The sequence below is a fragment of the Sphingobium sp. SJ10-10 genome (assembly GCF_036038995.2).
In the GTDB taxonomy this organism is placed as follows: Bacteria; Pseudomonadota; Alphaproteobacteria; order Sphingomonadales; family Sphingomonadaceae; genus Sphingobium.
In genome coordinates this window covers 963,573-1,019,113 of the sequence record NZ_CP158132.1, presented here as the reverse complement: position 1 = coordinate 1,019,113, position 55,541 = coordinate 963,573, and the positions used below count along the sequence as shown (strand labels likewise).

Annotated in this window: 56 protein-coding genes, 1 tRNA gene and 1 pseudogene (2 of these 58 cut by a window edge); 29 read left to right on the top strand and 29 right to left on the bottom strand. The window is 63.2% G+C overall.

What is annotated here, in order from left to right:
- Positions 1–436: the 5' end (the start) of an ATP-binding protein gene (locus VVT58_RS04900; RefSeq protein WP_327754802.1), read on the bottom strand. Its footprint begins 695 nt before the window's first position; 436 of the gene's 1,131 nt are visible here — the first part of the coding sequence; it begins with the start codon at positions 434–436; its stop codon lies beyond the left edge, outside the window.
- Positions 405–1,424 carry a tRNA dihydrouridine synthase DusB gene (dusB, locus tag VVT58_RS04895; protein WP_087575124.1) on the bottom strand — a complete coding sequence of 340 codons (1,020 nt, stop codon included), beginning with the start codon at positions 1,422–1,424 and terminating at the stop codon, positions 405–407. The genes VVT58_RS04900 and dusB overlap by 32 nt, the downstream gene beginning before the upstream one ends.
- A gap of 106 nt (positions 1,425–1,530) precedes the next feature.
- Here dusB and VVT58_RS04890 point away from each other — a divergent pair, with 106 nt between their 5' ends.
- Together VVT58_RS04890 and VVT58_RS04885 are read left to right on the top strand one after the other, a co-directional pair.
- Complete coding sequence (locus VVT58_RS04890; RefSeq protein ID WP_327754801.1) at positions 1,531–2,697, top strand: bifunctional 2-C-methyl-D-erythritol 4-phosphate cytidylyltransferase/2-C-methyl-D-erythritol 2,4-cyclodiphosphate synthase; 1,167 nt, start codon at positions 1,531–1,533, stop codon at positions 2,695–2,697.
- A 5-nt stretch (positions 2,698–2,702) separates the two neighbouring features.
- Entirely contained in the window at positions 2,703–3,221 is a 519-nt protein-coding gene (locus VVT58_RS04885; RefSeq protein ID WP_327754800.1) for a CinA family protein, read from the top strand.
- Here VVT58_RS04885 and VVT58_RS04880 read toward each other — a convergent pair.
- Entirely contained in the window at positions 3,167–3,643 is a 477-nt protein-coding gene (locus tag VVT58_RS04880; RefSeq protein ID WP_327754799.1) for a type II toxin-antitoxin system RatA family toxin, read from the bottom strand. The two genes, VVT58_RS04885 and VVT58_RS04880, sit on opposite strands and share 55 nt — an antisense overlap.
- Positions 3,644–3,647: 4 nt before the next feature.
- Positions 3,648–4,625, bottom strand: a complete 978-nt coding sequence (gene lipA / locus VVT58_RS04875) for a lipoyl synthase (protein ID WP_327754798.1) — start codon at positions 4,623–4,625, stop codon at positions 3,648–3,650.
- A 21-nt stretch (positions 4,626–4,646) separates the two neighbouring features.
- Between lipA and VVT58_RS04870 the strand changes: the two genes are divergently transcribed.
- From VVT58_RS04870 to VVT58_RS04860, 3 genes are read left to right on the top strand one after another with little or no spacing between them, the layout of a single operon-like run.
- Positions 4,647–5,297: a carbonic anhydrase gene (locus VVT58_RS04870; protein WP_327754797.1), complete on the top strand. Its 651-nt coding sequence runs from the start codon at positions 4,647–4,649 to the stop codon at positions 5,295–5,297.
- Positions 5,297–6,031, top strand: coding sequence for an NYN domain-containing protein (locus tag VVT58_RS04865; protein WP_327754796.1), 735 nt, complete (start codon positions 5,297–5,299; stop codon positions 6,029–6,031). The genes VVT58_RS04870 and VVT58_RS04865 overlap by 1 nt, the downstream gene beginning before the upstream one ends.
- Entirely contained in the window at positions 6,031–6,312 is a 282-nt protein-coding gene (locus VVT58_RS04860) for an acylphosphatase (protein ID WP_066557702.1), read from the top strand. Before VVT58_RS04865 ends, VVT58_RS04860 begins: the two co-directional genes overlap by 1 nt.
- Before the next feature lie 52 nt (positions 6,313–6,364).
- Here the strand turns inward: VVT58_RS04860 and VVT58_RS04855 are convergent, their stop codons facing one another.
- Both VVT58_RS04855 and VVT58_RS04850 read right to left on the bottom strand, forming a co-directional pair.
- Positions 6,365–7,639, bottom strand: coding sequence for a hypothetical protein (locus VVT58_RS04855; protein ID WP_327754795.1), 1,275 nt, complete (start codon positions 7,637–7,639; stop codon positions 6,365–6,367).
- Between the two features lie 101 nt (positions 7,640–7,740).
- Positions 7,741–9,021 carry a hypothetical protein gene (locus VVT58_RS04850; RefSeq protein WP_066557709.1) on the bottom strand — a complete coding sequence of 427 codons (1,281 nt, stop codon included), beginning with the start codon at positions 9,019–9,021 and terminating at the stop codon, positions 7,741–7,743.
- A gap of 257 nt (positions 9,022–9,278) precedes the next feature.
- Between VVT58_RS04850 and gyrA the strand changes: the two genes are divergently transcribed.
- Positions 9,279–11,972: a DNA gyrase subunit A gene (gyrA, locus tag VVT58_RS04845; protein WP_327754792.1), complete on the top strand. Its 2,694-nt coding sequence runs from the start codon at positions 9,279–9,281 to the stop codon at positions 11,970–11,972.
- Positions 11,969–12,316 (top strand): DUF952 domain-containing protein, encoded by a 348-nt coding sequence (locus tag VVT58_RS04840; RefSeq protein WP_327754791.1) that lies wholly within the window; start codon positions 11,969–11,971, stop codon positions 12,314–12,316. The genes gyrA and VVT58_RS04840 overlap by 4 nt, the downstream gene beginning before the upstream one ends.
- Before the next feature lie 33 nt (positions 12,317–12,349).
- On the opposite strand, the gene VVT58_RS04835 is transcribed toward VVT58_RS04840, so the two are convergent.
- Both VVT58_RS04835 and VVT58_RS04830 read right to left on the bottom strand, forming a co-directional pair.
- Complete coding sequence (locus VVT58_RS04835) at positions 12,350–12,859, bottom strand: hypothetical protein (protein WP_327754790.1); 510 nt, start codon at positions 12,857–12,859, stop codon at positions 12,350–12,352.
- A 93-nt stretch (positions 12,860–12,952) separates the two neighbouring features.
- Positions 12,953–14,071: a glycosyltransferase gene (locus VVT58_RS04830; protein WP_327754789.1), complete on the bottom strand. Its 1,119-nt coding sequence runs from the start codon at positions 14,069–14,071 to the stop codon at positions 12,953–12,955.
- Between the two features lie 53 nt (positions 14,072–14,124).
- On the opposite strand from VVT58_RS04830, the gene VVT58_RS04825 reads away from it, so the two are divergent.
- The 7 genes from VVT58_RS04825 to VVT58_RS04795 all read left to right on the top strand — a co-directional run bounded on the left by VVT58_RS04825 (position 14,125) and on the right by VVT58_RS04795 (position 20,695).
- Complete coding sequence (locus VVT58_RS04825) at positions 14,125–14,973, top strand: lauroyl acyltransferase (RefSeq protein ID WP_327754788.1); 849 nt, start codon at positions 14,125–14,127, stop codon at positions 14,971–14,973.
- A gap of 63 nt (positions 14,974–15,036) precedes the next feature.
- Entirely contained in the window at positions 15,037–15,678 is a 642-nt protein-coding gene (locus tag VVT58_RS04820) for a phosphoribosylanthranilate isomerase (RefSeq protein ID WP_327754787.1), read from the top strand.
- A gap of 114 nt (positions 15,679–15,792) precedes the next feature.
- Entirely contained in the window at positions 15,793–17,034 is a 1,242-nt protein-coding gene (gene trpB, locus VVT58_RS04815; RefSeq protein ID WP_327754786.1) for a tryptophan synthase subunit beta, read from the top strand.
- A 129-nt stretch (positions 17,035–17,163) separates the two neighbouring features.
- Positions 17,164–17,994, top strand: a complete 831-nt coding sequence (gene trpA, locus VVT58_RS04810; RefSeq protein ID WP_327754785.1) for a tryptophan synthase subunit alpha — start codon at positions 17,164–17,166, stop codon at positions 17,992–17,994.
- The gene (accD, locus tag VVT58_RS04805; RefSeq protein ID WP_327754784.1) at positions 17,991–18,842 is read left to right on the top strand and encodes an acetyl-CoA carboxylase, carboxyltransferase subunit beta; all 852 of its coding nucleotides are present in this window, start codon (positions 17,991–17,993) and stop codon (positions 18,840–18,842) included. The genes trpA and accD overlap by 4 nt, the downstream gene beginning before the upstream one ends.
- Before the next feature lie 21 nt (positions 18,843–18,863).
- On the top strand, positions 18,864–20,186 hold the full coding sequence (locus tag VVT58_RS04800) for a folylpolyglutamate synthase/dihydrofolate synthase family protein (RefSeq protein WP_327754783.1): 1,323 nt from the start codon (positions 18,864–18,866) through the stop codon (positions 20,184–20,186).
- A gap of 68 nt (positions 20,187–20,254) precedes the next feature.
- The gene (locus VVT58_RS04795) at positions 20,255–20,695 is read left to right on the top strand and encodes a DUF6628 family protein (RefSeq protein ID WP_327754782.1); all 441 of its coding nucleotides are present in this window, start codon (positions 20,255–20,257) and stop codon (positions 20,693–20,695) included.
- On the opposite strand, the gene VVT58_RS04790 is transcribed toward VVT58_RS04795, so the two are convergent.
- Together VVT58_RS04790 and VVT58_RS04785 are read right to left on the bottom strand one after the other, a co-directional pair.
- The gene (locus tag VVT58_RS04790; RefSeq protein WP_327754781.1) at positions 20,680–21,996 is read right to left on the bottom strand and encodes an AmpG family muropeptide MFS transporter; all 1,317 of its coding nucleotides are present in this window, start codon (positions 21,994–21,996) and stop codon (positions 20,680–20,682) included. The two genes, VVT58_RS04795 and VVT58_RS04790, sit on opposite strands and share 16 nt — an antisense overlap.
- 149 nt (positions 21,997–22,145) lie before the next feature.
- Positions 22,146–22,604, bottom strand: coding sequence for a response regulator (locus VVT58_RS04785; protein ID WP_327754780.1), 459 nt, complete (start codon positions 22,602–22,604; stop codon positions 22,146–22,148).
- Between the two features lie 160 nt (positions 22,605–22,764).
- Between VVT58_RS04785 and VVT58_RS04780 the strand changes: the two genes are divergently transcribed.
- Entirely contained in the window at positions 22,765–23,679 is a 915-nt protein-coding gene (locus VVT58_RS04780) for a pseudouridine synthase (protein ID WP_327754779.1), read from the top strand.
- Positions 23,676–24,215 (top strand): 16S rRNA (guanine(966)-N(2))-methyltransferase RsmD, encoded by a 540-nt coding sequence (rsmD, locus tag VVT58_RS04775; RefSeq protein WP_327754778.1) that lies wholly within the window; start codon positions 23,676–23,678, stop codon positions 24,213–24,215. The genes VVT58_RS04780 and rsmD overlap by 4 nt, the downstream gene beginning before the upstream one ends.
- Positions 24,216–24,267: 52 nt before the next feature.
- Here the strand turns inward: rsmD and VVT58_RS04770 are convergent, their stop codons facing one another.
- Complete coding sequence (locus VVT58_RS04770; protein ID WP_066557764.1) at positions 24,268–24,717, bottom strand: globin domain-containing protein; 450 nt, start codon at positions 24,715–24,717, stop codon at positions 24,268–24,270.
- A gap of 112 nt (positions 24,718–24,829) precedes the next feature.
- Here VVT58_RS04770 and VVT58_RS04765 point away from each other — a divergent pair, with 112 nt between their 5' ends.
- Positions 24,830–25,282, top strand: coding sequence for an Rrf2 family transcriptional regulator (locus tag VVT58_RS04765; protein ID WP_327754777.1), 453 nt, complete (start codon positions 24,830–24,832; stop codon positions 25,280–25,282).
- On the opposite strand, the gene VVT58_RS04760 is transcribed toward VVT58_RS04765, so the two are convergent.
- The gene (locus tag VVT58_RS04760) at positions 25,263–25,724 is read right to left on the bottom strand and encodes a Fe-S oxidoreductase (RefSeq protein WP_405053722.1); all 462 of its coding nucleotides are present in this window, start codon (positions 25,722–25,724) and stop codon (positions 25,263–25,265) included. The genes VVT58_RS04765 and VVT58_RS04760 overlap by 20 nt on opposite strands.
- A 153-nt stretch (positions 25,725–25,877) precedes the next feature.
- Positions 25,878–26,273, bottom strand: a complete 396-nt coding sequence (locus VVT58_RS04755; RefSeq protein WP_066557769.1) for a GFA family protein — start codon at positions 26,271–26,273, stop codon at positions 25,878–25,880.
- 104 nt (positions 26,274–26,377) lie between these two features.
- Between VVT58_RS04755 and VVT58_RS04750 the strand changes: the two genes are divergently transcribed.
- Positions 26,378–28,654 carry a UvrD-helicase domain-containing protein gene (locus VVT58_RS04750; RefSeq protein WP_327754775.1) on the top strand — a complete coding sequence of 759 codons (2,277 nt, stop codon included), beginning with the start codon at positions 26,378–26,380 and terminating at the stop codon, positions 28,652–28,654.
- A gap of 260 nt (positions 28,655–28,914) precedes the next feature.
- Here the strand turns inward: VVT58_RS04750 and ahcY are convergent, their stop codons facing one another.
- From ahcY to VVT58_RS04735, 3 genes are all read right to left on the bottom strand, one after another.
- A complete protein-coding gene (gene ahcY, locus VVT58_RS04745; RefSeq protein ID WP_327754774.1) occupies positions 28,915–30,324 on the bottom strand; it encodes an adenosylhomocysteinase in 1,410 nt (469 codons plus the stop codon).
- 121 nt (positions 30,325–30,445) lie between these two features.
- Complete coding sequence (locus tag VVT58_RS04740) at positions 30,446–30,997, bottom strand: hypothetical protein (protein WP_327754773.1); 552 nt, start codon at positions 30,995–30,997, stop codon at positions 30,446–30,448.
- Positions 30,998–31,161: 164 nt separating this feature from the next.
- Positions 31,162–31,722, bottom strand: coding sequence for a YqgE/AlgH family protein (locus VVT58_RS04735; RefSeq protein ID WP_327754772.1), 561 nt, complete (start codon positions 31,720–31,722; stop codon positions 31,162–31,164).
- 146 nt (positions 31,723–31,868) lie between these two features.
- On the opposite strand from VVT58_RS04735, the gene VVT58_RS04730 reads away from it, so the two are divergent.
- Positions 31,869–32,351, top strand: a complete 483-nt coding sequence (locus tag VVT58_RS04730) for a peroxiredoxin (protein WP_066557778.1) — start codon at positions 31,869–31,871, stop codon at positions 32,349–32,351.
- Positions 32,352–32,557: 206 nt separating this feature from the next.
- Entirely contained in the window at positions 32,558–34,012 is a 1,455-nt protein-coding gene (locus tag VVT58_RS04725) for an AMP nucleosidase (protein WP_327754771.1), read from the top strand.
- A 125-nt stretch (positions 34,013–34,137) separates the two neighbouring features.
- On the opposite strand, the gene VVT58_RS04720 is transcribed toward VVT58_RS04725, so the two are convergent.
- The 5 genes from VVT58_RS04720 to VVT58_RS04700 form a co-directional block, all read right to left on the bottom strand.
- Entirely contained in the window at positions 34,138–34,899 is a 762-nt protein-coding gene (locus VVT58_RS04720; RefSeq protein WP_327754770.1) for an alpha/beta fold hydrolase, read from the bottom strand.
- A 17-nt stretch (positions 34,900–34,916) separates the two neighbouring features.
- Positions 34,917–35,588 carry a DUF2238 domain-containing protein gene (locus tag VVT58_RS04715; RefSeq protein WP_327754769.1) on the bottom strand — a complete coding sequence of 224 codons (672 nt, stop codon included), beginning with the start codon at positions 35,586–35,588 and terminating at the stop codon, positions 34,917–34,919.
- 10 nt (positions 35,589–35,598) lie between these two features.
- Positions 35,599–36,624 (bottom strand): aspartate-semialdehyde dehydrogenase, encoded by a 1,026-nt coding sequence (locus VVT58_RS04710; protein ID WP_066557787.1) that lies wholly within the window; start codon positions 36,622–36,624, stop codon positions 35,599–35,601.
- A gap of 136 nt (positions 36,625–36,760) precedes the next feature.
- The gene (locus VVT58_RS04705; protein WP_327754768.1) at positions 36,761–39,001 is read right to left on the bottom strand and encodes a S9 family peptidase; all 2,241 of its coding nucleotides are present in this window, start codon (positions 38,999–39,001) and stop codon (positions 36,761–36,763) included.
- Between the two features lie 118 nt (positions 39,002–39,119).
- Positions 39,120–39,194, bottom strand: a tRNA-Val gene (locus VVT58_RS04700).
- A 134-nt stretch (positions 39,195–39,328) separates the two neighbouring features.
- On the opposite strand from VVT58_RS04700, the gene VVT58_RS04695 reads away from it, so the two are divergent.
- Positions 39,329–39,457: an entericidin A/B family lipoprotein gene (locus tag VVT58_RS04695; protein ID WP_066557794.1), complete on the top strand. Its 129-nt coding sequence runs from the start codon at positions 39,329–39,331 to the stop codon at positions 39,455–39,457.
- Between the two features lie 18 nt (positions 39,458–39,475).
- Here VVT58_RS04695 and VVT58_RS04690 read toward each other — a convergent pair whose 3' ends face one another.
- Positions 39,476–39,664, bottom strand: coding sequence for a hypothetical protein (locus tag VVT58_RS04690; protein WP_066557796.1), 189 nt, complete (start codon positions 39,662–39,664; stop codon positions 39,476–39,478).
- 196 nt (positions 39,665–39,860) lie between these two features.
- On the opposite strand from VVT58_RS04690, the gene hslV reads away from it, so the two are divergent.
- Together hslV and hslU are read left to right on the top strand one after the other, a co-directional pair.
- A complete protein-coding gene (gene hslV, locus VVT58_RS04685; protein WP_176392318.1) occupies positions 39,861–40,403 on the top strand; it encodes an ATP-dependent protease subunit HslV in 543 nt (180 codons plus the stop codon).
- A 60-nt stretch (positions 40,404–40,463) separates the two neighbouring features.
- Positions 40,464–41,765 carry an ATP-dependent protease ATPase subunit HslU gene (hslU, locus tag VVT58_RS04680; protein WP_327754767.1) on the top strand — a complete coding sequence of 434 codons (1,302 nt, stop codon included), beginning with the start codon at positions 40,464–40,466 and terminating at the stop codon, positions 41,763–41,765.
- A gap of 48 nt (positions 41,766–41,813) precedes the next feature.
- Here hslU and proS read toward each other — a convergent pair whose 3' ends face one another.
- Both proS and phaR read right to left on the bottom strand, forming a co-directional pair.
- A complete protein-coding gene (gene proS, locus VVT58_RS04675; RefSeq protein WP_327754766.1) occupies positions 41,814–43,340 on the bottom strand; it encodes a proline--tRNA ligase in 1,527 nt (508 codons plus the stop codon).
- Positions 43,341–43,428: 88 nt separating this feature from the next.
- Positions 43,429–44,016, bottom strand: a complete 588-nt coding sequence (gene phaR / locus VVT58_RS04670; protein ID WP_327754765.1) for a polyhydroxyalkanoate synthesis repressor PhaR — start codon at positions 44,014–44,016, stop codon at positions 43,429–43,431.
- Here phaR and VVT58_RS04665 point away from each other — a divergent pair.
- Positions 44,015–45,103 carry an alpha/beta hydrolase gene (locus tag VVT58_RS04665; protein ID WP_327754764.1) on the top strand — a complete coding sequence of 363 codons (1,089 nt, stop codon included), beginning with the start codon at positions 44,015–44,017 and terminating at the stop codon, positions 45,101–45,103. The genes phaR and VVT58_RS04665 overlap by 2 nt on opposite strands.
- 51 nt (positions 45,104–45,154) lie before the next feature.
- Entirely contained in the window at positions 45,155–46,327 is a 1,173-nt protein-coding gene (locus VVT58_RS04660) for an acetyl-CoA C-acetyltransferase (protein ID WP_327754763.1), read from the top strand.
- A 71-nt stretch (positions 46,328–46,398) separates the two neighbouring features.
- Here the strand turns inward: VVT58_RS04660 and alr are convergent, their stop codons facing one another.
- The 3 genes and pseudogenes from alr to VVT58_RS04645 form a co-directional block, all read right to left on the bottom strand.
- Positions 46,399–47,445: an alanine racemase gene (gene alr, locus VVT58_RS04655; RefSeq protein ID WP_327754813.1), complete on the bottom strand. Its 1,047-nt coding sequence runs from the start codon at positions 47,443–47,445 to the stop codon at positions 46,399–46,401.
- 40 nt (positions 47,446–47,485) lie between these two features.
- A complete protein-coding gene (locus VVT58_RS04650; protein WP_327754762.1) occupies positions 47,486–49,078 on the bottom strand; it encodes an MFS transporter in 1,593 nt (530 codons plus the stop codon).
- 162 nt (positions 49,079–49,240) lie between these two features.
- Positions 49,241–49,418, bottom strand: a pseudogene (locus tag VVT58_RS04645) (LysR family transcriptional regulator); the annotation flags it as partial.
- Positions 49,419–49,541: 123 nt separating this feature from the next.
- On the opposite strand from VVT58_RS04645, the gene VVT58_RS04640 reads away from it, so the two are divergent.
- The gene (locus tag VVT58_RS04640; RefSeq protein ID WP_327754761.1) at positions 49,542–50,255 is read left to right on the top strand and encodes a 2OG-Fe dioxygenase family protein; all 714 of its coding nucleotides are present in this window, start codon (positions 49,542–49,544) and stop codon (positions 50,253–50,255) included.
- Positions 50,256–50,307: 52 nt separating this feature from the next.
- On the opposite strand, the gene gor is transcribed toward VVT58_RS04640, so the two are convergent.
- Together gor and pgi are read right to left on the bottom strand one after the other, a co-directional pair.
- A complete protein-coding gene (gor, locus tag VVT58_RS04635; protein WP_066557822.1) occupies positions 50,308–51,654 on the bottom strand; it encodes a glutathione-disulfide reductase in 1,347 nt (448 codons plus the stop codon).
- Between the two features lie 67 nt (positions 51,655–51,721).
- Complete coding sequence (gene pgi, locus VVT58_RS04630) at positions 51,722–53,227, bottom strand: glucose-6-phosphate isomerase (RefSeq protein WP_327754760.1); 1,506 nt, start codon at positions 53,225–53,227, stop codon at positions 51,722–51,724.
- Between the two features lie 234 nt (positions 53,228–53,461).
- Here pgi and lepB point away from each other — a divergent pair, with 234 nt between their 5' ends.
- The 3 genes from lepB to era form a co-directional block, all read left to right on the top strand.
- Positions 53,462–54,283, top strand: coding sequence for a signal peptidase I (gene lepB / locus VVT58_RS04625; RefSeq protein ID WP_327754759.1), 822 nt, complete (start codon positions 53,462–53,464; stop codon positions 54,281–54,283).
- A complete protein-coding gene (rnc, locus tag VVT58_RS04620; RefSeq protein ID WP_327754758.1) occupies positions 54,280–54,951 on the top strand; it encodes a ribonuclease III in 672 nt (223 codons plus the stop codon). The genes lepB and rnc overlap by 4 nt, the downstream gene beginning before the upstream one ends.
- 94 nt (positions 54,952–55,045) lie before the next feature.
- Positions 55,046–55,541, top strand: partial view of a GTPase Era gene (gene era, locus VVT58_RS04615; RefSeq protein WP_327754757.1) — the 5' portion only. Its footprint extends 413 nt past the window's final position; only the first 496 of its 909 coding nucleotides appear in the window; its start codon is at positions 55,046–55,048; its stop codon lies beyond the right edge, outside the window.

Genomic DNA, 55,541 nt, shown 5'->3' with positions numbered 1-55,541 from the left:
GCGCACCCCCAGCCGTGCCCCGATGGCCGATCTTGCGCGCCTGGCTCTGCGTGTGAATCGACACCACGCGCCAGCCCTCATGATCGACGATGGGCGCGATCATCAGGTCGACCTCCATCTCCGCCGTTCGCCCGGCATGGACTCGGATATCATAGGCCGCGATTGGCTTGTTGCTGTGCCAGATGTCGAAGCGCGCACCCATTTCCGCCATGCGGATGGTCCGCGATATGTCGCTGCCGACGATGGCCGACCGCGCCATGTTGAGCAGCGTCTCCGCCCGCACATTGGCGTCGGCTATGCTGTTGTCCGGCCGCACCACCAGCGTCGCCACGGGGAGCGCCGTCATCAGTTCGGAAAGCGAAGGTCCATCCTGTTGCAGTCGAAGCGATGGGATGGTTGTCACCTTAGGCCGCCTTGCGCGTCTCGACCGACCCATCGTCCGTGATCAGCGGTTCGTAGAAACGCGCCAGCATGTCCAGCACGACATCGCCGTCCGGCTCCTGATTCACCGCATTGCGGAACTCGGCCGAGCCGGGCAGTCCCTTGGTATACCAGCCGATATGCTTGCGAGCCATGTTGACACCCGTATGGTTGTCATAATGCGCAAGCATGGCGCGATAATGCTCTGTAATAACGCGATATTGCTCTTCCAGCGAAGGATCGGCCAGTCGCTCCCCCGTGCGGAACCAGTGCATCACCTGCCCGATCAGCCAGGGCCGCCCATAGGCGCCGCGCCCGATCATCACGCCGTCCGCACCGCTTTGCTCCAGCGCCGTTTCCGCGTCGTCGATGGAGCAAATGTCGCCATTGACGATCACCGGCAATGACACCGCTTCCTTGACGCTCCGCACAAAGGCCCAATCCGCCGACCCCTTGTACATCTGACAGCGGGTCCGGCCATGAACGGTAATCAGCTTCGCGCCCAGATCCTGCGCGATGCGCGCCAGTTCGGGCGCGTTGAGGCTGGCATGGTCCCAGCCCATGCGCATCTTGACCGTGACGGGCACGTCGACGGCCTTGACTGTCGCCTCGATCAAAGACGCCGCCAGCGGCAGGTCGCGCATCAACGCGCTGCCCGCATCTCCGTTCACGACCTTCTTCACCGGACAGCCCATATTGATGTCGATGATCGCGGCGCCGCGATCGGCATTGAGCTTCGCCGCCTCCGCCATTTCCGTGGGAGAGCAACCGGCCAACTGCATCGAAACCGGCTCCTCCAGCGGATGCCAGGCGGCCTTTTGCAGCGACTGGCGCGTCTCGCGAATCATCGCCGCCGTCGCGATCATCTCCGTCACGTTCAGGCCCGAACCATAGCGCCGCACCAGCGTGCGGAACGGCATGTCCGTCACGCCCGTCATCGGCGCCAGCACGACCGGCATGTCAATCGTAACCGGACCAATGGAAATCGGGGAAAGCGTCTGCATTATATAATTACTGCCTAAAAAACAGGCAGCCCTTAGCCGAAATCGTCCCCAACGGCAAGCAAGGCAGCTCTGGCGATCCGCCGCGCGCTGGGATACAGGCCGCGCCATGACAAAAAAAACCGTCGCATTGCTGGTCGCAGCAGGTCAGGGCAGTCGCGCGGGCGGCGACATTCCCAAGCAATTCCGGCTGATCGGCGGCAAGCCTGTCCTGACCCATGCCTTCGACGCCCTGGCCAGGCATCCGGTCATCGACTCCATCATCCTGGTCGTCGGCGCGGGTCAGGAAGCCGATGCGCGGACCGCCCTTGGGGAGCGTCCGGTCGCTGCGATCATCCAGGGCGCCGACAGCCGTCGCGGATCGGTTCGTGCGGGCCTTGAACATATCGCATCCTCCGGCGGCGCGGCCCGCATTCTCATCCATGACGCCGCCCGCCCTTTCCTCCCCGGCGCGGTGATCGACCGGCTGCTCGCCGCTCTGGCTGAGGCGACCGGCGCGATCCCCACCCTGCCTGTCACGGACACGCTTGTCAGAAATGAAGCGGGTCGCGCCGGGGAAATCGTGGACCGCAACGGCCTGGCTCGCGTCCAGACCCCGCAAGCTTTCCATTTCGACGTGATATTGGCCGCCCATCGGACCTGGGACAGCGAGCGGGAAGCAACCGACGATGCTCAAATGGTACGGGAAGCAGGTCATGACGTCATTCTGGTCGCTGGCGATGAAAGGCTCGAAAAATTGACCTATGCCGATGATTTCCCCCGCGCCGAAGCCCGTTTGGAGGCAGCGCGCAGCATCCGCACCGGCATGGGCTATGATGTCCACCGGCTTACCTCCGATGAGGAGCTTTGGCTCTGCGGCATCCGCATTCCCCACGATCGCGGCCTGGCAGGCCATAGCGATGCCGATGTGGCGATCCACGCATTGGTCGACGCCCTGCTCGGCGCGCTGGCGGAGGGTGATATCGGCAGCCATTTTCCGCCTTCCGATCCGCAATGGCGCGGCGTCGCCTCCTCCTGCTTTCTGGAATATGCGGCGGAGCGCGTCGCAAAACGGGACGGCATCATCGAACATGTCGACCTGACGCTGATCTGCGAGGCGCCGAAAATCGGCCCGCATCGGGACGCGATGCGCGCCCGGATCGCGGAAATCCTGGGCTTGTCCCTCGACAGGGTCAGCGTGAAGGCGACGACCACGGAGCGACTGGGCTTTACTGGCCGTCGCGAAGGCATCGCCGCACAGGCTGTTGCCACCCTCTCCCTCCCCGCGCTATTCTGATCGTCATGCCCGATAGCATCCTTCCCGCGTCGCTGGTCGAATTGGCCGAGCGCGTCATCATCGCCAACCGCCGCGCCGGCCGCACCATAGCGGTGGCCGAAAGCTGCACCGGCGGGCTGGTATCCGCCGCACTCACGGAAATCGCCGGATCATCGGAAGTGTTCGAGGCCGGATTCATTACTTATTCCAATGATATGAAAAGCGAACTTCTCAAAGTTTCGCAGGATGTCATCGAAACCTTCGGCGCGGTTTCCATCGCCACCGCCTGGGCCATGGCGCAGGGCGCACTTAACAAAAGCCACGCCAATGTCGCCGTCGCCATCACCGGCATAGCCGGGCCCGGCGGCGGATCGGAGCAGAAGCCGGTCGGCACGGTCGTCTTCGCCCGCGCCGAACGCGGCGCCAGCCCCGACAAGATCGTGGCCGACATGCATTATTTCGGGGATACGGGCCGGGGCGGCGTTCGCCTTCAGGCGGCGCTTTGCGCGTTGGAACTGCTGCTGCCCGACTCGCCCGCGCCGTAAAGTTCCGCAGCGCGGGTTTCGAAGGCGCCGATCATCTTGCGCAGCGCCTTGTCGAACAGCTGGCCCGCCAACATCTCGAACAGCTTGCTCTTGAATTCGAACTCGACTTCGAAATCGACCAGCACCCCGCCCTTGCCATCCTCGCGGAAGCTCCATTCATTGTGGAGATGCTTCAACGGCCCGTCGAGATAATCGACCCGCACATGATCCGGCCGGTGCTTGTGCACGCGGGACGTGAAGCTCTCCTTGATCCCCTTGAAGCCGACGATCATGTCCGCGACCATTTCCGATTCGTCGTCGGAACGAACCCGGATCGCGCTGACCCAGGGCAGGAATTCGGGATAGGCCTCCACATTCGCCACCAGATCGAACATTTGTTCGGGCGTATAGGGAAGCGGCCTTGTTTCGTTATGCTTGGGCATCGGCTTATTTGGCAGCCTTCGCCAGTTGCGCCTCGCGGGCGGCGCGCATTTCGGCAAAATCCTTGCCCGCGTGATAGCTGGACCGAGTGAGCGGGCTCGACGCCACTTGAAGGAAGCCCTTGGCCCGCGCGATCGCCGCATAAGCATTGAACGCCGCCGGGGTGACGAACTCCATCACTTTGGCATGTTTGGGCGTGGGCTGGAGATATTGCCCCATGGTCAGGAAGTCGATGTCAGCGGAACGCATGTCATCCATCACCTGATGGACCTCCAACCGTTCCTCGCCCAGGCCCAGCATGATGCCGGACTTGGTGAAGATCGACGGATCGAGCTTCTTGACCGTCTCCAGCAGCCGCAGCGAGGCATAATAGCGCGCACCCGGACGGATGGTCGGGTAGAGCCGCGGCACCGTCTCCAGATTATGATTATAGACGTCCGGCCGCGCCGCGACGATCATTTCGACCGCCCGCTCATGCTTGTTGCGGAAGTCGGGCGTCAGAATCTCGATGGTCGTGTCCGGAGTCGTGCGGCGCAGCGCCTCGATCACCTTCACGAACTGCGATGCGCCGCCATCGGGCAGGTCGTCGCGGTCGACCGAGGTGATGACGATATGTTCCAACCCCATTTCCGCGCAGGCATCGGCCAGATTCTGCGGCTCATTGGGATCGACCTTGCGCGGCATGCCGGTCTTGACGTTGCAAAAGGCGCAGGCCCGCGTGCAGACATCGCCCAATATCATGACGGTAGCATGCTTCTTGGTCCAGCATTCCCCAATATTCGGGCAGGCCGCTTCCTCGCACACCGTCGCCAGCCCCTTTTCCCGCATCAGCTTGCGGGTCTCATGATAGCCGGGGCTGGTCGGCGCCTTTACGCGAATCCAGTCGGGCTTGCGGACACGCTCGGGACGATTGGCGGGGATCGGTGCGATATCGGTCATGCGCCCCAGATAGCGATGCAAGCGCGCTCTTGCCAGCCCCCACATTGTCCGGCAGAGACTCCCCGCATGACTGATTTCGCTGACATGCTCGCCGGCTATCGCCGCTTCCGTAACACCGGCTGGACGGAGCAGCGCGAGCGATGGGATGAACTGAGCGAAGGGCAAAGCCCTCGCGTCATGGTCATCGCCTGCTCCGACAGCCGAGTCGATCCGGCGCAGATCTTCGACACCAGCCCCGGCGAGATCTTCGTGGTCCGCAATGTAGCCGCGCTGGTGCCGCCCTTCGAAACCAATCCCGGCCGTCATGGTGTGTCCGCCGCGCTGGAATTCGCGGTCCAGGTACTGAAGGTTGGCGAGATCGTCGTCATGGGTCATGGCAAATGCGGGGGTTGCAAGGCGGCCCTCAGCCACGCCCTGAAAGATGCGCCTCCGGGCGAAGGCGGCTTTATCCACAGCTGGATCGAACTGCTCGACGACGCGCGAGAGAAGGTTGTGGAACGCTTTGGCGACGATCGCAGCCGCGATGCCGAACGCGCCATGGAACAGGAAGGGGTCAAGGTCAGCCTGGCCAATCTGCGCACCTTCCCCTGCGTCCGAACCAAGGAACGCGACGGCGAGATCAAGCTGGTCGGCGCCTTCTTCGCCATTGCCGACGGCCAGCTCCATCTGCTGGACGAGGCGAGCGGCGAATTCCACCCCGCGCCGCAGGACGCCTGATGACCGCACCGATCCCCAGCGGCAATATTGCCCTGCTGATCGACGCCGACAATGTTTCCGCCGACCATTTCGATCCGGTGCTGACGGTTCTGGCGGAGCTGGGAACCGTCAACATCCGGCGCGCCTATGGCAATTGGAGCAAGCCCGCGCTCAAGGGCTGGGCGCGGCAGGCCGTGACCCAGGCGATCGAAACGCAGCAGCAGTTCGACCTCACCAGGGGCAAGAACGCCACCGACATGAAGATGACGATCGACGCCATGGACCTGATGGCGTCCGGGCGCGTCACCGGCTTTGGCCTGATGTCGAGCGACAGCGATTTCACGCCCCTCGTCACCCGCATCCGGCAGGAGGGGCTGCCCGTCTATGGCTTTGGAACGGACAAGACGCCGCAAGCTTTCCGTAGCGCTTGCACCCGCTTCATCGACGTCGGCGCGCTCACCAGCACGCGGGAATCCCCCGTCGAGCAGGAGGCTCCAAACGACGACGCCGATGCCGCTGACGGCACGGAGGTGGAACCCGATCTCGTCAACTTGCTGATCGACGCTTATAACGCCGTGAAACGCGACGATCAGGGCTTTGCCCGGCTCAGCGAAGTGGGCCAGCTTGCCGGCAACCGTTCCAGCTTCGACACGCGAAATTATGGATTCAAGCGGCTGTCCGACCTTGTCCGCTCGATCAAGAATTTCAAGGTGGAAAGCCGTGACGGCCAGACCTGGATCAAGCGGGTGCATTGATGGCTGTCATCGCCCGCCATCTGATCATCCTCGGTCGGGTACAGGGCGTGTTCTACCGCAACTGGACCATGGAAACGGCGAGCGGTCTTGGTCTTGCCGGTTGGGTCCGCAACCGCATGGACGGCAGCGTGGAAGCGTTGGTGGAAGGGCCAGTACAGGCGGTCGAGCAATTCATCCGCCTCGCCCATGAAGGGCCGCCCGCCGCCCATGTGGCCCGCATCGATGCGCAGGATGTCGATGTCGAGGGAGTCACATCCTTTCAGAAACGACCGACCTGCTGACTTTCTCCGCCATGGCGGCGAGCGACAGGAATGGGTGAGAAGCGGACAGGCCTCACCCGGCCGACGGCACGACAACCGGCGTGAACGCCGTCTTCCGGCTCTGCTGATCGACCCAGACCGACCAGAACCCCGCGACATTCGCCCAATTGCCCGTCGTCACCTGGGCAAGCGCCGTCTTGGCTCCCACCAGATCGCCCGAACGCGCCAGCGCAACGCCAAGCCGCGCATTGGCCTTGCCGGCATCGATCCCGCCCTTGCTCAAGGAGAGGCGATATTGCTCCACTGCCTGGGGAAACTGGCCGAGCGAGAAATAGGTGTCGCCCACCGCCATCGCCGCCGACCCATCCTTGGCTGCCGCCGCCTTCTTGGTCGCAGCGGGCAGGCCCGCAATTTCCTTGGCTGCCTTGGGTGTCGCGCTCTTCAACAACTGCACCGTCACCGCCTGCGTCGGCGTCAGCTTGCCCACAGAGCGCCCGGCTTCGATAATCGCCTTGGTTTCCGCGCTATACCCCGTCTTGTCGGCCAATTGCGCATAGGCTTGGTAGTCGCGCTCGCTCGCCATGGCGCCATTGGCCGCCTGCAGGCGATAGAGGTCGAGCTGCACCTGCGCGTCCATGCCCGGCGCCGTCAGATAATTGGCCAGCGCCGACCGCCATTCGCCCGCCGAATCATAATGGCTCAGCCGCTCGCGATAGAGCGCACCCACTTCGGTCCAGTCGCCCGCCTGATAGGCCATGGAGATCGCCCGGTCATACCAGGCCGCCGGGATTGCCTGTCCCGCCGCCCGCTGCCGCGCCAGCGCCTCCTGCACGAAGGCGCGCGCATCCTTCGCTTTGTTGCGCCGCACGGCGATATCCGCCCGCAACATGGTCGCGTCGATCGGATCGTAACCCAGCGTCTTGGCGTAATCGAGCTGCGCCGTCGCATCGTCATAATTGCCGACGATGAAAGACAGATAGCCAGCGATATAGCGCAGGCGCGGCATGTCCGTCTTCGGCACGGAGGATGTCTTGAACATGTCGTTCAGCGCCACCCGTTGCGCCTGCCGGTCGACCTTCAGCACCGCCAGCTCGAACCGCAGCCCGGCAGCCACATAGGCCTCGAAATCGCTGACCGGCATCAGGCTGGAAATCTGCGCCTGCGCGGTAGAGGCATCGCCCGCCTTGATAGCGCTGTCCGCCGCCTGCGTCGTTGCGCGGAAACCGTCCGACATCGCGATCACCGGACCGGCCGCAACCGGCTTCTTCGCAACGGCAGGCACGGCGACCAGCAAAGCCGCCCCCGCCAGCAGCCCACAGGTCAGAATCGAATGTCGCATCATGGCCATGTCAGCCGCCCCTTTGTCGCCTGGCCTGGCCAGATCGCATCATGTCCGAAGATGGAAAAGGCGCGCCACCCGCAATGGGCAACGCGCCTCGATCCGGAAAATCAGGCCTTCGTGGCCAGATAGGCCAGCCACAGGTCGGCAATCTGCTTGCGCGAACCACCCTGCACAGACTGGAAAGCAGCCTTGGCCGACACATTGTCACCGCTCAGCGCCTTGGCGATGCCCATGCGGGTGCTGATCTCGTCCGCGTCGACGCCGCCCTTCTGCTTGGCGAGTTCGAACATCGCCGCTGCCTTGGCATAGTCGCCATAGCCCAGATAAGCGTCAGCGGTCGCCGCCGCGATCTTGCCGTTGGCCGCTTTCTTCGCGTCCGCTTCGGCCGAACCCAGCGAGCTCTTGTCGCCCGCAATCTTCGCCACGGCGGGCTGATACAGGTCGCCGCCCTGGCTGGCGTTCAGCACGCCCTTGCTGCGGCCCGCATCGATAGCCGACTTCACTTCACCGTAAATGCCGGTCTTCGACGCCATTTCGGCATATTCCAGATAATCCTGCGCCAGGACCAGACCGCCCGACGTCGCCATCAGGCGCAGCACGTCCAGATTCTCGCGGTTGGAGATGTTCGGATTGGCCTGCTGGAACAGGCGGACCAGCGTACGGAGGTTTTCGCCGTTGGGATTGGCCTGATAGGCCTGCTTCGCCCATTCGGTGACTTCCGGCAGCTTGGCGGTCGCGGCGCGGCTGACACCGATCTGATACCATTGCGCCGGCACCTGGCCGCCCGCGGCCTTGGTCGCGTCGGCGGCCGCCTTGAGCGCGGCCAGACCCTGCTGATTAAGGCTACGCTGCGGTTCGACGGACGGATTGGCCGTGCCCGCCTTGCCGAAATAGGCCTGGGCCAGCGTCACATTCACCGCTTCGGCCTTGTAGCCGGCGGCGGCGGCAGCCTTGGCGCGCGTGATCGCCAGATCGTAATTCTTCGCCTGCAGCGCCTGGTCGGCGGCCACCGCGTTGAATTGGCCAGCCTGTTCCGGCGGGGTCAGCCCGCTGTCCAGCATCTGGGTCAGCGCCTCGCTCTGCATCGCCGCATCCTTGCTGGCGATGGAGGTGTTCAGCTTGATCGCGCCGATCTGATATTTGTCGTCATTCGACTTCGCCTTGCTGTCGGCATCGGCCAGCGCCGCCTTGGCGCCTGCAAAGTCGTTCTTCTGCGCCGCGGCCTGGGCGGCCTGCAACGCCTTGACCACGTCAGGCGAGACATTGAGCTTGGGCGCGCCACCCTTTTTCTCTTCCTTCTTGGCTGCAAAGGCCGGAGCCGAAACGGCGCCGCCAGCCAGCGCAAGAGTCAGCGCGAGCGCCACGGGGGTAACAAAACGCATGTTCATCTTCTCCTCTGCGCCCGAGTGACAGGCGGCCTTCCTATGACGCCGATTAGGGGTCGGCGCGTGAATAACGTTTGAACGACCTATATGCACCAGTTAACCGCCTGTCAGCCCCCAGGAAACATTCTGGCGCGCCGTTCATGCGGCTCATGGTTTCATACAGCTTGTTCCTCGCGCGCGTGTGCGCGAGGCGTGACATTATTGTTTCGCTCCGCTAGTGGTGCGGCAACGCAAGCCATCCATCCAAAAAGAGAATCGCATTGACCGACGAGACTGCCCTCGCCGACCCTTCGGACATCAGCCCCATCTCCATCGTGGAGGAGATGAAGGCGAGCTATCTCGACTATGCCATGTCGGTCATCGTCGCCCGCGCCCTGCCGGACGTGCGCGACGGTTTGAAGCCGGTGCACCGCCGCATTCTCTTTTCGGCCAACGAGTCCGGCTTTCACCATAACAAGCCCTATCGCAAGTCGGCGCGCATCGTCGGTGACGTGATCGGTAAATATCACCCCCACGGCGACAGTTCGATTTATGACGCCCTGGCGCGCATGACGCAGGATTGGGCAATGCGCGTGCCGCTGATCGACGGCCAGGGCAATTTCGGTTCGATGGACCCCGATCCGCCGGCTGCCATGCGTTACACCGAAGCCCGCCTGGCCAAGGTGACGACCGCCCTGCTCGAAGATCTCGACAAGGACACGGTCGACTTCCAGCCCAATTATGACGCTTCGGAAAGCGAACCGCAGGTTCTGCCGGCGCGCTTCCCGAACCTGCTGGTCAACGGCGCGGGTGGCATCGCGGTCGGCATGGCGACCAACATCCCGCCGCATAATCTGGGCGAAGTGATCCGCGCTTGCCTCGCCTATATCGACAATACGGGCATCACCATCGACGAACTCATCCAGATCGTCCCCGGCCCCGATTTCCCCACCGCCCCGCTGATCCTTGGCCAGTCGGGCGCCCGCAGCGCCTATCATACCGGGCGCGGCTCGATCATGATGCGCTCGCGCTACAAGATCGAGGAAGGGCGCGGCGACCGCCAGTCGATCGTGCTGACCGCCATCCCCTATCAGGTCGGCAAGAACGGCCTCGTTGAAAAGATCGCCGAAGCCGCCAAGGACAAGCGGATCGAGGGCATCAGCGACATCCGCGACGAATCGAACCGCGAAGGCGTCCGCATCGTCATGGACCTGAAGCGGGACGCCACGCCCGAAGTCGTGCTCAACCAGCTCTGGCGCAACACCCCCGCCCAATCGAGCTTCCCGGCCAATATGCTCGCCATTCGCGGCGGCCGCCCGGAACTGCTCAATATCCGCGACATCATCGAGGCGTTCGTCCGCTTCCGCGAAGAGGTCATCACCCGCCGGACGAAGTATGAACTCAACAAGGCCCGCGACCGCGCTCATATCTTGCTGGGCCTCGTCATCGCGGTCACCAATCTCGATGAAGTCGTCCGCATCATCCGCGGTTCGGCCAGCCCGGCCGAAGCCCGCGAAACCCTGCTCGCCCGCGACTGGCCGGTGGCGGAGATCGCGCCTTATCTGAAGCTGGTCGAAGCCATCGAGGCCGAAGTCAGCGGCGACACCTACCGCCTGTCGGATACGCAGGTCCGCGCCATTCTCGACCTGCGCCTGCATCGCCTGACCGCGCTGGGCCGCGACGAGATCGGCAATGAACTGGCCGAACTCGCTGCCGCCATCGCGGAATATCTCGCCATCCTCGGTGACCGGGTGAAACTCTATGCGGTCATGCGCGAGGAGTTCGAGGCGATCGAGCGCGACTTCGCCACCCCGCGCCTTTCGGAAATCACCGCCGCCGCCGATGGCATCGACGATGAAGACCTGATCGAGCGCGAGGAGATGGTCGTCACCGTCACCGTGCAGGGCTATATCAAGCGCACGCCCTTGGAGAGCTTCCGCGCCCAGGCACGCGGCGGCAAGGGTCGCTCCGGCATGACGACCAAGGATGAGGATGCGATCACCGAACTGTTCGTGACCTCCACGCACACGCCGGTCCTGTTTTTCTCCACCGCTGGCAAGGTCTATCGCCTGAAGGTCTGGCGCCTGCCCGAAGGCGGCCCGGCGACGCGTGGCCGCCCGATGGTGAACCTGCTGCCGCTCGGCCCTGGCGAGACGATACAGACCGTTCTGCCGCTGCCCGAGGATGAGGAAAGCTGGAAGGATCTGCACGTCATGTTCGCCACCGCGAACGGCACGGTCCGCCGCAACAGCATGGACGCCTTCGCCAACATTCCGTCGAACGGCAAGATCGCCATGCGCTTCGACGATGAAAGCACCGACCGGCTGATCGGCGTGGCTCTCCTCAGCGAAGAGGATGACGTCCTGCTCGCCACCCGCCAGGGCAAGGCAATCCGCTTCCAGGCGACCGACGTGCGCGAATTCCAGAGCCGCACCTCGACCGGCGTGCGCGGCATGACGCTCAAGAAGGACGATGAGGTAATCTCGCTTTCCATCCTCACCCGCTCCGGCGCCAATCAGGAGGAGCGCGACGATTATCTCCGCTTCGCCCCATGGAAGGCGGAGAAGGAAGGCTCGCCGCAGATGAGCGCTGAGCGCTTTGCCGAATTGCAGGCGAAGGAGCAGTTCATCCTCACCGTCTGCGCCAATGGCTATGGCAAGCTGTCCTCGGCTTATGACTATCGCCGTACCGGACGCGGCGGTCAGGGGATCACGAACATCGACAATATCGGCCGCAACGGTCCGGTCGTGGCGAGCTTCCCGGCGCGGCATGGCGACCATCTGATGCTCGTCACCGATCAGGCCAAGCTGATCCGCATGGGCCTTGAAAGCCTGCGCGTCATCGGCCGCAGCTCGGCGGGCGTGCGCCTCTTCAACGTATCCGACGACGAACATGTCGTCAGCGCCGCGAAGATCGAGGAAAGCGACGAAGCCGAAGAGGCGGTGGAAACCGATTCGGAGACGGGCGAGGCGTGACCGACCTCTTCGCCTACAAGATTCTGACCAAAGATCAGTATGACCAGCTAAAGACCGACGGCGTGTTCAAGGGCGCGCCCGTCGATCTTGCGGATGGCTATATCCACATGTCCACCCGCGAACAGGCCGCCGAAACCGCCGCCAGGCATTTCGCGGGTCAGGACCATCTGGTGATGGTGATGGTCGATCTCGCTCCCTTCGGTGACGCCCTCAAGTGGGAAGAGTCACGCGGCGGCGCTCTTTTCCCGCACCTCTACGGCGACCTCCCGCTGAGCGCAGTCGCAGGCAAGGTGGTGCTGCGGTTGGACGAGCGGGGCAAACACCTGTTTCCGGCGGGGTTCTGACCTCTTAGGCAGCGGTTTTGTCAGGCTTGACGCTCATTTAAAAGCGGCGTCCTCACGCAATATCTTGAACATCTCATCATAGAGTTGTTTGCCGATAGGTGTCCAACAGTCGGACTCAAACGGAGCATATGCATATCGGTGATCAACACTGACCCAAAATGAAAGCTGAGCGTCCATTTTGGGCATTGGCATAAGCAGTGCGCCGCGCTTCCGGCGTCGTTCTGTTCGGCGCTTTTCTATTGCTTCTACGCGACTGCACTCCGCAGTTTTGAAGCCTACCGTTACCGTGCGACTGGCCAATTCTCGTAACGGTATAAGCCGATTTGGAGGCAAGCGACCTTCGCGGCTTATAGTTGGGGCAAATACGCCATCTTTCGGTTCTGTAAGCTGATAATTTCCGGACATGAGATCAAGATGCAATTCTACGTGCGGACTCATTAGACCGCCCGATACATACTCAATGCGATCACTTGGCTGTTGCGCCGCCACCGATTGGCTGACCAATCCGGCAGACATTACCGCCAGCGCGGCCTGCGCCAGCATTCTTGATATCCTCATCAAATCCCGCCCTTTTCGATCAGACTGCTTGGCTCGTTCATTTTGGGCAGCATGGTAACTCACTAAAATCGAAAATATTTACCTCACCCTCTCCATCCGAACGACCTTCCCGCCCTTCACCCAATAATCAAACCCACCCCACCTGATCCGGCTCGAACAAACCGCCGCCAACTGCATCCCCCAATGCGCCCAGCACACCGCAAAGGGCGCCAGCGCATCCCACCAAAGCGACCGCCGCGCCGCCCGCGCCTGCCTCGGTTCCACCACGCCCATGATGATCCGTCGCCGCACCAGCGCCCGCCCCACAGCCGCCGCATAGCCCACAGCCACAGCGCTCCCGCCACCCCAACCCAGCGCCCAGACCCAGCCCAAAGCCTGCCCTCCCACCACAGCGCAAGCAATCAGCCACATCCCCAGACTGTTGGTCACGATATGCCGATACTGCCGCACCCCGAAGCCAAGCGCCCCACGCCCCTCCAGCGGACTCGCCACCAGCAAGTCCCGCACCGGCCGCAACCGCAGCTTCGCGCGCCAGCCCGCCAACCCGATCGCCATATCATCGGACAAGCGCCCCGCCAGAGCCGCATCCAGATCCAGCCGCTCCGCCGTCTCCCGCGTCAGTGCCATGGCGCCACCCCAGGGCATGGTCGCGCTCGCGGTACGCGGCAGGGTCGCCAACTGCATCTCCACCGCCCCCACCAGCGCGGCCACGGCGCCCACCTCCGGCAACAACAGCCGATAGCCGGTCACGATATCCGCCTTCCCCCGCACCAAGGGAAAGAGCAACCGCCCCACCAACCGCGCCGGCGGCAAAATGTCCGCGTCCACGAAAACCAGATAGCGGTCCCCCTCACGCAAGGCCCGCAAAGCCGCCCGCAATTTATGAACCTTCTGCCCCTCATCCACAGCGACACCCGCGCGAACGATCTGCACCCAATCCCCTTCTCGCGCCGCCAAAGCCTCCGCCGCCGGGCAATTGCCCGAAGTCGCGATCACCAGGCGGAAGCGCGCCGCCTGCGCCTTCAACCGCGCAATCAGTTCCGCCCCGCCGTCCCAATCATCCCGAACCGACAGCAGCACGACGACGCCCTCCGGCGCTTCCTCCTGCCGATCCACCGGCAAATGCCGCCAATAATTGAGCACCCCGGCCAGGCTCAGCCCCTGCAACAGCAGCCACAGCGCAAAAGCGAAACTCATCGCAAATCCAAACCCTTTACCGCCCCGACCGCTGCTGTATGACGGCAGGCGCGATGCTCTCCAACCCCTTTCTCTTCACCGTCCTCCGCCTCCTCCCTGCGTCCCTCGCCTCCTGGCTGGGCGGCTGGCTGTCGGCCCATGTCGCCCGCAAGTCGATGAAATTGCGCGACCAGCGCGCCCGCACCAATTTGGCCATACTCCGCCCCGGCCTCGACAAAACCGCAAGCGAAGTCCTGCTCACCCGCCGCTGGTTCAACCTTGGCCGCACCATGGCCGAACTCACCAACATCGACCGACTGATCGAGAACAACCACATCGCGGTGGAGGACGCCGAAGGCTATCAATCGGTCCTCGACGGCCCCGGCCCGCTGATCGCGCTGGCGGTCCATCTGGGCAATTGGGATTTGCTCGCCGCCCATATCAAGGCATCGACCGACCGTCCCGGCCTCGGCGTCTACGACCCGCCGGAAAATCCCGAACAGGCCGCGCAACTCAAGCGCGCCCGCTCCAGCTATATGGGCGAAGCGATCACCGGAGAAGGCGCCGCCCGCGCTATCCTGAAACACCTCACGACCAAGGATCGCGCCACCCTTTACATATTGCTGGACGAACGCCGCGACCGCCAGGTCTGGTTTCCCCGCTTCGGCCGCGACCTGCCGCCATCGGGCAACCTGTCCGTGGCCCTGCGCCTCGCGCGCAAAGTCGGCGCGAAATTCCTGCCCTTCTACATGATCCGCACCCAAGGCCCGAATTTCCGCGTCCACTGGCATCCACCGCTCGATCCGGCCACCCTCACCGACGATCAGATCATGGATCAGGTCGACGCTTTCCTCGGCCAGGCCTGCATCGCCCATGCCGACCAATGGCTCGCCCTCCACGATATGGATTTGACGGAACCATAAAGCCGCCCATGCAGGAGCAAGCTGCATATGGTTCTTACGCGCCACACCCGCTAAAGCCCGCCCATGTCCCGACTCGCCATCAAGATCTGCGGCCTTTCGACGCCTGAAACGGTGGGCGCCTCCATAAGGGGAGGAGCGACCCATCTCGGCTTCAACTTCTTCCCCAAAAGCCCCCGCTATGTCGAAGTGGATCAGATGCGGGCACTCGCCGCACTGGTTCCTTCCCAGATCGATCGCATCGCCATCCTCGTCGACCCCACCGACGAAATCCTGATGGATCTCGCCGCCACCGGCGCCCTGACCGCCCTGCAACTCCATGGCAAGGAAAGCCCTGAACGCGCCGCCGCCATCCGCCAGCGCTTCAACCTCCCCGTCTGGAAAGCCATTTCCGTCAAAACCCGCGCCGATATAGACGCCGCCATGGCCTATAGCGGCGCCGCCGACTTCCTCCTGTTCGACGCCAAAACCCCGGATGGCGCGGCGCTGCCCGGCGGCATGGGCCTGCGTTTCGACTGGAGGCTGCTGCGCGGCGTGTCCCTTTCCGTTCCCTGGGGCTTGTCGGGCGGCCTTGGCATCGACAATGTGGCCGAAGCCATCCGCATCACGGACGCCCCGCTGGTCGATGTTTCCTCCGGCGTGGAAAGCGCGCCGGGCATCAAGAGTGTGGACAAGATCATGGCCTTCTGCAATGCGGCGTCCTCATGAGGCAGACGCTATTCATAAACGGAATTGGCCACGCAGGGCGCATCGCAGCCCGATGGCGTTGATCGCTTCCCTTGTTCGCGAAGTGACCCAATATTGCCTGACGAGATACAAGCGATGACCGACACCATCACCCTGCCCAACAGCCTCCGTTCGCAGCCCGACGCCTCCGGCCATTTCGGCGCCTTCGGTGGCCGCTATGTCGCTGAGACGCTGATGCCGCTCATATTGGAGCTGGAAAAGGTCTATAGGGAAGCGAAGCAGGATCCGGCCTTCGACGCCGAGTTCAGCGAATTGCTGCGCTCCTATGTCGGCCGCCCCAATCCGCTTTATTATGCAGGACGCCTGACAGAAGCGCTGCGCGCGGATGCCGCACCCGGCAAGGGCGCGAAAATCTACCTCAAGCGCGAGGAACTGAACCACACCGGCGCGCACAAGATCAACAATTGCATCGGCCAGGCGCTGCTCGCCCGCCGCATGGGCAAGAAGAAGGTCATTGCCGAAACCGGCGCGGGCCAGCACGGCGTCGCCACCGCGACCGTCGCCGCCCTGTTCGGCATGGAATGCAAGATATTCATGGGCGCCAAGGATGTCGAGCGGCAGAAACCCAACGTCTTCCGCATGAAGCTGCTTGGCGCTGAGGTCATTCCCGTCGTTTCCGGCTCCCAGACGCTCAAGGATGCTATGAACGATGCCCTGCGCCACTGGGTGTCGAACGTCCACGACACCTTCTACATCATCGGCACGGCGGCAGGACCACACCCCTATCCCGAACTGGTCCGCGATTTCCAATCCGTGATCGGCCGGGAGGCGCGCGAGCAGATATTGGAACTCGAAGGTCGCTTGCCCGACATGCTGATCGCCCCGGTCGGTGGTGGCTCCAACGCCATCGGCCTGTTCCATCCGTTCCTTGACGATGCGGATGTGAAAATGATCGGCGTCGAAGCGGCGGGCGAAGGTCTGCAAGGCAAGCATGCCGCCTCCCTCGCGGGCGGCAAGTCGGGCATATTGCACGGCAACCGCACCTATCTGCTCCAGGACGAGGACGGCCAGATCACCGAAGCGCACAGCATTTCGGCAGGTCTCGACTATCCCGGCATCGGTCCTGAGCATAGCTGGCTGCACGAAATCGGTCGTGTCCAATATATGCCGATCACCGATGATGAGGCGCTGGCCAGCTTCCAGAAGCTCTCCGCGCTCGAAGGCATCATCCCCGCGCTCGAATCCGCCCATGCGGTCGCGTCGGCGGAAAAGGTCGCGCCCACGCTCGACGCGGACCAGATCATCATCGTCAATCTCTCCGGCCGTGGTGACAAGGACATCTTCACCGTCGCCAGCGCGTTGGGAGTGGAGATATGACCTCTCTCATCTCACTCCGTGCTCCTGCGGAGGCAGGAGCCCAGTTCGACCGTCACATGTTCATGCGAGCCGGGGACTGGGCTCCTGCCTTCGCAGGAGCACGTTACGTGTCGGTATTTGGAATTCACAATGACTGCTGACCGCCTCGCTACTCGCTTCGCCACTTGCAAGAGCGCAGGCCGCGCCGCCCTCGTCACCTTCGTGACGGCGGGCGACCCGACCGTGGCCGACACGCCCGCCATCCTGGACGCACTGGTCGAGGGCGGCGCCGACATCATCGAACTCGGCATGCCCTTCACCGATCCGATGGCAGACGGCCCGGCGATCGAACTGGCCAATCTGCGCAGCCTAGGCTCCGGCACCAAGACGAAGGATATCTTCGCCCTCGCCACCGCCTTCCGCGCCAAGCACCCGGAAACGCCGCTGGTCCTGATGGGCTATGCCAATCCGATGCTGGTGCGCGGCTCGCAATGGTTCGCCGACCAGTGCAAGGCCGCTGGCGTTGACGGCGTCATCTGCGTCGACATCCCACCGGAGGAAGATGCCGAAATCGGCCCTGCCCTGCGGTCGGCGGGCATTCACCTCATCCGCCTCGCCACCCCCACGACCGACGCAGCCCGCCTGCCCGCCGTGCTGAACGGCGCCAGCGGCTTCCTCTACCATGTCGCCGTCGCGGGCATCACCGGCAAGCAGCAGGCCGCGCAAGCCGCCGTCGAACAGGCCGTCGCCAAGCTCAAGGCCGCCACCGACCTGCCCATCGCGGTCGGCTTCGGCGTGCGCTCAGCAGAACAGGCCGCCGCCATCGGCCGCGTCGCTGACGGCGTGGTGGTGGGGTCCGCCATCGTCGACATCATCGGCTCGCATGGCGATGCCGCTGCGCCCTTCGTCAAGGATTTCGTCGCGGCTCTGCGCGGCGCGCTCAACGCCAACAGCCCTCATTTCCGGGAGACCGCCGCATGAGCTGGATCAACCGCGTCCGCAAAGCCATTCCCTTCATGGCGAAGAAGGAAAGCACGGCCGAAACGCTGTGGCACAAATGCCCGTCCTGCGCCGAGATGATCTTCATCAAGGAATGGGAAGACAATCTCTCCGTCTGTCCGCGCTGCGACCATCATGGCCGTATCGGCCCGTCGGAACGGTTCGAGCATATCCTCGACGCCGGTTTCATCCTGCTGCCGACGCCGCATGTGCAGGAAGACCCGCTCAAATTCCGCGATTCCAAGCGTTATCCTGAGCGCATCAAGGCCGCCCGCGCCGCCACCGGCGATCAGGACGCGCTCATCAACGCGCGCGGCGCGATCGATGATGTGCCGCTGGTCATGGGCGTGCAGAATTTCGCCTATATGGGCGGTTCCATGGGCATGGGCGTCGGCGCGGCCTTCATCCAGGGCGTGAACGAAGCCATCGCCCATAAATGCCCCTATGTGATCTTCACCGCAGCGGGCGGCGCGCGCATGCAGGAGGGCATCCTCTCCCTCATGCAGATGCCCCGCTCCACCGTGGCGATCCAGAAGCTGCACGCGGCGGGCCTGCCCTATATCGTGGTGCTGACCGATCCCACCACGGGCGGCGTCACCGCAAGCTACGCCATGCTGGGCGACATTCAGATCGCGGAGCCCAATGCGCTCATCGGTTTCGCAGGCCAGCGCGTCATTGAAAGCACGATCCGCGAAAAGCTGCCCGACGGCTTCCAGCGCGCCGAATATCTGCTGGAGCACGGCATGCTCGACATGGTCGTCCACCGCAGCGAACTGCGCGACACGCTCGCCCGCGTGATCGGCTATCTTGCGCCGCGCGCGGCCGCCTGAAGCCGATCGGGAACAGCGCCGATGGCCGACCACGCCGTCTCCGACGATCCAGGCGTCCAGGCCCAGCTTGATCGCCTCGCGACCCTGTCGCCCGGCGCCGATATATTGGGCCTGGAGCGCATCACGCGCTTGCTCGACCGCCTCGGCAATCCGCACCGCGCTCTGCCGCCCGTCTTTCATGTCGCGGGCACCAACGGCAAAGGCTCGACCTGCGCCTTCCTGCGCGCCGCGCTGGAGGCGGACGGCAAGACCGTCCACGTCTTCACCTCGCCGCACCTCGTCCGCTTCAACGAGCGCATCCGCATCAGCGGCACGCTGATCTCCGACGAAGCGCTCGCCCATTATCTCTCTCGCGTCCTCGATGTGGCGGAGGGCATCGGCGCCAGCTTCTTCGAAGTAACCGCCGCGGCCGCCTTCCTCGCCTTCTCCGAACATCCAGCCGACGCCTGCATTCTCGAAGTGGGCCTGGGCGGCCGGCTCGACGCCACCAATGTCATCGAAAGGCCGGTGATCTGCGGCATCGCCCAATTGGGCATCGATCACCAAAGCTTCCTCGGCAGCACGCTCAAGGAAATCGCCGCCGAAAAGGCGGGCATCGCCAAACCCGGCGCGCCGCTGGTGACGCAGCGCTATGCCGACGCGCTCTTCCCGGTGATGCTCGACGCCGCTGCCCGCAACCGCACCCAATGGTTCGCCATGGGGGAGAGCTGGGACGCCGCCGCCTATCGCGACCGTCTCCATTATCGTGACGATCTGGGCCGCCTCGACACCCCTCTGCCGCGTCTCCCCGGCGCGCATCAGATCCATAATGCCGCGCTCGCTTTCGCCATGCTGCGCCACCAGAGCGTCGTACCCGTCAGCGAAGCCGCCCTGAAGGCCGCGCCGCTCTGGGCGCATTGGCCCGGCCGTTTGCAAAGGCTCGATCACGGCCCCCTGCTGGCGCCATTGCCGGAAAGCACCGAGGCGTGGCTCGACGGGGGCCATAATGCCGGGGCGGGGGAAGCGATCAGCGCCTTCTTCACTGCCGAGCGGCTCGAAGGCCAGAAGTTGCAACTCATCATCGGCATGCTGTCGAACAAGGATCTGGACGCCTATCTGATCCCCTTCGCCGGTCGCATCGCCCATATCCACACTCTGCCTGTCCCCGGACACGATCATCACCCGCCGGAGCGATTCGCCGCCATTGCCGATCTTTGGGGCATCCCCTGCACCGCGCATGAAGCGCCCGCAGAGGCCATCGCCGCCATCGCCGCAGGGGGCAATCCCGCGCCCAAGCTGCTGATAGCGGGCTCGCTCTATCTGGCGGGAGAGATTTTGCGGCTGAATGGGCAATATCCCGATTGAATTGTCTTGCGATTGACTCGCAATAGCGTACCTTGGCCTTCCAACGACAAGGCAGAAGGTACGAACGCATGGCCATTGGAGAGCCCTCCTCCCTAGATCAGCCCCGTCCGCTCCCCGGCGGCTATGGCAACCGGCTGTTCCTTTATGTCATGCGCCGCATGGCGACGGCGGGCGTCAACGACGCCCATGCCGCCAACGCCATGCTCGGCGCCTTCGGCCGCAGCTATCGCCGTCCGCTGGTGCTGATGCGCGCCATGATGCTGGAACTGGCCCGCACCTCCAGCCGCAAGATATTGATCGCGCCCTGCTGCTGCTCGCGCATGACAACGGACGAAGCGCTGATGATGCAGGCCGTCGGCGGCGCCCTGCACAGCCCGCGCACAGCCTATGACAATGTGGCGAGCCTGCTCGGCAACGACCATGCGCTGGGCGCGCTCACCTGCCTCCAAGCCGTGGCGCAGGCCCATAATGACCTTGGCCGCCCGCTCGATCTCTACTCGGCGGGCTGAACCTCTGCCGCGCTGCCGACGCTGGCGTCGATCAGGCCCGCTCGCATCATCAGCCAGAACAGGATGATGCCCGGCAAGGAGATCACGGTGGTCAGCAGGTAGAAATCGACATAGCCGAAGCGCTCGATCATCACGCCCGCCGTGGTGCCGGTCAGGAACCGCCCGACAATGCTCGCCGCCGCCGAAATCAACGCATATTGCGCGGCGGTAAAGCGCAGGTCGCACAGCGCCGAGAAATAGGCGACCACGGTCACACCACCAATGCCGCTGGCGAAATTCTCAAAACCAATGGCGCCCGCCATGCCCCAATTGCTCTTCCCCAGCGCGGCGAGCAGCGCAAAACTGAAGTTCGACACGCCCATCAGCAGCAGGCTGATCAGCACCGACCGCTTCATCCCCATCCGCGCATAGAGGACGCCGCCCACGAAAATGCCGATCAGATAAGCCCAGAAGCCGATCCCCACGTCATAAATGGCGATCTCGTCATTGGTGTAGCCCATGTCGTCGAACAGCAGGCGGAAGGTCAGATTGGCGAGCGTGTCTCCGATCTTGTGCAGCAGGATGAACAGCAGCACCAACCAAGCCCCGCGCCGCCGGAAAAACTCGACCAACGGCCCGGCGATCGACTCCCAAACCTCCCCGAAACCCCGTCGCGTCGTCGGCTCCCGATGCCGCTCCGGCTCGCCCAGAACCAGTCCCGTCACCATCGCGGGCAGCGCAAAAACCGCACAGGCGAAATAAGCCCCATGCCACCCGATCCGCGCCGCCAACACCAGCGCCAGCGCCCCCGCCGCGACCGACCCGATCCGCCAGCCATATTGCGACATGCCTGAGCCGACGCCCAGTTGCTCGGGCTTCAAGGTCTCGATCCGATAGGCGTCGATCACGATGTCGAAGGTCGCTCCAGCCACGCCGACCAGGATCGCCGCATAAGCCGTCTGCAACAGGCCGGTCGTCGGTTCGACCAGCGCCAGATTGGCCACCGCCGCCATCACGAGCAGCCCGGCGAGGAGCAGCCAGCTCACCCGCTGCCCCAACCGCCCGATGACCGGCAAGCGAACGCCATCGACCACCCAGGCCCACAGCCATTTGAGATTATAGACGAGGAAAGCGAGCGTGAACGCGGTCACCGCCTTCTTGTCGATCCCGTCCTGCGCCAGTCGCGTCGTCAGCGTCGCGCCGATCATCGCATAGGGAAATCCCGACGAAATCCCGAGAAAAAAGGCCCCCAAAGGCGCCTTCTGAACATAGGGCTTCACCGCATCCAGCCAGCTTGCCGAACCCTTTGCGATCTCAGTCATAAATGCGGTGCGCCCCGATGGTTCTTGTCGAAATCCACCATATGGCCAAACACCGCCGAAACAACCCCGCCCAATGCTTCTCGCTTGAAAGGAGAGGGACAGGAAGCCTGGCTGGCTCCATCAATCAGGCCAAGTGGATGAAACCAACTTCACCCGAAATCCTCAAACAGATGCAGCCCCTCCGGGAAACGCGGCAATGCCTTCCCCCGCAACAACGCATCCAGCACATCGATCGCCGCCAGCAAGTCCCGCGGCGCATAGGGCTTGGCGAGGCAGCCCAAAGCCATTTCGCGCGCATCGACCGGACAAGCGCCCGTCACGAACAGCACCGCCACGCCCCGGCCCGTAGCGAAGCGCGCCAGATCGATCCCGGTCTTCCGACCATGCAGCATCACATCCGCGATCACCAGATCGACGCTTTCTTCCTGAATCACGCTGACGGCATGGGCATATTCATCGACGGTCGCGGCCACGCGATAACCGGCCATCTCCAGCACATGCTCATTGTCGAAGGCCACCAGCGGCTCATCCTCGACCACCAGCACGCTCCGAATGGCCTTGCGCCGCCCTTGCGCTCCGGCTTCCCCTTTTACCAGCCCGAAAAACATTTGCCGATCTGCCCCATTTGCGCCATTCAGCCGACCAACGTGCAACGCCCGAAGCGGTTTCTTATTGTCCCGGCGCATAGGCGCAAGGACAGCACTATTCGTCAATTTCCTGGCTTTGCCGATATGGGAATGCCACCCCGTTTTGAAAAGGAACTCTTCCGTGGAACCGCCGAAAAAATCTGGACCGCCACGCCGGTCGGGCCCCGGCGGTCCCAAGCGCCCCACAGGCGCCAAGCCCGGCCCCGGATCACGCCCGGCCCGCCCGCCATTCAAAAAGGCGAAAACCGCACCCGCCAAGCCCGCAAACCCGCACCCGGCACGGGCCGCAGCCGTCGCCAGCGGCAAGAACGAACCGCAGCGTATCGCGAAACTCCTCGCCCGCGCAGGCATCGCGTCGCGCCGCGAGATCGAGCGGATGATCGAGGAAGGCCGCGTCACGCTGAACGGTGAAGCGGTCACTACCCCCGCCACCCTGCTCACCTCGCTTCATGGCATAGCGGTAGACGGCAACCCCGTCGCCGCGCCAGCCCCCACGCGCCTGTTCCTTTTCCACAAGCCGTCGGGCCTCCTGACGACCGAACGCGACCCGCGTGGCCGCCCAACCATCTACGACAAGCTGCCCGCCGACCTGCCGCGCCTCATGCCGATCGGCCGGCTCGACATGACGACCGAGGGACTGCTGCTGCTCACCACCGACGGCGAGTTCAAGCGCGAGATGGAACTCCCCTCCACCGGCGTCCCGCGTACCTACCGCGCCCGCGCCTTTGGCGAGGTGAGCCAGAACCAACTCGAAGATCTGTTCGAAGGCATAGAAATAGACGGCATCCGCTACGGTCAGATCGAGGCCAATCTGGAGCGCCGCACCGGCCGCAATCAGTGGATCGAAATGACGCTGACCGAGGGCAAGAATCGCGAAGTCCGCCGCGTCCTGGAACATCTGGGCCTTCAGGTAAACCGCCTGATCCGCACCAGCTACGGCCCCTTCCATCTGGGCGAACTAGCCTCCGGCGCGGTCGAGGAAGTGCGCCAGCATGATCTCATCCTCTTCCGCAAGAGCCTGAAGGCGCCGAAATGAGGATCATCGCAGGCCAATGGCGCGGCCGTCCGCTGGCCGCTCCCAAGGGCGACGCCACCCGCCCGACGGCGGACCGAACCCGCGAAACCCTTTTCTCCATGCTGCTGAGCCGCATCGGCTCCTTCGAGGGGCTTGGCGTCGGCGATTTCTTCGCAGGCTCCGGCGCGCTCGGCTTCGAAGCCCTGTCGCGCGGTGCGGCGAGCTGCATCTTCGTGGAACAGGACCGCGCCGCCCTCGACGCGATCCGGGCCAATGGCGAGAAGCTCGGCATCCGCCCCGACGTCCGCCAAAGCAGCGTCCTGGCTCTCGGCCCCGCAGCCAAGCCGCTGGACCTCATCTTCATGGACCCGCCCTATAATAGCGGCGCGGGATCGGTGGCCCTCGACAAGCTGAGCCGCCTCGGCTGGACCGGCCCCGCCACCTGGATCAGCATAGAAACGGACCGCCGCGAGAACGTGGAGGTCAAGGGCTTCACTATCGAAGCCACCCGCGACATCGGCAAAGCGCGTTTGACCCTGCTACGGGCGGAAGCCTGAACTCCCCGTGGGGGAGAGGGGCTGCGCAACGGCTCCCCACTCCCGACGCCCATCAAGCTGCTTCGGCATCCTCATAAGCCTGCGATTCCTTGCCGATCAGGATATTCGCAAGGAACCAATAGGCCTGCCCCCAGGCATTCAGGACGGCGTCCGTGGCGACATCCGCGCCCAGCACATCCCGAATGGCCGGCAGCAGCGCCTCGGCCACCTTGGGATAATGCTCCGCCTTCACGCCGGTTTCGACATGCCGCTGCACCATCCGCGCAACCGCGCCGTCCAGCGCCTGCAACTTGTCGATATTCTCGGCATAGCCCAGGATCGCCGCCGCCAGCCGCTTGGGCTGCTCGCCGCTTTCCTGCGCGGCCTGGTCGAACATGTCCTTGATCGATGCATCCTGAAACAGCCGCGCATACATGGCCGTCGTGATTTCTACCCCATGCTTCCGCAGAGCGGGGGCGGTAGCCTTGACGATGGCGATGGTGTCGGCGGTCAACTGGGTCATGGATGCACCTTTGCTTGGAGAATCGATAAAGGTGCATTTACGTTGCATCTTTTAAGATGTAAATAGAATGAATGTTTGAAAAGCACGTTCACTCTCATTACCGCCAGCAGCCATGCAACTGACCCGCCACACCGACTATGCCCTGCGTGTCCTCATCCACCTTGCGGTGACGCCTGCGGGCCGCACGACGATTCCCGAAATCGCGGATGCCTATGGCCTGTCCCGCAACCATCTGATGAAGGTTGTTCATCATCTTGGCCAAGGCGGTTTTCTGGATACGCAGCGCGGCCGCGGCGGCGGTTTCGCTCTTGCCCGCCCGGCCGAGAAGATCCGATTGGGCGAAGTCATCCGCCACACCGAACCCGACATGAACATGGCTGATTGCGGCTCCTGCGCCATCCGCCCGGCCTGCGGCCTGTCCGGCATATTGAAGGCGGCCACCGCCGCCTTTCTCACCGTGCTCGACCAGCACAACCTGGCCGATGCCGCGCGGGACCGGGCCGGGCTGGCGGCGCTCATCGCCGCATTGCCCGGCCCGGTCGCCGTCACCGACGCCTGCGCATAGATTTGGGCGCTTCGCTCGGGTTGATACAGCTATCCTGCACGGTCTTGCTGCACAGCGGATAATCCTTCTGGCCGGTCGGCGGTGGCGTCATGTTGCCGCCCACCGTAGCGGGATTGGCGGAGGTTCCCACGGGCGCTGACGGGTCGCGTGGCACACCGGCGGGTGCAGGCTGCATCCCCGTATCCGGCGGCACCGCTCCCGTGGGCTGCCCCGCATTCGGATCGGCGCCCGCGGGGGGTGTGGCTGGCGTAGCCGGCGTGGCGGGAGCGGTCCCCGGATCGGCAGGCGTGGCGGGTGTCGCGGACGTCGCACCCTGTTCCGGAGGAGGCGAGGTATCGGCAGCGGGCGGCTGCGAGGCTGGCACGTCCTGCGCTACCGCCATTCCGGCAACGCCGGTGCCGAAGGCCAACATGGCCGCGCCTGCCAAGAGGATCGATTTCATCGGGATCATCCTTTCCTTGTTCTTCACCCCGTTTTGCCGCTGGGGTCCGGAAAAGAAGCGGACATGTACCGTCTACGTTCCGGCCACGGCGACGAACCGTGGCGCATGCGCCGCCAGATGATCCCTCACGCTTTGGGCTCTCTGGCTTCGCGGTCACTCTTGGGGATAGCGCTCGAACCTGGGCAATTCATGCGCGGCCGCCATCCACGGAGCCGCCTCGGCAAATTGCACATGAATGGCGGGAGGAAGAGCGGCTTGATCGTCCAGCGTCCCCGTCTGGATATCGACCATCCCCGGAAACACCACGGCATTGCGATAGAAAAGCCCCGACCCGCATGTCCCGCAAAATTCCCGCGTCACATTGTCGGATGACCGATAGGCCACCGGCTCACCCGTCACCGTCACCATATTTTCGGGAAACAACGCCCAGCCCACCATAGGCGCTCCGGCGCTTTTCCGGCAGTCGGAACAATGGCAGAGCGCGCTATAGGCTGGCTCCCCCTGCGCTTCATAGCGGATCGCCCCGCATTGGCACCCTCCAGAAACCATGGCCTTTCTCCTTGCATGATTCGCCTTTTGTTCTCATAGAAGAAACGGCAGCGCAAGGCCACTCACCCTTGCCGCCTCCCGCCCAGCATCCTAGTTGATAGCCCATGACCCTGCCCGCTCCCTCGCCCGACGATCCCGCCTATCTCAAGGGCCTCAACGAACCCCAGCGGGAAGCCGTGCTCACCACCGAAGGGCCGGTGCTGGTCCTCGCGGGTGCCGGCACGGGCAAGACCGCCGCGCTGACCGCGCGCCTGGCCCATCTGATCGCCACCCGACGCGCCTATCCTTCCGAAATCCTCGCCGTCACCTTCACCAACAAGGCGGCGCGAGAGATGCGGGAGCGCGTAGGCCGCATGATCGGCCCGGCGGTGGAAGGCATGCCCTGGCTCGGCACGTTCCACGCCATTGCCGCCAAGATGCTGCGCCGCCATGCCGAACTGGTTGGCCTGCAATCCAATTTCACCATCCTCGATACCGACGACCAGCTTCGCCTGATGAAGCAACTCATTCAGGCCGAAGGCATCGACGAAAAGCGCTGGCCCGCCCGCCAGTTGGGCGGCCTCATCGACCAGTGGAAGAATAAGGGTCTGACGCCCGAGGAAATCGGCGCGGGTGAAAGCGAAGCCTATGCCAATGGCCGTGGGCAGAAGCTCTACGCCGCTTACCAGGCGCGCCTACGCGATGTAAATGCGTGTGATTTCGGTGACTTGCTGCTGCATGTTCTGACGATATTGAAGCGTCACCGGGACGTTCTGGAAAGCTATCAGCAGCGCTTCCGCTACATCATGGTGGACGAATATCAGGACACGAACAGCAGCCAATATCTCTGGCTCCGCCTGCTCGCCCAGACGCGCAAGAATATCTGCTGCGTGGGCGATGACGACCAGTCCATCTATAGCTGGCGCGGCGCGGAAGTGGCCAATATCCTGCGCTTCGAAAAGGATTTTCCGGGCGCGAAGATCGTCCGCCTGGAACAGAATTACCGCTCGACCCCGCACATCCTAGGCGCCGCCTCCGGCGTCATCGCGGAAAATGGCAACCGGCTCGGCAAGACGCTCTGGACCGATATCGACGTGGGCGAGAAGGTCCGCGTCATCGGCGTGTGGGACGGTCCGGAGGAAGCCCGGCGCGTCGGTGACGAAATCGAGTCGATCGAGCGCAGCGGGCAATCGCTGGACGAAGTCGCCATCCTCGTCCGCGCCCAGCACCAGACCCGCGAGTTCGAAGACCGCTTCATCCAGATCGGGCTGCCCTATCGCATCGTCGGCGGCTTCCGCTTTTACGAACGCGCCGAAATCCGCGATGCGCTCGCCTATCTGCGCCTCGTCAACCAGCCCGCCGACGATCTCGCCTTCGAGCGGATCGTCAACGTCCCCAAGCGCGGATTGGGCGACAAGGCGGTGGAAAAGCTCCATCGACTCGCCCGTGCCGAGGGTATTCCGCTGGCCATCGCCGCCGCCCGCATCCTCGACACCGACGAAATGACCCCGCAGGCCCGCCGGTCGCTGGGCGCCTTCATCGGAGATCTCGCTCGCTGGCGCGACCGCGCGGTGCAGCTTCCCCATGCGGAACTCGCCCGGCAGATATTGGACGAAAGCGGCTACACCGCCATGCTCCAGGCCGAACGCACCACCGAAAGCGCGGGGCGCCTGGAAAACCTCAACGAACTCACCCGCGCCATGGAGGAATATGAGACGCTGGGCGCATTCCTTGAGCATGTCTCGCTGGTCATGGACAATGAAGCGCAGGCTGACGAGCGCAAGATCACGATCATGACCATCCACGCGGCCAAGGGGCTGGAGTTCGACACCGTGTTCCTCGCCGGTTGGGAAGAGGGCATTTTTCCCTCCCAGCGCGCCCTCGACGAAGGCGGCCTTAATTCGTTGGAGGAGGAACGCCGCCTCGCCTATGTCGCGATCACGCGGGCGCGGAAGCTGTGCCTCATCCTCCACGCCGCCAACCGCCGCATCTACGGCCAGTGGACCAGCTCCATCCCTTCGCGCTTTGTCGGAGAACTGCCGCCCGAACATGTGGAGGAGGAGAGCAGCCTGTCGGGTGGCGCCTCGCTCTGGCGCGCCAACTGGTCGGAACGCACCGATCCCTTCGCCAATGTCCAGCGCGGCACCGGCAGAGGTCCCGGCTGGCAACGCGCGCAACAAAGCGGCCAGTTCGTCAAGGAACCCGTCCGGATCGTGGAAGCCCGCGCCTCCGCCGTCTCGCTGGGCAATAAAGGCCGCGACGACATGAGCCTAGGCCTGCGCGTCTTCCATCAGAAATTCGGCTATGGCACGGTCGCGGAGATCGAAGGCAATAAGCTGGAGATCGACTTCGAAACCGCGGGACGGAAGCGCGTCATGGACAGCTTCGTCCAACCGGCCTGACCAACCATCCCGGCCCTTCTTCAACGCTTTCTTGAAAAGAAGAGCGAGAAGCCTGCTTTGGGTGGAGAGCGGACGGTCTACTTGCGCCGGTTCCCAGAAACGCATCGTGCTCCTGCGAAGGCAGGAGCCCAGTTCCCGCAGTGCGATGATCCACAAACGGCGGGACTGTGTTCCTGCCTTCGCAGGAACACGGATGCGCTTAATGTCCACAATTGACCAAACAAAAATAGGGGAGGCCTAAGCCTCCCCTTCTCGTCCGCTTAGTAGCGGTAATGATCCGGCTTGAACGGCCCTTCTGCGGACACGCCGATATAGGCGGCCTGCTTCGGCGTCAGCTTGGACAGCTTCACGCCCAACTTTTCGAGGTGAAGCGCGGCGACCTTTTCGTCCAGATGCTTGGGCAGCACATAGACTTCGTTCTTGTAGGTGTCCGCCTTGGTCCACAGTTCGATCTGCGCCAGCACCTGGTTGGTGAAGGAGGAGGACATCACAAAGCTGGGATGGCCGGTGGCGCAACCCAGATTGACCAGGCGGCCCTTCGCCAGAACGATGATCTTCTTGCCGTCGGGGAACTGCACTTCGTCCACCTGCGGCTTGATCTCGGTCCATGTCATGTTGTTGAGGCCGGCAATCTCGATCTCGCTGTCGAAATGGCCGATGTTGCAGACGATCGCCATATTCTTCATCGCGCGCATGTGGTCGACGGTGATGACGGCTTCGTTGCCGGTCGCGGTGACGAAGATGTCGGCGCGCGTGGCCGCTTCCTCCATCGTCACGACTTCATAGCCTTCCATCGCGGCCTGAAGCGCACAGATCGGATCGACCTCCGTCACCAGCACGCGGGCGCCGCCATTGCGCAGCGACGCGGCCGAACCCTTGCCGACGTCACCGAAACCGGCGACGCAGGCGACCTTGCCGGCCAGCATGACGTCGGTGGCGCGACGGATGGCGTCGACCAGCGATTCCTTGCAGCCGTAGAGATTGTCGAACTTCGACTTGGTGACGCTGTCGTTGACGTTGATCGCCGGGAAGGGGAGCTTGCCCTTCTTCGCCAGCTCATAGAGGCGGTGGACGCCGGTGGTGGTCTCTTCCGACACGCCCTTGATCGCGGCGACGGTCTGGGTCAGATAGCCCGGACGTTCGGCCAGGAAACGCTTCAGTGTCGCGACGAAGATTTCCTCTTCCTCATTGCCGGGTGTGAACAGCTCTTCCCCGGCCTCGACGCGGGCGCCCCACAGCGCGAACATGGTGGCGTCGCCGCCATCGTCCAGGATCATGTTGCAGACCGTGTCACCCCAATCGAAGATGCGGATGACATAGTCCCAATATTCTTCCAGCGTCTCGCCCTTGACAGCGAAAACGGGGATGCCGCTCGCAGCGATGGCGGCGGCGGCGTGATCCTGGGTCGAAAAGATGTTGCACGAGGCCCAGCGGATCTCGGCGCCCAGCTCGGCCAGCGTCTCGATCAGCACGGCGGTCTGGATCGTCATGTGCAGCGAGCCGGTGATGCGCGCGCCCTTGAGCGGCTTCGATGCGCCGAATTCGGCGCGCAGGGCCATCAGGCCCGGCATTTCGGTTTCAGCGATCTCGATTTCCTTGCGGCCGAAAGCGGCAAGGCCGATGTCGCGGATCACATAATCCTGCGCCTGGGTGGCGGGTGCGGTGGCCACGAGCCTGTCTCCATATCTTCAAGATTGAGGCGACCGCTCGAACGAACGAACGGCAGCGATGGGCTGGGCTTTACCAATCGCCGCCGTTCAAGGCAACTCCATATAAAGTTTTCTTTATGTCTTAATCCGCGGGTTCCCGCGATGCGACCTTCATCGGCTCATTATCTGCAAATTTGTCGGATTTCCGTATCTTGCCTGCCATCGCCGTCACGATGTCACAGCGCGCACCCGACAGATGCGGGCCGATTGCCGCCGCATCGGCCAGTTCCAGCAGGGCCGACCGGCTGGGCGGCAAGGCGTTGGCCGCGTCGGTGATCGACTGAAGATCGCGGCAGGCCAGCCCGTCAGCGCCCGCGCCATAGATATTGGCAAGGCCCGTGACATAATTATCATAGGCTCCCAAGGCGCCGACCGGCCCGGCGACCGAGCGGAAATGCTCGCGCAGCTCATCATTCACCTGCGTCAGCGTCTCCCGCTTTTCGCGGATGAAGCGGTTGTAGCTGGCCAGGAAATCATTCCCCGTCCCCCGGCATCGCAGCGCCGATACCATCAGCATCATCTCGAAATCGCGGATTTGCGCTGCTTCGACGGCGGTCTGCTTCCAGCAGGTCGCGGCTGTCGCCGGCGCAAGCGGCATCGTCGCGGCAAGCGCCGCTGCGATCAATTTCCTCATGGTTTGAACCCCCGTCCAATTGCCCGAGGATCAGGGTGCGCCCGTCCGGTTGCCGGAATCTCAACGGCAAAGGTTAGCCATATTTTACCGTAAATGGTTCAGTTACGTTGGGGAAACAAGCCTCCCGCGCGGCCATGCCTTACGAATGCGTATCGAAGCCCGGATCAGGCCGACCCCGCGCCGCTGACCAGATGGGAGGCATCGACTCCGGCGGCGGCATAGGCGGCCGACCATTTTCGCGTCGCGGGCACATCGAACAAAAGCCCGGCGGTGCACGTCGTCGGAAACCAGCTTTCGCCGCTCATTTCCTCGTCGAGCTGCCCCGCACCCCATCCGGCATAGCCCAGCGCGACCAGATAGCGACTCGGCCCCCTGCCTTCCGCAATGGCTTTCAGGATTTTCAGCGAACCGGACAGACCCCAGCCCTCCCCCACTTCGACCATGTCATGGCCGGTCCAGTCGAGCGAATGCAGCACGAAGCCGCGACGCGGCTCGACCGGCCCGCCGCGCAGCACCGGCATGTCCGCAACGTCGCCCGGCTCGATGTCGAAGCTCTCCAGCAGATCATGCAGGGTAACGCCGTCAATCTCATCACTGACGGCGATACCCAGCGCGCCATTTTCGTCATGCACGCACATGGCGATGACGGAATGATCGAAACGCATATCCTCCATGCCCGGCAGGGCGAGGAGAAACTGTCCGGCATAGGAACGCGCGATGGTCATCGGACGACTATACGCCCGTTGACGTCTTTGCCAATGGCGGGCTGTCGCTTGAGAGAGGCGGCGCGCCATATTCCATGCCTCCCTCTTGACAGAAGGGGTGGCAAGGCCAACGTGCCGCGCATCCCAAATAGGCCAGGAGACCGAAGATGACCATTTCGAAGGGCGATCGCATCCCCAGCACCACTTTCGTCAAGATGACCGAAAACGGCCCGGAACAGGTCGCTTCGGACGAATATTTCGCGGGCCGCACGGTCGCGCTTTTCTCCGTGCCGGGAGCCTTCACGCCCACCTGTTCGGCGCGCCATCTGCCCGGTTTCGTCGACAAGGCGGAAGAATTGAAGGGCAAGGGCGTCGACGAGATCGCCTGCACCGCCGTCAACGACGCCTTCGTCATGGGCGCCTGGAGCAAGTCCGCCAACGCCGATGGCAAGGTGACGATGCTGGCCGACGGCAATGCCGATTTCGCGCAGGCGGTGGGCCTCACCATGGACGGCAGCAAATTCGGCATGGGCACGCGCGGCCAGCGTTTCTCGATGATCGTCAAGGATGGCGTAGTCAGCGAACTGAACGTCGAAGCGCCGGGCGACTTCAAGGTGTCGTCGGCGGAATATCTGCTGGAACAGATCTGATTTTTTAGAATTATGAGCGGGTTGGCCTCCATTCCGTTCAGACAGAGCCGAAAAGGGTGATTTTTGAGCATCGGAGCGCAGCGGACTTATTGTCCGTGAGCACTGAAGCGCAGAAAATCGCCCTTTGCAGGCCTGTATGAGCGGAATGGAGGCCAACCCGAGGCGCGCATCTTTCTTCGTTCATATAAGTGCGGTACCAAGAGTCGATGACAAGAAGCATCGGCAGTGCGATCGTCGCTGAACTCGACGAACTCTATCGGAAATCCGTCGGCAATCTCCGCGAGGCCATGCGCGCCTACGCCCGCGACGGCAGCGTTCCGCCGCCCGAAGCCAAGACGGACGGGCGCTTCTGCTATCCGGAACTGCGAGTCACCCATCATGGGGAGTCCGACGCGCCGCCGCCGGGCCGCTCCTTTGCGCGACTGTCGAAACCGGGCCGTTATGTCACCACCATCACCCGTCCGGCCATGTTCAGTGATTATATGGCGGAACAGATCGACCTGCTCGTCCGCGACTATGGCGTGACGGTGGAAACGGGCATCAGCGCCCAGCAGATTCCCTTTCCCTATGTTCTGGACGGGCTGGACATGAGCGCGCTGGACGGCACGCCGCCCACCGAACTCGCCCGCTATTTCCCCGCGACCGAACTGGCGGAAATCGGGGACGAGATCGCGGACGGCCTGTTCACGCCGGATGCGGAGGGCGAAAGGCCGCTTGCCCTGTTCGACGGTCTGCGCACCGATTTTTCGCTCGCGCGCCTCAAACATTATACCGGCACCCCGGCCGAGCATGTGCAGCGATACATATTGTTCACCAACTATCACCGCTATGTGGACGAATTCGTGGCCTGGGCCTGCGCCGAGTTGCAGCGGGAGGGATCGCGCTACACCGCGCTTTCCGGGGCGGGCGGGGTCTATGTCACCCCGGAAACCGCGGATCCGGCGCAGATGATCGCGGACAGCGCCTGGCGCAAGCATCAGATGCCTGCCTATCACCTGATCGCGCCGGACCGCAGCGGCATCACGCTGGTCAATATCGGCGTCGGCCCGTCCAACGCCAAGACGATCTGCGACCATCTGGCGGTGGTGCGGCCGGAAGCCTGGCTGATGATCGGCCATTGCGGCGGCCTGCGCCCCAGCCAGCGGATCGGAGACTATGTGCTGGCCCACGCCTATTTGCGCGACGACCATGTGCTGGACGAGATGCTGCCGCCGGAAATTCCCGTCCCGGCCATCGCGGAAGTGCAGGTGGCATTGGCCAAGGCGGCGGAAGCCGTGCTGGGCGGCGGCGATCAGGAGGATTTCAAGCGGCGTCTGCGCACGGGTACGGTCGTCACGACGGACGATCGCAACTGGGAACTGCGCTATTCCAGTTCGGCTTTGCGCTTCAGCCTGTCGCGGGCAGTCGGCATCGACATGGAGTCGGCCACCATTGCGGCGCAGGGCTATCGCTTCCGCGTGCCTTATGGGACTTTGCTCTGCGTATCGGACAAGCCGATCCATGGCGAGTTGAAGCTGCCGGGACAGGCCAACCGCTTTTACGAGGAAGCGATTGCCGGCCATTTGCGCGTGGGCCTCATGACCTGTGAGCTGTTGCGCCAGGAGGGACCGAAGCTGCACAGCCGCAAGCTGCGCGCCTTCAACGAGCCGCCTTTCCGGTGATTTAATGTTCGTCATTCCCGCGTAGGCGGGAATCCATCTCCTGACCTTGCGTCCAGTGCAGCGCTTCGGAGATGGGCACCCGTTTTCACGGGAACGACAAATTTAGTTTGCCGTTGCGCCTCCGATCAGGCCGTCAGGAAATCCACCATCGCCTGCCCCAGCTCCTTCCGGGTCACGGCATTCATATGGTTCCCCGGAATTTCGACATAACGCCCATTGGGCAGCACATCGGCCAGTTCCTGGGCCACGCCATTATCCCGATCGTCGGCCCCGCAAATGATCTCGATGGGCTGCTCGAACCCGGCGATGACCTCCTTCGGCGTATCGACGAAGGTGTTGAGGATGTGCAGCATCGCCACCGGATCGCCCTTGGTGGTCTTGAGGAACGCCTCGGTCATCCATTCGGACGTCCCGCGCTCGAAGGTGCCGAGGTTGGTGAGGACGTTGCGATAATAGCCCCCATTGTCGAGCGTCTGGACAAGACCGCGCAACCCCATGCCCGCCAGAATGACCCGACGCGGCGTCGCCCCCCGCGCCAACATCCGCACCGTCGTCCGGGCGCCCAGCGAATAGCCGCCCAGATCATAGTCGGTCAGCCCGAGCTGCTCGACCAGCGCCAGCCCATCCTCGGTCAGTGCGTCCGGCGGATAGGCGGCGGCGTCATGCGGCTTGCCGCTCTCACCATGGCCGCGCAGGTCGGGCATGATGAGCCGAAAACCGGCATCCACCAGTCTGGCGGCATGACCGTAGCGTATCCAGTTGGTCCAGGCGTTGGAGAAATAGCCGTGGATCAGCACCAGGTCGCGGCCTTCACCCACCACATGCACCGCGATCGGCAGCCCGCCCAACCCCTTGATCTCCAGCTTTTCGATCGGCAGGTCGGACACGGACGATACTCCTTGGGCTAATTCGCGTCCGCCGATATGATCTCCGCGCGCCCTTGTCGAGTGGCGCAAAGCCAGATCAACGCAACCAGGCTGCCGATCTGCGCCGCCGCCATATCCTTTTGCGGATCCCACATGTCGCCTTGCTGGCCATTATACCAGTCGGCAGTCTGTCCGGCCGCTACCACGCTCAGCAGCCATTCGAAAATCTCGTAGAGCGCGCCCACGAAACCCACCGCCGCAAAAGCAAAGGCCAGGCCCCATCCCATCCGCATGACGCCATAGCGCCGCGCCGCCTCGGCAAAAGGCGCCGTCAGCAAGGCGCCGAAAGCAAAATGCACCAGCCTGTCATAACCGTTGCGCGCAAAGCCCAGCGTGCCGGAAATATCATGGCCGCTGATCGCCCGCGCCCAGACATCATAGGGCACGTAGGAATAGATGTACCGCCCGCCCAGCGTATGCAGCAGCAGGAAGAAGAAGATGCATCCGACCGACCCGTTCGACAAAGGCCAGCGGCGCAGCAACCACGGCGCGGCAAAGGCCAGCACGACAGTCGGCCCATGCTGGAGCGGCGCGAGTTCGGGATAGGGCTGATCGATATTGGCGGCGATTATGGCCACGATCAGCAACAGGATAATCCGGCGCTGGACGACTGGAACGGTTTTCCAGACAGCCACAGCGCCGGAGATCATTTAAAAGGCCTCAGCCCTTCTTCAGGTGACGGCGACCCAGCAACTCCGCGATCTGCACGGCGTTGAGCGCCGCGCCCTTGCGCAGATTGTCGCTGACGCACCAGAGGTTCAGACCATTGTCGATGGTCGAATCCTCGCGCACGCGGCTGACGAAGGTCGCATAGTCGCCCACGCACTCGACTGGGGTGACGTATCCGCCATCCTCACGCTTGTCGACGAGCATCACGCCCGGCGCTTCACGCAGGATGTCCTGCGCTTCCTTCGCTGAGATTTCCTTCTCGAACTCGATGTTCAGCGCCTCGGAGTGACCGACGAACACGGGAACGCGCACGCAGGTCGCCGTGACCTTCACCTTGGGATCGAGGATCTTCTTGGTTTCCGCGACCATCTTCCACTCTTCCTTGGTCGAACCATCGTCCAGGAAGACGTCGATATGCGGGATCACGTTGAAGGCGATCTGCTTGGTGAACTTCTTGGGTTCGGCCGGATCACCGACGAAGATGTTGCGCGACTGTTCGAACAGCTCGTCCATGCCTTCCTTGCCCGCGCCGGAAACCGACTGGTAGGTGGCGACGACGACGCGCTTGATCGTCGCGGCGTCATGCAGCGGCTTCAAGGCAACGACCATCTGCGCGGTCGAGCAATTCGGGTTCGCGATGATGTTCTTCTTCTTGTAACCGTCGATCGCATCCGGGTTCACTTCGGGCACGATCAGCGGCACGTCAGGGTCCATGCGGTAGAGCGAGCTATTGTCGATCACTACGCAGCCGGCCGCCGCCGCCTTTGGCGCATATATCGCCGTCGGGCCGGAGCCTGCGGCGAACAGGGCAATATCCCAGCCGGTGAAGTCGAAATGCTCGATATTCTTGCATTTGAGCGTCTTGCCGGTATCACCGAAGTCGATTTCGGTGCCGTGCGACCGGGGCGAGGCAACCGCCGCGATCTCGTCAATAGGGAACTCGCGCTCAGCGAGAATGGTCAGCATCTCGCGGCCCACATTGCCGGTGGCACCAACGACGACGACCTTGTAACCCATGACTAAACACTCCACTCCATGCTTGCATTGCGGAGTGGGCGCCATAGCGCGCTTGCGCCATTTGTCCAGCACGAAGCATCTTTGCCTGAGCAAAGCTGCGCTTGTTATCGGCGCGTCCCCGCGAAGCTTTCGGTCCCTATTTTCCCGGTGTTTCCGGCGCCGTCCCATGGCGCGCAAGAAAATCTTCTATGGTCCGCCACAGATGGACACTGATCCCCGGTCCGCCGACCCGATGGGTCTGCCCCGGATAGACCATCATCTCGAACGGCACGCCCGCGCCCTGCATCTTCGCCATCAGCGCGGTGGAATTGTCGAACACCACATTGTCGTCGGACATGCCGTGGATCAGCAGCAGCGGATCCTTGATCTTCACCGCATCATCCACCGCGCCGGAACCCGGATAGGCGCTCGGCTTCTCCTGCGGCTGGCCCAGATAGCGTTCGGTATAATGGGTGTCGTACAACTCCCATTTCGTGACCGGCGCGCCCGCCACAGCTGCCGAGAACACGCCCGGCGCCTTCTCCAGCAGCTTCAATGACATATAGCCGCCATAGGACCAGCCATAGGTCGCGATCCGGCCGGGATCGACATAGGGCTGGACCTTGAGCCAGTTCACGCCCGCAAGCTGATCCTCGACCTCGACCGTGCCCATGGCGTGATAGATCTGGTCCTCGAAAGCCTTGCCGCGATCGGGCGTGCCGCGATTGTCGACCACGAAGACGATCCAACCCCGGTCCACCAGATATTGATAGATGGGCGCCCCCCATGAATTGGTGACCTGCCGCCCGGTGCCCGGCCCGCCATAATGCAGCATGAAGACGGGATAGCGCTTCCCGGCCTCCAGCGGCGGCGTCATGATCCTGGTATAAAGCGTCGACCCGTCCGACGCCTTGATCGTGCCGAATTTCGTCTTCGCATGGCTGGCGAGATAAGGCGCATAGGGATGATCGCCCCTGACTGCGTTCTCGGACAGCCATTGGAGCTGCTTGCCTGCGCTGTCGGCCAGATAGACCTGGCGCGGCTGATCCGTATTGCTGCGCGCAACGACGATCCGGCTTGCGGCACGATCCATCACGGCATCATTCCACCAGCCGGTCGAAGTCAACTGCCTGAGCGGCCCCGCCTTGGCGAGCGGCGCGGCGTACAGCTGCTGCTCCAGCGGCGTTTCCTTGTTGCCGGTAAAATAGACGATGCCCCTGCCCTCATCCACACCGACGACATCGCGCACTTCCCAATCGCCGCTGGTCAGCGCCATCCATTTGCCGCCGCGCACATGATAGAGATGGCCATGGCCGGTCTTTTCCGACCACCAGAGGAAACTGCCGTCCTTGAGCGGCGTGAAATTATTGCTGAGGTTGATCCAGCTCTTCGCCTTCTCGGTCAGGATCACCCTGGCCTTGCCCGTCACCGGATCGACCGCGAGCAGGTCCAGCACCTTCTGGTCCCGGCTCTCGCGCTGGACATAGAGTGTCCTGCCATTCTTCGACCAGTCGACGCGGGCGAGGTAGATATCCTTCTGCGGCCCCAGATCGACCTTCACCTGCGGCCCGCCATCCGGCTTCATCACATACAGATCGACCAGCGCATTGGGTGTCCCGGCGGCGGGATAGCGCTGCGCATAAACCTTCGTGCCCTCGCCGCCGATGGCGGTGCGGGTGACAATGCCGACAGGGCTTTCATCCACGCGAGCGACGGCGATCATCCTGTCGTCCGGCGACCACCAATAGCCGGTCCGCCGATCCATTTCCTCCTGCGCCACAAACTCGGCAACGCCCCAACTCACCGTATCGCTGGCGCCCAGCGTGAGTTGCTTCTCCGTCCCGCCCATGGGCTGAACAAAGAAATTGCCGCCGCGCACGAAGGATAGGAAGCCGCCCTTGGGACTGACTACGCCATTCAGTTCGCCGTCCGGCGTATCGGTGAGCCGCGTCACCTTCCCATCCAGCACCGCCAGATAGAGGTCGCCGTCGACCGGCACGAGGATGGACTTCCCATCGGGCGCCCAGTCGTAACTGACGATGCCGCTGTTCCCCGCGACGGAGCGGTCGCGTTCCCGCTGCATCTTCTCCGCCTCGGAGAGTTCCGCGCCGCTGCCGGTCTTCTTCGAATCGACCAGCATCCGCTCGACACCCGTGGAGGTATCGACCGCCCAGAGATCCAGCCGCTCCTTCTCATCCGCACGCGGTTTCAGCAGCGTTACCAGCTTGCCGTCGGGCGAGAGCTTGAGAGCCCGCGGCTGCGGTCCGGACAGGTCTGGACTGGCGAACACCCGCTCAAGTGTCAGTTCCTTTGGCGTCGGTTTGTCCTGCGCCTGGGCGGAGATCACGGAAAGCAGCAGCGCGCGGACAGCCGCGCCGCTTTTCAGATATGGCGACATTTTCATCCCTTGCATGACGGCGCAACCGCCGCATCACATGGCGCAGAAGATTAGCGCCAAGCAGATGAAAAGATCAATGTTGGGAAATAATATTTCTCCGCCATGATCGCCCGGATCATGGTGGGCGCGACAGGGATTGAACCTGTGACCCCACCCGTGTGAAGGGTGTGCTCTACCGCTGAGCTACGCGCCCCCTGTAAGGAGGAGGCGGCCATTGGCATCCGCCGCGCCGCCTGTCAAGCGCCTCCGGAACGCGATTTCCAAAAATGGACTTATCCGCGCCATTGGCGTTATAGTCGGAACGCTATCAAAAGGAGTGCATATCCCATGCGTCAAACCGTCGCCCTCGTTCTTGCAGGGCTGCTTCTTTCCTCCCTGGCCGCCTGCAACACTGTGAAGGGTGCGGGCCGGGACATCGAATCCGTCGGCCGCGCCGGAGAAAAAGCCATCAACTGATCGGGCGGGATCGCCGGATCATTGGAGGATGCGGCTGGCAACGGCCGCATCTTTCTCCAGGCGCACGCCGTCGCAATCCGGCTCGCCACAATCGCAGGCGGCAATCGTATAGCGCACGCCGCACATCACCAGCACATCATGGTCGAACGAATAGTTGGATATTCCCGCACGCTCGACCTTTTCCTGTGCTCTGGCCTTGAGGGTCATGCTTTTACCTCCCTGCAACATGCCTGAATGATTGTTGTTGCGTTGCACAATGTCAATTGAGCGAGGTTGGTTCCTGAACGAATTGAAATAAATCCGTCCAGAAAATGACACGATTGGGCGCTTCGCTTTAGGGCGCTTGCACGCTGTCCTCATCGCTCCCATATGCCGGACCATGAACGATCAACGCTCGAACAGCATGCCGGTCTGGCATGGCACAACCATCATGTCGGTACGCAAGAACGGAAAGGTGATCGTGGCCGGTGACGGCCAGGTCTCCATGGGCCAGACGGTGATGAAGCCCAATGCCCGCAAGGTGCGCCGCCTCCACGACGGATCGGTCATCGGCGGTTTCGCCGGGGCGACCGCCGACGCCTTCACCCTGTTCGAACGGCTGGAGGCCAAGCTGGAACGCCATAACGGCCAGTTGATGCGTGCCGCGGTGGAACTCGCCAAGGACTGGCGGACCGATAAATATCTCCGCAATCTGGAAGCGATGATGATCGTCGCGGACAAGGAAGTGACGCTGATCCTGACCGGCAACGGCGATGTGCTGGAGCCGGTCGGCGGTGTCGCCGCCATCGGTTCGGGCGGCAATTTCGCCCTCGCCGCCGCTCGCGCGCTGGTGGAATATGAGGAAGACGCCGAAATCCTCGCCCGCAAGGCGATGGCGGTGGCGGCGGATATCTGCGTCTACACCAACGACCAGCTCGTCATCGAAGAGCTGGAAAGCGTGAACTGAACCCCTTTCCATGGCCCTACCCCCGCCTCCTCCCCGATTTGGGAGGGGATAAGGACAGAAATGAACGACAACCTGACGCCAAAAGCCATTGTTTCCGCACTGGATTCGCACATCATCGGCCAGGCCGACGCCAAGCGCGCCGTCGCCGTCGCCCTGCGCAACCGCTGGCGCCGTCAGCGGCTCGCACCCGACCTGCGCGATGAAGTGACGCCCAAGAACATCCTGATGATCGGCCCCACCGGCTGCGGCAAGACGGAGATCAGCCGCCGCCTCGCCAAGCTGGCCGACGCCCCCTTCGTCAAGGTGGAAGCCACCAAGTTCACCGAGGTCGGCTATGTCGGCCGCGACGTGGAGCAAATCGTTCGCGATTTGGTGGAGGAAGCCGTTCGCCTGGAACGCGACCGCCGCAGAGAGGCCGTGCGCGAAGCCGCGTCCGAAGCCGCCATGGCCCGCCTGCTCGACGCGCTGACCGGCAAGGAGGCAAGCGAAGCCACCCGCCTCTCCTTCCGCCAGCGGATCGAGAACAGCCAGATGAACGACGTCGAGGTCGAGGTGGAAGTGGCCGACAGCCCCTCCATGCCTATGGAAATCCCCGGCATGGGTGGTCAGATCGGCATGATCAACCTGAGCGACATGATGTCCAAGGCGTTCGGTCAGCAACAGAAAAAGCGCCGCAAGCTGCGCGTCGCGGACGCCTGGGACAAGCTGGTCGAGGAAGAGCAGGACAAAAGGCTCGACCAGGACGACGTCGCCCGCGTCGCCATTTCCAGCGCGGAGCAGAACGGCATCGTCTTCCTCGACGAGATCGACAAAATCGCGGTCAGCGACGTGCGCGGCGGTTCCGTCAGCCGCGAAGGCGTGCAACGCGACCTGTTGCCGTTGATCGAGGGCACGACCGTTTCGACCAAATATGGCCCACTCAAGACCGACCATATCCTGTTCATTGCGAGCGGCGCCTTCCATGTGGCGAAACCCAGCGACCTGCTGCCCGAATTGCAAGGCCGCCTGCCCATCCGCGTCGAGCTGAAGGCGCTGACGGAAGATGATTTCGTATCGATCCTCTCCGACACCAAGGCGAGCCTTGTTGCGCAATATTGCGCGCTGCTGGCGACCGAGGGTGTGACCATCGACCTGACGCCGGACGGCATCCGCGCCGTGGCGAAGATCGCGGCGGAGGTGAATAGCGAGATCGAGAATATCGGCGCCCGCCGCCTCCAGACGGTGATGGAAAAGCTGCTGGAGGATGTGAGCTTCGAGGCTGAGGACCGTCAGGGCGAAACGCTGGTGGTTGATGCGGCCTATGTCGAGAAGCAACTCGCCGTGGTCGCGCGGAACACCGACCTCAGCAAATATGTGCTGTAAACGCCCTGATAGCTCCCCTCCCACTTGCGGGAGGGGAACTTTGGAAGCTCAGTAGCTCCGCCCCACCAGCACCCGCTCCACCGCCTTCTCGCCAGTGAAGATGCAAGCGCCATCAGCCGCTTCCGCATCCGACGGCACATTGCGCAGCGTCAGCTTCTCGCCCTTCAGCCACTCGATCACCTTGTCGAGCGCGGCGCCGGTCGGCTTGGCCCACTGCACCAGCGCCCAACCCGGCTTCTTGCTCGCCCCGAAATAGGCCTTGAGCGCATCGAGCGAGCCGATCGACTTGTCGATATTCCCGAGCAGCCGCGCCTGCGCATCCGCGAACAACGCCTGCTGGATTTCCTCCAGCATGCCCGTCGCGGCACCCAGGAAATCCCCCTTCGCCACGATCCGGCTGTCGAGCTTGCCATCCTCGCGATAGAGCCGGTCGCGGCGAATGACGGACACATTGCCGCCAGCCACATCGCGACCGCCGACCTCGATCACGATCGGCGCACCCTTCTTCACCCAGCCCCAGCGCTTGTTGGCCGCCTTGGCCGACCGCCGATCCAGCAGCGCGCGAACCGGCTCGCGGAACACGTCCTGCCTGTTCAGCTCTGCCACCAGATCGCCGCAATAATCCAATATGGCCGCATCCTCGTCCGTATCGCGCAGCATCGGCACAACGACCACCTGATAGGGCGCCACCCGCGGCGGCACGCGCAGCCCGTCATCATCGCCATGCACCATGATCAGGCCGCCAATCATCCGCGTCGACACGCCCCAACTGGTCGTCTGGGCCAGTTCCTGCTGTCCCTCGGCGTTCTGGAACTTGATATTCTGCGCCTGCGAGAAGGTGGTCCCCAGAAAATGCGAAGTCCCCGCCTGAAGCGCCTTGCCATCCTGCATCATCGCCTCGATGGAATAGGTCGCCACGGCGCCGGGAAAGCGCTCATTTTCCGGCTTTTCGCCCGCAATCACCGGCAGCGCGACGCATTCCTCGGCAAAGCTGCGATAGACTTCCAGCATCTTGAGCGTCTCTTCCATCGCCTCATCGACGCTGGCGTGAGCGGTATGCCCCTCCTGCCAGAGAAACTCCGCGGTGCGCAGGAACATGCGCGTGCGCATTTCCCAACGGACGACATTCGCCCATTGGTTGATCAGCACCGGCAGGTCGCGCCAACTCTGCACCCAGCGAGAAAATGCCGCGCCGATCACCGTCTCCGAAGTCGGACGAACCACCAACGGCTCCTCCAGCTTCGCTTCGGGATCGGGCACCAGCCGCCCGTCCTTCTGGATCAGGCGATGATGGGTGACGACCGCCATTTCCTTGGCGAAGCCGTCGACATGCTCGGCTTCCTTCTCGAAATAGGAAAGCGGGATGAACAGCGGGAAATAGCAATTTTCATGGCCGGTCGCCTTGATGCGATCGTCCAGCAGCTTCTGTATCCGTTCCCAGATGCCGTAACCCCAGGGCCGGATGACCATGCAACCGCGCACGCCGCTTTCCTCGGCCATGTCGGCTTCGGAAATGACGGCCTGATACCAGGCGGCGAAATCCTGTTCGCGGGTAACGGAAAGGGCGTGCTTCACGGGGATCGACCTTAAATTCGAGTGGATGGCGCGCCATAAGCCAAGCGCGCCATGCCTGTCGACCCCAAAGGACCGCCGAAAGCGCGGCTCAGCTCAGCTTGTCGATCTTGGCATTGAGCGCGGCCAATTGCGCCTTGAGCTGCGCGATCTCATCATCCTTGCTTTCGTCCGCAGCCGGTGCGGGCGGGGGGGGCGTCATGCCCGGCACGCCCGGTATTCCCGGCATGCCCGTGCCGAAAGCGCTCGCGGCGGCTTCGAACATCTGCATGTTGCGCTTGGCGATCTCCGCCAGCGGGCCGCCACCGAAGGCGCCCTTCATGGCCTCCTGAAACTGCTGCTGGTTCTTGCGGAATGCGTCCATCGACGCTTCCAGATATTGCGGCACCATGGACTGCATGGAATCGCCATACATGGCGATCAACTGGCGCAGGAAGTTGACGGGCAGCATGTTCTTGCCGCGCTGCTCCTCCTCCATGATGATTTGCGTCAGGACATTATGCGTGATGTCCTCTCCGGTCTTCGCGTCGACGACAACGAACTCGCGCCCCTCACGAGTCATCTGCGACAAAAGATCCAGCGTGATATAACTCGACGTTTCTGTGTTATAGAGCCGCCTGTTAGCGTACTTCTTGATAACGACCGGTTCGGATTCGTTCGCGGTCTTAGATTTGGCCATGGATACCTCTCCCACACCTGCATTTTCCGCATTAGCACAGCAGTATGCCGCGCCGCAACATGGGCCGCGGCCATTACCCCTTTTTCTCAATATTTTATGGCGCGAAACGCAGGACGATCCCGAACTGCGAAAGCGGGCCTTCCAAGGTTTGCGGAAATATCAAGAGGCTAGGCGTTCCGCTCCGCCCACGACGCCTGCCATCGCCGCATCGGCGGGCAGCGCGAAATTGCTCCGCTATGGGACGGAAAACGGCCGTCACCCAGTGGTTTTCGTCCCTTCGCTGATCAATCCGCCGCAAGTGCTGGACCTGTCCGAGAGCCGTTCCATGCTGCGCCACATGAGCGCAGCAGGACATGACGCCTATCTGGTCGATTGGGGCGCGCCCGCGGCGGATGACAGCGCGCTCGGACTGGACCGTCATGTGACGGAGCGGTTGCTGCCGATGCTGGCGGCCCTGCCTCGGCAGCCCATATTGGTGGGATATTGCCTTGGCGGAAATCTGGTGATCGGCGCTGCGGCATTGCAACCCGCAAGAGCGCTCGCGACCATTGCTGCGCCGTGGAATTTCGATGGCTTCCCTGCCGCCGACCGGGCACAGATCGGCGCGCTGTGGCGCAGTTCCAAATCCATGTGCCAGCGCTTGGGCTATGTGCCGATGGAGGTGCTGCAATCCGGTTTCTGGGCGATGGACCCCGCCCGGACGATTCGCAAATATGCGGCCTTTGCCGACATGGCGGTCGGCTCGGACGAGGAACATGCCTTTCTGGCGGTCGAGGATTGGGCCAATGGCGGGCCGCCGCTCAGCTATGCCGCGGGACATGATCTGTTCGAGCAATTCTATGCCGCAAATGCGAGCGGACGGGGCGAATGGCGGATCGGCGGACAAGCGGTCGATCCCCGCCGGCTGACTTGTCCCACGCTTTCAATCCGTTCCGCCACCGACCGCATCGTTCCCGCCGCCGCCGCCCCGGAAATGGCGGAAGGCACGACCTTGAGCCTTGGCCATGTCGGCATGATCGTGGGCGGCGGCGCACGCACTTTGCTGTGGGAACCTCTGTCCCAATGGCTTTCCAGCCATGGCGGATGATGATATGTGCACCCGCGAAAACAATCACCACCGGAACTGAGGATCAAGGCTTTGTCAGACATCGTCATTACCGCCGCCAAGCGTACCGCCGTCGGCAGCTTCATGGGCGCTTTCGGATCAACCCCCGCGCATGAGCTGGGCCGCACCGCCATCGTCGCCGCTCTCGCTCAGGCAGGCGTCGCGCCGGATGAAGTCGACGAAGTCATATTGGGCCAGGTTCTGACCGCGGCGCAGGGCCAGAACCCCGCCCGTCAGGCCGCCGTCAACGCCGGCATCCCGGTAGAGCGGACCGCCATCGGCCTCAACCAGCTTTGCGGTTCGGGCTTGCGCGCGGTTGCGCTCGCAGCGCAGGCGATCCGCGCCGGGGACGCCCGCATCATGGTCGCGGGCGGCCAGGAAAGCATGTCGCTGGCGCCCCATGCGCAATATCTGCGCGGCGGCGCGAAAATGGGGCCGATCTCCTTCATCGACACGATGACGCATGACGGCCTGACCGACGCCTTCAACAATTATCACATGGGCATCACGGCGGAAAATCTGGCCGAGAAATATCAGATCAGCCGCGATGCGCAGGACGAATTCGCCGTCGCCAGCCAGAACAAGGCCGAAGCCGCCCGCGCATCGGGCCGCTTCAAGGATGAGATCGTTCCCGTGACGATCAAGGGCCGCAAGGGCGACACCATCGTCGACGCGGACGAATATATCCGCGCCGGCGCCACGCTGGAAGCGATGCAGAGCCTGCGCCCCGCCTTCAAGAAGGACGGCACCGTCACCGCCGCCAATGCCAGCGGCATCAACGACGGCGCCGCCGCCCTCGTCCTGATGAGCGCCGAGGAAGCCGCCAGGCGCAACGCGACCGTGCTGGCGCGCATCGCCGGCTTCGCGACCTGCGGCGTCGATCCCTCGATCATGGGCATCGGCCCGGCTCCGGCAAGCCGCCAGGCACTGGCCAAGGCGGGCTGGTCGCTAGCCGATCTGGACCTCATCGAAGCCAATGAAGCCTTCGCCGCGCAGGCGCTGGCCGTCGGTCAGGAACTGGGTTGGGATCCGTCCAAGGTCAATGTGAACGGGGGCGCGATCGCCATCGGTCACCCGATCGGCGCTTCGGGCGCCCGCGTCCTCACCACCCTGCTCTACGAAATGCAGAAGCGCGACGCCAAGAAGGGTCTCGCAACCCTGTGCATCGGCGGCGGCATGGGCGTGGCGATGTGCGTCGAGCGCTGAGCCAGCAGTAAACGAAAAAAAGGCCACCGATCCCAATCCGGATCGGTGGCCTTTTTTGCGCCTGGTCTCAATCAGCGCCAAATGCGATCGAAACGCGCGCCCAGCCCCGTCAGCAACTCATATTGCGACAGCCCCGAAACCGACGCCGCTTCCACCAGCGCATAGTCGACGCTCAACCAATCCCCCTCCGCGACGTCAGGCAGAGCGGAAACATCAACAGCCGTCAGATCCATGGAGACCCGCCCGACAACCGGCAAATGCTTGCCGTCAATGGCCATGGAACCGCGCCCCGAAAACCCGCGCAAATAGCCGTCGGCATAGCCAAGGTTCAGCACCGCGATCTCCATGTCAGCCGCTGCGCGATGGGTCGCATTATAACCGATAGTGTCGCCCGCCCGCACGCGGCGGCGTTGCAGCACCTGCGCTTCGGGAAACACGACCTGCCCGATCTGCCCGGCAGCTTCCTCTCGCGGCACTCCGCCATAAAGCGCAATCCCCGGCCGCGTCATGTCGAACGCATAAGCGGTCCCGAGGCAAATGCCCGCACTGTTCGCCAGGCTATAGCGCGCTGCCCCCACATCGCCGCGCAACGCCACAAACCGCTCCAACTGGATCTGACTGAGCGGCACATCCTCATCGGCGGAAGCCAGATGGCTGAGCAATGTCGCCACCTCCAGCCCCGCGACCTGCGCCGAAACATCGCCACGCCAATCCAGCCCCAGCCGGTTCATTCCAGTATCGACCATCACATCGCAAGGTCCGCCGCCAGCTTGCTTCCAGCGCGCAATCTGCCCTTCGGTGCACAGCACCGGCCGGGCGCGCGACGCCAGCGTAACGGCCATGTCCTCCTCCCGCACGCCATGCAGCACGGATAGCGACACGCCATCGCCTATCAACGGTTCCAGCACGACAGCCTCGGCCCAATTGGACACGAAGAAGTCCCGGCATCCCGCATCCAGCAAACGCCGCATCACCGCCTCGCTGCCCAGACCATAGCCATTGGCCTTGATCGCCGCGCCACAGGCCGCCGGACCGCTTTGCCGCTTTAACCAACGCCAATTGGCGAGCAGCGCGTCCCCATCCAGACGCAAACGCAGCGGTGCGGAAAAATCAGTCATCGCATCGGGGATAGCGCTCCGCGACATCAGCGTCGAGGCATCAGGCATCCATCTCGGCTCCACGCGTTTCCGGCAAGGCGATGATGCAGGTCAGCAGGGCGACCGCCACCACCGCGATCGTATACCATAGACCCGCATAGGGATCGCCCGTCCGCGCCACGATATATTGGCTGACCAGCGGCAGAAACCCGCCGAAATAGCCGGTCCCGATATGATAGGGGATGGACAGCGAACTATAGCGTATCCGCGCCGGGAAATATTCCGACAGCAGCGCCGCGACCGGACCATAGGTCGCCCCTGACAGCGTCCAGAGCAGCAGCAGCGCCAGGAACAGCAACAGGGCGCGGGACCAGTCAGGCGTCACGACAGCCGAATCATATCCCCCCGCATGCAAGGCCGCATCCAGCCCCTCCGCACTCAGGTCCGTGACCGCCACGGGACCGATGCTGACCGAAGGCGCCGCCGCCTCCCGCTTTTCATAGGCGATGCCCCGCTTGGAAAAATGGTCGAGCAGTTTGCCGCAGGCGGTCGGCTGAACCTTGGCGAAGGGATCGAAGCTGCAATCGGGACCGCTCACGATCACCGGCGCGCGCTGCGCTGCCTGATAGAGGGCCGGGTTCGCCACGCTTCCCATGAAGTGATAGAGCGGCATGAGCAGCAGCAGCACCAGCGCGTAACCGATGACGATCGGCTTCTTCCGACCCACCCGGTCGGACAGCCAGCCAAAGAAGATGAAGGCCGCTACGCCCGCAAAGGCGCTGCCGCCCACCAGCAATTGCGCCATGCCCGGCGCGACATGCAGTCCGTTTTGCAGGAAATAAAGCGCCTGGAACATGACGGTATAGGCGATGACGGTAAAGCCCGCGGCAATGCCGATCATCGCCACCAGCATCCGCCGCTTGTTGCCGGGATAGGTGAAGGCCTCCTTCAGCGGGTTGCGCGACTGGCCGCCCGCCGCCTTCATCGCCGTGAAGACCGGGCTTTCGCGCAACATCAGCCGCATCCAGAGCGAGATCGCGAGCAGCGCCAGCGAAAATATGAAGGGCAGACGCCATCCCCAATCGTCCCACACCGCCTTGCCGACGATCCATTGCGTTCCCACCACGACGATCAGCGACAGGATGAAGCCACCGATCACGCCAGCCTGGATGAAGCTAGTGAAAAAGCCCCTTCGGCCAGGCGGCGCATGTTCCGCGACATAAATCGCCGCGCCGCCATATTCCCCACCCAGCGCCAACCCCTGCGCGATCCGCAGCAGGATCAGGATGACCGGCGCCGCCATGCCGATGCTCGCGGCAGATGGGGTCAGGCCGACGCCCGCCGTCGCCGCGCCCATCAGGACGATGGTGGCGAGGAAGGTATATTTGCGCCCCAGCCTGTCGCCCAGATAGCCGAAAAGCGCAGCACCCAGCGGGCGGAACCCGAACCCGATGGCAAAGCCCGCCAGCGAATAGAGCAGTTCGACGGTCGGATTGTCGGTCGGGAAGAATGTCCGCCCAATGATCGGCGCGAGCACGCCATAGATATAGAAATCATACCATTCGAACACTGTGCCGAGCGCGGACGCGGTAATCACCAGCCGATCCCGCCTGGCGTCCATCACATAGCCGATACCGACCCCGCCTCCACTCATCCCGCCCCCTGTTGGCCCGCTTCAATCGGAAACGCTTCTAAAGAAGTACCGAAGTCCGACAAGCGGGATAACAAATATCAGGCGATAGGGATGGATGGGGGACATTTCGCAGGAACACGTACCGCCTGATGACTGCAATTGGCCATTTCCAACCACTTCGTTCTAAGTCGGCAACTCCAACACCTCGTCCAGAAAGTCTAGAAAAGCCGGCACTCGCGCCGCCAGCCGGTCCTGCGCGGAATAAAGCGCGTGGATATCCTCGCCATCCCCGCGCTATAATCTCCCCCAGTACCTCGACCAGCCGCCCATTCCGCAAATCGCCCGCGACATGGAAGCGCCCATCCTGTTCCGACCATCGCCTGAAGTTCGGGCGCCTGAAGTTCGGGCGCCTGACCTTCCTGGCAATCCTGCTTGCGGGAACTGGCCCTGTCGCTCGTCCCTCTCTCCGGATAAGGAAAGATGGATGAGCGACACGGACATTCTGACGGACATAGCACTAGGACACGAACTGGAGGGCGCCGGTTATGCCCGCCTGTCCGGCTCCGAACTGTTCGATCGTCTCGCGATCCAGTCCGCCGATTGGGCCGCATTCGGCCAAAGCTGGGACGATCTCGGCCCCGACCTCTATATGGCCGATGGTGGCCGCTATCGCCGCCGCCGTCACGCGACTTTCGCTTGCGAGCATGGCGGCTTCACACGCAAGCCCCATCAGCCGCATTTTCAGAGCCGCGACTATAATCGCTTGAATGGCGATGTGCAGCGTTGGTTCGATCCCGTCGGGCAAAGCACGATAGACAATGCCGTGATGCAGTCGATCTTCGCCTTCTGCGCTCGCAGCTTCCCCCTGGCAGGACGGCAGCATGTCGAACTCCACCAGTTCCGCATCGAAGCGGGCACCGGCGAACTGGGCCGCCCCACGCCCGAGGGGATGCATCGCGACGGCGTGGACTGGGTCTTCGTGATGCTGGTCGAGCGCCGCAACGTCCGCGAAGGCGTCACCCGCATCGGCACGCCGGAGGGCAAGGAATTGGGCGAATTCACCCTCGCCCGCCCCGGCGATGCGGTGCTGATCGACGACCATCGCATCATGCACGGCGTCACCGAAATTCATGCGGTCGACCCGGCGCAACCCGCCTGGCGCGACGCGCTCGTCCTCACCTTTGTAGCCGACCGCTGAGCCGTTCGCCTGGCGCGAAATCGAAAACGCTATCCCGATTTCGCCCGGAAGCTTATTTCAACAGCACCAGTTCCTCGGCCATGCTCGGATGCAGGGCGACCGTGTCGTCGAATTCCTGCTTGGTCAGCCCAGCCTTCACCGCAATGGCAGCCGCCTGCAATATCTCCGGCGCATCCGGCCCGATCATGTGCAGCCCGACCACACGATTGGTCGTCGCATCCACCACCATCTTGTACAGCGCCCGCTCGTCCCGCCCGGCCAGCACATTCTTCATCGGCCGGAAATCGGAGGTATAGACCTTCACCGTGCCAAGCTTGTTCTTCGCCTGCGCCTCGGTCATGCCGACGCCCGCCAGGGGCGGATGGCTGAACACGGCGGAAGGCACGCAGTTATAATCCACGGTCCGCGGATTATCCCCGAACACCGTGTCCGCAAAGGCATGGCCCTCACGGATCGCGACCGGCGTCAGTTGCAGCCTGTCCGTGACATCGCCCACCGCATAGATGCTCTCGCAGCTCGTCCGGCTATAGTCATCGACCTTGATCGCGCCCTTCTCGTTGAGCTCGACCCCGGCATTTTCCAGCCCCAGCCCATCGACATGCGGCTGGCGCCCGGTCGCGAACACCAGCAGGTCACAGGCCACCGGATCGCCGCTCTTGAAACGGACGCAGAGCGTCCCGTCCTCATTCTTCTCGATCTTCTCCATCTCGGCGTTGAAGCGGAAATTGATCCCCTTCATCGTCGAAATCTGGAGCAGCCGGTCGCGAATCTGCTCGTCATAACCGCGCAGCAGCGTGTTCGATCGGTTCACGATCGTCACATGGCTGCCGAACTGGTGGAATATGCCCGCAAATTCATTGGCGATATAGCCGCCACCCACGATCACGATCCGCTTGGGGCATTCCTCCAGATGGAAGACTTCGTTAGAGGTGACGCCATGCTCGGCGCCCTCGATCTCCGGGACGATCGGCCAGGCGCCGGTCGAGACAAGGATATATTTCGCGCTGATCTCCCGCCCGCTCGCGAGCTTCACGCCATGCGGCCCGGTGATCGTCGCCCGCTCCGGGATCAGCTCGACCTTATGGCTATCGAGCGTATTCTTGTAGAGACCCTCAAGCCGGTCCACATCAGCGAGCACATTGTCGCGCAGCGTCGTCCATTCGAAATCGCAATCCGGCACATTCCAGCCGAAACGCCGCGCATCCTTCAGATCCTCGGCAAAATGCGCGCCATAGATCAGCAGCTTCTTGGGCACGCAGCCGCGAATGACGCAGGTGCCGCCGACGCGATATTCCTCGGCCACCGCGACCTTCGCCCCATGGGCCGCAGCCACGCGCGAAGCCCGCACGCCACCCGATCCCGCACCGATGACGAAAAGGTCGAAGTCGTAGTCGCTCATATATCTCTCCGCTGGATCGCGCTCGCATATGGAGGCTAGCCAGCGGAGTTACAAATGAGATTTGCGCTTATACGCCGCCAAGCGCGAGATCGATCAAGGCCATGGTCGAGGGATCAAAGCCCTTCGGCCCTTCCGCCTCGATGGACCTGGCGATTTCCTTGCCCAGCTCGACGCCGAACTGATCGAAGGGATTGATCCCCATCAGCACCGCATTGGCGAAGGTCCGATGCTCATAGAAGGCGATCAGCGCGCCCAGAGCCTCCGGCGTGACATCGTCCAGCAGGATGGTGGTCGAAGGCCGGTTGCCCGGATAGGCCCGCGCCGGATCGGCCGCATTGTCCTTGCCCCGCAGCAAGGCCGCTCCCTGCGCGAAACAGTTGACCAGTAGCGCCCTGTGATGCGCCGGATCAAGCACATGGCCCGGATCGATGGAGGCGATGAACTCGACCGGCGTCAGGATCGTGCCCTGATGCAGCAACTGGAAAACCGCATGCTGCGCATCGGTACCCACGCCGCCCCAGGTGATCGCCGCCGTCGGCCCATCGACAGGTTGACCATCGCGCGTCACGCTCTTGCCGTTGCTCTCCATTTCGAGCTGCTGGAGATAGGAGGGCAGCAGCCGCAACCGCTCGTCATAGGCGAACAAGGCCCGCGTCTGGCACCCCAAAACCCGCGTATAATATTGGTCGACAAAGGCCGCGATGAGCGGCGCATTGGCCTTCGGCTCCGCCAGGCGAAAATGCCGGTCCATCGCCGCCGCGCCTTCCAGCAAGCTCTCGAAAGCGTCCCAACCCAGCGCCAGAGCCGCCGGAAACCCGATCGAAGACCAGAGCGAATAACGCCCCCCCACGCTTTCCGCGAAGGGCAACACCCGCGTTTCATCGACGCCCCACTCGATCGCCTTTTCCGGCGAGGCGGTCAGCGCAATCACCCGGCCATAGGGATCATCCACCCCGGCCTCGACCATCCAGTTGATCGCGCTCGCCGCGTTCAGCATGGTTTCGGTCGTGGTGAACGTCTTGGAGGCCACGGCAATCAGCGTCGCCTCCGGATCGAACCGCGAAATCGCCCGCTCCAGCGCGGTGCCGTCGACATTCGACACGATGGCGACATCATAGCGCGCGCCGTCGCCGCCCAGCGCATCGATGATCAGGTCCGGCCCCAGAGCCGACCCGCCAATGCCGATATGCAGAATATGCCGGATCGGTCCCAGCGCATCGCCTTCGATGGCGTCGATCAGCGCCCGCATCCGGGCATGGAACATCTTGGCCCGCGCCACGCTGTCGGCATTGCCCTCGCCCCGTTCGGCAGGATGCTCGGCGGCGCGGCCCTCGGTGTTGTTGACCGCCTCCCCCGCGAACAGCGCATCGCGCTGCCCGGCAAAGCCCTTTTCCTCGGCCAGCTTCTGAAAGCCGTCGAGCAGCGCATCCGTCAGATGCGTCTTCGACCAATCGAAGCGGATCGGCCCTTGGGTCAGGGTGAACTTGCTCAGCCGATCGGGATCGGTGGTGAAAATGGACTTGAGATCGGCCTGGGGAAGAGCTGCAAGCGCTGCCAGTGCAGGGCTGGACATTGGGGAATATCCTTTTGTTTTACCGTTGATCGATACCGACACTGCACCTGTCGATTCTTGCCCATCCTAGCCAAGTCGTTCTGCTATTGCACCGTTCAGGCAGAAAAATCAGGTCGTGAAGGTCCATCAAGTGATGATCGCTTGGTCTCTAGCGCGCTTGACGGCGGCTTTACGAACCCGCAAAAGCCGCGACGGCCTGTTTTCAGGGCGAATTGAGGGAAAAGACGACCAAGCATGAGCGCAAAATCCGAAACGCGGGATTTCCTCTGGTTTCTCGCAAAGCTGGCGGTGTTCGTCTTCATCCTGCGAAGCTTCATCGTTTCGCCCTTCAACATCCCGTCGGAATCGATGCAGCCGCGCCTGCTGATCGGGGACTATCTGCTGGTGGCGAAATGGCCCTATGGCTATTCGCGCTATTCGCTGCCCTTCGGCATTCCGCTGATCCCCGGCCGCATCCTTGCCTCGACGCCCCAGCGCGGCGACGTGGTGGTGTTCAAGGCGCCGCCGAACCAGAAGAACGACTATATCAAGCGCGTCATCGGCCTGCCGGGCGACATGATCTCGGTGCGCAGCGGCACCGTCTATCTGAACGGTCAGGCCATTCCAAAGCAGAAGGTGGCGGACCTCGTCATCCCCGTCACGCCCAATATGGAAGATGCGGCCGCCAAGGAAGGCAGCCCCTCGCCCTGCTATCGCCCGAAGTTCGAGGAGGTCTTGTCCAGCGGCCGTCAGTGCCGTTACCCGCAATATCGCGAGACGCTTCCGGGCGGCAAAAGCTATAATGTCCTCGACCTGGTACCGGACGGCGCGGCTGACGACCGCGACACGGTGGTGGTGCCCGAAGGCCATCTGTTCATGATGGGCGACAATCGCGACCGCAGCGCCGACAGCCGCTTCCCTGCGGTCGACGGCGGCGGCATCGGCCTTGTCCCGGAGGAAAATCTGGTCGGCAAGGCGATGGTCTCCGTGTTCTCGACCGATGGCAGCGCCAACTGGCTGCTTCCCTGGACCTGGTTCACCGCCGCGCGCTGGAGCCGGATCGGGGAAGGATTTTGACCAAAGCCGACACCGAAGGCTGGCTCAAGGCGCTGATCGGCCGCGCGCCGAAAGATCCCGTCGCCTTTAACCAGGCGCTGACCCATGGCAGCGCCAATGCGACCAATTATGAGCGGCTGGAATTCCTTGGCGACCGCATTCTCGGTCTGCTGATCGCTGAGTGGGTCTATGACCGCTTCTCGACCGAGCCGGAGGGCAAGCTCTCCCGCCGCTTCAACGCCCTCGTTTCGGGCGAAACCTGTGCCGAAGTCGCCCGGTCTGCCGGCGTGCCGACCCATCTCGTCCTTGGCAAGCAAGCCAGGGACGATGGCGCGGCCGACAGCGACAATGTGCTGGGCGACGTCATGGAAGCGCTGATCGGCGCGCTCTACCTCGAAGGCGGTCTTGAAGAAGCCCGCACCCTTGTCCGCCGTCTCTGGGGCGATCGCGTCGATACGCAGGCGACCGCGCCCAAACATCCCAAGTCCACACTTCAGGAGTGGGCCGCCGCCAACAAGCGCAAGCCGCCGGAATATGCCATGACGGACCGATCCGGGCCGCACCATGCGCTGAAGTTCACCGTAACGGTCTCGATCAAGGGCGCTGGCGAAGCGAGCGCGACGGGCGGCTCGAAGCAGGAGGCCGAAACCGCCGCTGCCAAGGCGCTGTTGGATAAGCTGGCAGAATAACCGCATTTTTATGATATGACGTGCGCCTGCGAAGGCACTGGTCTCGTTCCAGTGCCTTCGCAGGCGCACACTGGACGATCCAAATGGAGTTAGTTTGACAACCGATCTCGATAATCAGCACTGCGGCGTCATCGCCATTGTCGGCGCCCCGAATGCGGGCAAATCCACGTTGGTGAACGCCCTTGTCGGCCAGAAGGTGGCGATCACAAGCCCCAAGGCACAGACGACCCGTACCCGCGTCATGGGCGTGGCGATCGAAGGCGACACGCAGATGGTGCTGGTCGACACCCCCGGCATTTTCGCGCCCAAGCGCCGCCTCGACCGCGCCATGGTGCAGGCTGCCTGGGGTGGAGCGCAGGGCGCTGACCTGATCGCGCTGGTCGTCGATGGGAAGGCGGGCCTGGGCGCGAAGATGGAACCCATCATCAACGCGCTGGCCGCCCGCCCGGAAAAGAAGTGGCTGATCCTCAACAAGGTCGACATCGCCATCAAGGAAAAGCTGCTGGTTCATACCCAGCGGCTCTACGAACAGCTCGACATAGCCGAGACTTTCTTCGTGAGCGCCGCGACTGGCGATGGCCTTCCGGAAC

What these genes read in the sequence shown, in the direction of transcription:
- VVT58_RS04850 (WP_066557709.1), bottom strand. Translation starts at nt 9,021, where the DNA reads ATGAACATGCGTTTTGTTACCCCCGTGGCGCTCGCGCTGACTCTTGCG.
- VVT58_RS04880 (WP_327754799.1), bottom strand. Translation starts at nt 3,643, where the DNA reads ATGCCCAAGCATAACGAAACAAGGCCGCTTCCCTATACGCCCGAACAA.
- alr (WP_327754813.1), bottom strand. Translation starts at nt 47,445, where the DNA reads ATGACTGATTTTTCCGCACCGCTGCGTTTGCGTCTGGATGGGGACGCG.
- VVT58_RS04825 (WP_327754788.1), top strand. Translation starts at nt 14,125, where the DNA reads ATGCTCTCCAACCCCTTTCTCTTCACCGTCCTCCGCCTCCTCCCTGCG.
- VVT58_RS04855 (WP_327754795.1), bottom strand. Translation starts at nt 7,639, where the DNA reads ATGGCCATGATGCGACATTCGATTCTGACCTGTGGGCTGCTGGCGGGG.
- lipA (WP_327754798.1), bottom strand. Translation starts at nt 4,625, where the DNA reads ATGTGGGGGCTGGCAAGAGCGCGCTTGCATCGCTATCTGGGGCGCATG.
- gor (WP_066557822.1), bottom strand. Translation starts at nt 51,654, where the DNA reads ATGAGCGACTACGACTTCGACCTTTTCGTCATCGGTGCGGGATCGGGT.
- VVT58_RS04715 (WP_327754769.1), bottom strand. Translation starts at nt 35,588, where the DNA reads ATGATCTCCGGCGCTGTGGCTGTCTGGAAAACCGTTCCAGTCGTCCAG.
- VVT58_RS04820 (WP_327754787.1), top strand. Translation starts at nt 15,037, where the DNA reads ATGTCCCGACTCGCCATCAAGATCTGCGGCCTTTCGACGCCTGAAACG.
- VVT58_RS04755 (WP_066557769.1), bottom strand. Translation starts at nt 26,273, where the DNA reads ATGGTTTCTGGAGGGTGCCAATGCGGGGCGATCCGCTATGAAGCGCAG.
- VVT58_RS04735 (WP_327754772.1), bottom strand. Translation starts at nt 31,722, where the DNA reads ATGACCATCGCGCGTTCCTATGCCGGACAGTTTCTCCTCGCCCTGCCG.
- VVT58_RS04830 (WP_327754789.1), bottom strand. Translation starts at nt 14,071, where the DNA reads ATGAGTTTCGCTTTTGCGCTGTGGCTGCTGTTGCAGGGGCTGAGCCTG.
- VVT58_RS04860 (WP_066557702.1), top strand. Translation starts at nt 6,031, where the DNA reads ATGGCTGTCATCGCCCGCCATCTGATCATCCTCGGTCGGGTACAGGGC.
- trpA (WP_327754785.1), top strand. Translation starts at nt 17,164, where the DNA reads ATGACTGCTGACCGCCTCGCTACTCGCTTCGCCACTTGCAAGAGCGCA.
- lepB (WP_327754759.1), top strand. Translation starts at nt 53,462, where the DNA reads ATGAGCGCAAAATCCGAAACGCGGGATTTCCTCTGGTTTCTCGCAAAG.
- VVT58_RS04705 (WP_327754768.1), bottom strand. Translation starts at nt 39,001, where the DNA reads ATGTCGCCATATCTGAAAAGCGGCGCGGCTGTCCGCGCGCTGCTGCTT.
- pgi (WP_327754760.1), bottom strand. Translation starts at nt 53,227, where the DNA reads ATGTCCAGCCCTGCACTGGCAGCGCTTGCAGCTCTTCCCCAGGCCGAT.
- VVT58_RS04785 (WP_327754780.1), bottom strand. Translation starts at nt 22,604, where the DNA reads ATGTTTTTCGGGCTGGTAAAAGGGGAAGCCGGAGCGCAAGGGCGGCGC.
- VVT58_RS04725 (WP_327754771.1), top strand. Translation starts at nt 32,558, where the DNA reads ATGACAAGAAGCATCGGCAGTGCGATCGTCGCTGAACTCGACGAACTC.
- VVT58_RS04800 (WP_327754783.1), top strand. Translation starts at nt 18,864, where the DNA reads ATGGCCGACCACGCCGTCTCCGACGATCCAGGCGTCCAGGCCCAGCTT.
- hslU (WP_327754767.1), top strand. Translation starts at nt 40,464, where the DNA reads ATGAACGACAACCTGACGCCAAAAGCCATTGTTTCCGCACTGGATTCG.
- VVT58_RS04695 (WP_066557794.1), top strand. Translation starts at nt 39,329, where the DNA reads ATGCGTCAAACCGTCGCCCTCGTTCTTGCAGGGCTGCTTCTTTCCTCC.
- VVT58_RS04765 (WP_327754777.1), top strand. Translation starts at nt 24,830, where the DNA reads ATGCAACTGACCCGCCACACCGACTATGCCCTGCGTGTCCTCATCCAC.
- VVT58_RS04890 (WP_327754801.1), top strand. Translation starts at nt 1,531, where the DNA reads ATGACAAAAAAAACCGTCGCATTGCTGGTCGCAGCAGGTCAGGGCAGT.
- VVT58_RS04770 (WP_066557764.1), bottom strand. Translation starts at nt 24,717, where the DNA reads ATGACCCAGTTGACCGCCGACACCATCGCCATCGTCAAGGCTACCGCC.
- VVT58_RS04865 (WP_327754796.1), top strand. Translation starts at nt 5,297, where the DNA reads ATGACCGCACCGATCCCCAGCGGCAATATTGCCCTGCTGATCGACGCC.
- VVT58_RS04640 (WP_327754761.1), top strand. Translation starts at nt 49,542, where the DNA reads ATGAGCGACACGGACATTCTGACGGACATAGCACTAGGACACGAACTG.
- VVT58_RS04730 (WP_066557778.1), top strand. Translation starts at nt 31,869, where the DNA reads ATGACCATTTCGAAGGGCGATCGCATCCCCAGCACCACTTTCGTCAAG.
- VVT58_RS04790 (WP_327754781.1), bottom strand. Translation starts at nt 21,996, where the DNA reads ATGACTGAGATCGCAAAGGGTTCGGCAAGCTGGCTGGATGCGGTGAAG.
- VVT58_RS04650 (WP_327754762.1), bottom strand. Translation starts at nt 49,078, where the DNA reads ATGAGTGGAGGCGGGGTCGGTATCGGCTATGTGATGGACGCCAGGCGG.
- VVT58_RS04740 (WP_327754773.1), bottom strand. Translation starts at nt 30,997, where the DNA reads ATGAGGAAATTGATCGCAGCGGCGCTTGCCGCGACGATGCCGCTTGCG.
- VVT58_RS04760 (WP_405053722.1), bottom strand. Translation starts at nt 25,724, where the DNA reads ATGAAATCGATCCTCTTGGCAGGCGCGGCCATGTTGGCCTTCGGCACC.
- phaR (WP_327754765.1), bottom strand. Translation starts at nt 44,016, where the DNA reads ATGGCCAAATCTAAGACCGCGAACGAATCCGAACCGGTCGTTATCAAG.
- dusB (WP_087575124.1), bottom strand. Translation starts at nt 1,424, where the DNA reads ATGCAGACGCTTTCCCCGATTTCCATTGGTCCGGTTACGATTGACATG.
- VVT58_RS04710 (WP_066557787.1), bottom strand. Translation starts at nt 36,624, where the DNA reads ATGGGTTACAAGGTCGTCGTCGTTGGTGCCACCGGCAATGTGGGCCGC.
- rsmD (WP_327754778.1), top strand. Translation starts at nt 23,676, where the DNA reads ATGAGGATCATCGCAGGCCAATGGCGCGGCCGTCCGCTGGCCGCTCCC.
- VVT58_RS04690 (WP_066557796.1), bottom strand. Translation starts at nt 39,664, where the DNA reads ATGACCCTCAAGGCCAGAGCACAGGAAAAGGTCGAGCGTGCGGGAATA.
- VVT58_RS04835 (WP_327754790.1), bottom strand. Translation starts at nt 12,859, where the DNA reads ATGCTGGCGCAGGCCGCGCTGGCGGTAATGTCTGCCGGATTGGTCAGC.
- VVT58_RS04750 (WP_327754775.1), top strand. Translation starts at nt 26,378, where the DNA reads ATGACCCTGCCCGCTCCCTCGCCCGACGATCCCGCCTATCTCAAGGGC.
- hslV (WP_176392318.1), top strand. Translation starts at nt 39,861, where the DNA reads ATGCCGGTCTGGCATGGCACAACCATCATGTCGGTACGCAAGAACGGA.
- VVT58_RS04795 (WP_327754782.1), top strand. Translation starts at nt 20,255, where the DNA reads ATGGCCATTGGAGAGCCCTCCTCCCTAGATCAGCCCCGTCCGCTCCCC.
- accD (WP_327754784.1), top strand. Translation starts at nt 17,991, where the DNA reads ATGAGCTGGATCAACCGCGTCCGCAAAGCCATTCCCTTCATGGCGAAG.
- VVT58_RS04870 (WP_327754797.1), top strand. Translation starts at nt 4,647, where the DNA reads ATGACTGATTTCGCTGACATGCTCGCCGGCTATCGCCGCTTCCGTAAC.
- VVT58_RS04665 (WP_327754764.1), top strand. Translation starts at nt 44,015, where the DNA reads ATGGATACCTCTCCCACACCTGCATTTTCCGCATTAGCACAGCAGTAT.
- trpB (WP_327754786.1), top strand. Translation starts at nt 15,793, where the DNA reads ATGACCGACACCATCACCCTGCCCAACAGCCTCCGTTCGCAGCCCGAC.
- VVT58_RS04885 (WP_327754800.1), top strand. Translation starts at nt 2,703, where the DNA reads ATGCCCGATAGCATCCTTCCCGCGTCGCTGGTCGAATTGGCCGAGCGC.